General features: G+C 72.4%; 42 protein-coding genes and 1 pseudogene. 27 read left to right on the top strand and 16 right to left on the bottom strand.

Features of this window, described 5'->3' with window-relative positions; genetic code table 11:
* The 3 genes from ACFW2Y_RS13355 to ACFW2Y_RS13365 all read left to right on the top strand — a co-directional run.
* A partial coding sequence (locus tag ACFW2Y_RS13355) for a dihydrodipicolinate synthase family protein (protein WP_384877324.1) occupies window positions 1-348 on the top strand: 348 nt, incomplete at its 5' end.
* 72 nt (window positions 349-420) lie between these two features.
* The gene (locus ACFW2Y_RS13360; protein WP_384877326.1) at window positions 421-1,425 is read left to right on the top strand and encodes a proline racemase family protein; all 1,005 of its coding nucleotides are present in this window, start codon (window positions 421-423) and stop codon (window positions 1,423-1,425) included.
* A 105-nt stretch (window positions 1,426-1,530) separates the two neighbouring features.
* Window positions 1,531-2,211 carry a GntR family transcriptional regulator gene (locus tag ACFW2Y_RS13365; RefSeq protein WP_384877328.1) on the top strand — a complete coding sequence of 227 codons (681 nt, stop codon included), beginning with the start codon at window positions 1,531-1,533 and terminating at the stop codon, window positions 2,209-2,211.
* Window positions 2,212-2,227: 16 nt separating this feature from the next.
* Here ACFW2Y_RS13365 and ACFW2Y_RS13370 read toward each other — a convergent pair whose 3' ends face one another.
* From ACFW2Y_RS13370 to ACFW2Y_RS13410, 9 genes are all read right to left on the bottom strand, one after another.
* Window positions 2,228-3,733 (bottom strand): long-chain fatty acid--CoA ligase, encoded by a 1,506-nt coding sequence (locus tag ACFW2Y_RS13370; RefSeq protein ID WP_384877330.1) that lies wholly within the window; start codon window positions 3,731-3,733, stop codon window positions 2,228-2,230.
* The gene (locus ACFW2Y_RS13375; RefSeq protein WP_384877332.1) at window positions 3,733-4,614 is read right to left on the bottom strand and encodes a 4'-phosphopantetheinyl transferase; all 882 of its coding nucleotides are present in this window, start codon (window positions 4,612-4,614) and stop codon (window positions 3,733-3,735) included. Before ACFW2Y_RS13375 ends, ACFW2Y_RS13370 begins: the two co-directional genes overlap by 1 nt.
* Window positions 4,611-5,555 carry an alpha/beta fold hydrolase gene (locus ACFW2Y_RS13380; protein WP_384877334.1) on the bottom strand — a complete coding sequence of 315 codons (945 nt, stop codon included), beginning with the start codon at window positions 5,553-5,555 and terminating at the stop codon, window positions 4,611-4,613. The genes ACFW2Y_RS13375 and ACFW2Y_RS13380 overlap by 4 nt, the downstream gene beginning before the upstream one ends.
* Before the next feature lie 87 nt (window positions 5,556-5,642).
* Window positions 5,643-6,626, bottom strand: a complete 984-nt coding sequence (locus ACFW2Y_RS13385; protein ID WP_384877336.1) for a beta-ketoacyl-ACP synthase 3 — start codon at window positions 6,624-6,626, stop codon at window positions 5,643-5,645.
* The gene (gene fabI, locus ACFW2Y_RS13390) at window positions 6,623-7,516 is read right to left on the bottom strand and encodes an enoyl-ACP reductase FabI (protein ID WP_384877338.1); all 894 of its coding nucleotides are present in this window, start codon (window positions 7,514-7,516) and stop codon (window positions 6,623-6,625) included. The genes ACFW2Y_RS13385 and fabI overlap by 4 nt, the downstream gene beginning before the upstream one ends.
* Entirely contained in the window at window positions 7,516-8,760 is a 1,245-nt protein-coding gene (locus ACFW2Y_RS13395) for a beta-ketoacyl-[acyl-carrier-protein] synthase family protein (protein ID WP_384877340.1), read from the bottom strand. The genes fabI and ACFW2Y_RS13395 overlap by 1 nt, the downstream gene beginning before the upstream one ends.
* Window positions 8,753-9,007 (bottom strand): acyl carrier protein, encoded by a 255-nt coding sequence (locus tag ACFW2Y_RS13400; protein WP_384877342.1) that lies wholly within the window; start codon window positions 9,005-9,007, stop codon window positions 8,753-8,755. The genes ACFW2Y_RS13395 and ACFW2Y_RS13400 overlap by 8 nt, the downstream gene beginning before the upstream one ends.
* An 82-nt stretch (window positions 9,008-9,089) precedes the next feature.
* Window positions 9,090-10,202 (bottom strand): radical SAM protein, encoded by a 1,113-nt coding sequence (locus ACFW2Y_RS13405; protein ID WP_384877344.1) that lies wholly within the window; start codon window positions 10,200-10,202, stop codon window positions 9,090-9,092.
* Between the two features lie 69 nt (window positions 10,203-10,271).
* On the bottom strand, window positions 10,272-10,991 hold the full coding sequence (locus ACFW2Y_RS13410) for a Phenylacetic acid catabolic protein (RefSeq protein WP_384877346.1): 720 nt from the start codon (window positions 10,989-10,991) through the stop codon (window positions 10,272-10,274).
* 651 nt (window positions 10,992-11,642) lie between these two features.
* Here ACFW2Y_RS13410 and ACFW2Y_RS13415 point away from each other — a divergent pair.
* From ACFW2Y_RS13415 to ACFW2Y_RS13440, 6 genes are all read left to right on the top strand, one after another.
* The gene (locus tag ACFW2Y_RS13415) at window positions 11,643-12,872 is read left to right on the top strand and encodes a PLP-dependent aminotransferase family protein (RefSeq protein ID WP_384877348.1); all 1,230 of its coding nucleotides are present in this window, start codon (window positions 11,643-11,645) and stop codon (window positions 12,870-12,872) included.
* Complete coding sequence (locus tag ACFW2Y_RS13420; RefSeq protein ID WP_384877350.1) at window positions 12,869-13,348, top strand: PaaI family thioesterase; 480 nt, start codon at window positions 12,869-12,871, stop codon at window positions 13,346-13,348. The genes ACFW2Y_RS13415 and ACFW2Y_RS13420 overlap by 4 nt, the downstream gene beginning before the upstream one ends.
* Window positions 13,349-13,462: 114 nt before the next feature.
* A complete protein-coding gene (locus tag ACFW2Y_RS13425) occupies window positions 13,463-13,888 on the top strand; it encodes a cell division protein SepF (RefSeq protein ID WP_384877352.1) in 426 nt (141 codons plus the stop codon).
* Between the two features lie 442 nt (window positions 13,889-14,330).
* Window positions 14,331-15,425 (top strand): ATP-binding protein, encoded by a 1,095-nt coding sequence (locus ACFW2Y_RS13430; protein ID WP_384877401.1) that lies wholly within the window; start codon window positions 14,331-14,333, stop codon window positions 15,423-15,425.
* Window positions 15,422-15,802 carry a nucleotide pyrophosphohydrolase gene (locus ACFW2Y_RS13435; RefSeq protein WP_384877354.1) on the top strand — a complete coding sequence of 127 codons (381 nt, stop codon included), beginning with the start codon at window positions 15,422-15,424 and terminating at the stop codon, window positions 15,800-15,802. The genes ACFW2Y_RS13430 and ACFW2Y_RS13435 overlap by 4 nt, the downstream gene beginning before the upstream one ends.
* A 126-nt stretch (window positions 15,803-15,928) precedes the next feature.
* Window positions 15,929-16,423 carry a DUF6099 family protein gene (locus ACFW2Y_RS13440; protein ID WP_384877403.1) on the top strand — a complete coding sequence of 165 codons (495 nt, stop codon included), beginning with the start codon at window positions 15,929-15,931 and terminating at the stop codon, window positions 16,421-16,423.
* Between the two features lie 196 nt (window positions 16,424-16,619).
* Here the strand turns inward: ACFW2Y_RS13440 and ACFW2Y_RS13445 are convergent, their stop codons facing one another.
* Window positions 16,620-16,865, bottom strand: coding sequence for a hypothetical protein (locus ACFW2Y_RS13445; RefSeq protein ID WP_384877356.1), 246 nt, complete (start codon window positions 16,863-16,865; stop codon window positions 16,620-16,622).
* 248 nt (window positions 16,866-17,113) lie between these two features.
* On the opposite strand from ACFW2Y_RS13445, the gene ACFW2Y_RS13450 reads away from it, so the two are divergent.
* From ACFW2Y_RS13450 to argF, 9 genes are all read left to right on the top strand, one after another.
* The gene (locus tag ACFW2Y_RS13450) at window positions 17,114-18,037 is read left to right on the top strand and encodes an LLM class F420-dependent oxidoreductase (protein WP_384877358.1); all 924 of its coding nucleotides are present in this window, start codon (window positions 17,114-17,116) and stop codon (window positions 18,035-18,037) included.
* A gap of 13 nt (window positions 18,038-18,050) precedes the next feature.
* Window positions 18,051-18,974, top strand: coding sequence for a homocysteine S-methyltransferase (gene mmuM / locus ACFW2Y_RS13455; protein WP_384877359.1), 924 nt, complete (start codon window positions 18,051-18,053; stop codon window positions 18,972-18,974).
* A gap of 69 nt (window positions 18,975-19,043) precedes the next feature.
* Window positions 19,044-20,597, top strand: coding sequence for a 3' terminal RNA ribose 2'-O-methyltransferase Hen1 (locus ACFW2Y_RS13460; protein WP_384877361.1), 1,554 nt, complete (start codon window positions 19,044-19,046; stop codon window positions 20,595-20,597).
* The gene (locus ACFW2Y_RS13465) at window positions 20,594-23,122 is read left to right on the top strand and encodes a polynucleotide kinase-phosphatase (RefSeq protein WP_384877363.1); all 2,529 of its coding nucleotides are present in this window, start codon (window positions 20,594-20,596) and stop codon (window positions 23,120-23,122) included. Before ACFW2Y_RS13460 ends, ACFW2Y_RS13465 begins: the two co-directional genes overlap by 4 nt.
* Before the next feature lie 686 nt (window positions 23,123-23,808).
* Window positions 23,809-24,636 (top strand): hypothetical protein, encoded by an 828-nt coding sequence (locus ACFW2Y_RS13470; protein ID WP_384877365.1) that lies wholly within the window; start codon window positions 23,809-23,811, stop codon window positions 24,634-24,636.
* A gap of 294 nt (window positions 24,637-24,930) precedes the next feature.
* Complete coding sequence (locus tag ACFW2Y_RS13475; RefSeq protein ID WP_384877367.1) at window positions 24,931-26,382, top strand: hypothetical protein; 1,452 nt, start codon at window positions 24,931-24,933, stop codon at window positions 26,380-26,382.
* Window positions 26,379-26,582, top strand: coding sequence for a hypothetical protein (locus ACFW2Y_RS13480; protein ID WP_384877369.1), 204 nt, complete (start codon window positions 26,379-26,381; stop codon window positions 26,580-26,582). The genes ACFW2Y_RS13475 and ACFW2Y_RS13480 overlap by 4 nt, the downstream gene beginning before the upstream one ends.
* Window positions 26,583-26,614: 32 nt before the next feature.
* Window positions 26,615-27,847, top strand: a complete 1,233-nt coding sequence (locus ACFW2Y_RS13485) for an arginine deiminase (protein ID WP_384877371.1) — start codon at window positions 26,615-26,617, stop codon at window positions 27,845-27,847.
* Window positions 27,848-28,030: 183 nt separating this feature from the next.
* Window positions 28,031-29,044, top strand: a complete 1,014-nt coding sequence (gene argF, locus ACFW2Y_RS13490) for an ornithine carbamoyltransferase (RefSeq protein ID WP_384877373.1) — start codon at window positions 28,031-28,033, stop codon at window positions 29,042-29,044.
* A gap of 30 nt (window positions 29,045-29,074) precedes the next feature.
* Here the strand turns inward: argF and ACFW2Y_RS13495 are convergent, their stop codons facing one another.
* Window positions 29,075-29,587, bottom strand: coding sequence for an ATP-binding protein (locus ACFW2Y_RS13495; protein WP_384877375.1), 513 nt, complete (start codon window positions 29,585-29,587; stop codon window positions 29,075-29,077).
* 252 nt (window positions 29,588-29,839) lie between these two features.
* On the opposite strand from ACFW2Y_RS13495, the gene ACFW2Y_RS13500 reads away from it, so the two are divergent.
* The gene (locus tag ACFW2Y_RS13500; RefSeq protein WP_384877377.1) at window positions 29,840-30,667 is read left to right on the top strand and encodes an enoyl-CoA hydratase family protein; all 828 of its coding nucleotides are present in this window, start codon (window positions 29,840-29,842) and stop codon (window positions 30,665-30,667) included.
* Window positions 30,661-32,961: a bifunctional salicylyl-CoA 5-hydroxylase/oxidoreductase gene (locus ACFW2Y_RS13505; protein ID WP_384877379.1), complete on the top strand. Its 2,301-nt coding sequence runs from the start codon at window positions 30,661-30,663 to the stop codon at window positions 32,959-32,961. The genes ACFW2Y_RS13500 and ACFW2Y_RS13505 overlap by 7 nt, the downstream gene beginning before the upstream one ends.
* Before the next feature lie 122 nt (window positions 32,962-33,083).
* On the opposite strand, the gene ACFW2Y_RS13510 is transcribed toward ACFW2Y_RS13505, so the two are convergent.
* Together ACFW2Y_RS13510 and ACFW2Y_RS13515 are read right to left on the bottom strand one after the other, a co-directional pair.
* Entirely contained in the window at window positions 33,084-33,932 is an 849-nt protein-coding gene (locus tag ACFW2Y_RS13510) for a PaaX family transcriptional regulator C-terminal domain-containing protein (RefSeq protein ID WP_384877381.1), read from the bottom strand.
* 119 nt (window positions 33,933-34,051) lie between these two features.
* Window positions 34,052-35,674, bottom strand: a complete 1,623-nt coding sequence (locus ACFW2Y_RS13515) for an AMP-binding protein (protein ID WP_384877405.1) — start codon at window positions 35,672-35,674, stop codon at window positions 34,052-34,054.
* A gap of 282 nt (window positions 35,675-35,956) precedes the next feature.
* On the opposite strand from ACFW2Y_RS13515, the gene ACFW2Y_RS13520 reads away from it, so the two are divergent.
* From ACFW2Y_RS13520 to ACFW2Y_RS13530, 3 genes are all read left to right on the top strand, one after another.
* Window positions 35,957-37,165 carry an acyl-CoA dehydrogenase family protein gene (locus ACFW2Y_RS13520; RefSeq protein ID WP_384877383.1) on the top strand — a complete coding sequence of 403 codons (1,209 nt, stop codon included), beginning with the start codon at window positions 35,957-35,959 and terminating at the stop codon, window positions 37,163-37,165.
* The gene (locus tag ACFW2Y_RS13525; RefSeq protein ID WP_384877385.1) at window positions 37,162-37,560 is read left to right on the top strand and encodes a RidA family protein; all 399 of its coding nucleotides are present in this window, start codon (window positions 37,162-37,164) and stop codon (window positions 37,558-37,560) included. Before ACFW2Y_RS13520 ends, ACFW2Y_RS13525 begins: the two co-directional genes overlap by 4 nt.
* Window positions 37,561-37,662: 102 nt before the next feature.
* Window positions 37,663-39,216, top strand: coding sequence for an MFS transporter (locus ACFW2Y_RS13530; protein WP_384877387.1), 1,554 nt, complete (start codon window positions 37,663-37,665; stop codon window positions 39,214-39,216).
* Here ACFW2Y_RS13530 and ACFW2Y_RS13535 read toward each other — a convergent pair.
* Window positions 39,182-39,529, bottom strand: coding sequence for a hypothetical protein (locus ACFW2Y_RS13535; RefSeq protein ID WP_384877389.1), 348 nt, complete (start codon window positions 39,527-39,529; stop codon window positions 39,182-39,184). The two genes, ACFW2Y_RS13530 and ACFW2Y_RS13535, sit on opposite strands and share 35 nt — an antisense overlap.
* A 278-nt stretch (window positions 39,530-39,807) precedes the next feature.
* On the opposite strand from ACFW2Y_RS13535, the gene ACFW2Y_RS13540 reads away from it, so the two are divergent.
* Window positions 39,808-40,764: an ALF repeat-containing protein gene (locus tag ACFW2Y_RS13540; protein WP_384877391.1), complete on the top strand. Its 957-nt coding sequence runs from the start codon at window positions 39,808-39,810 to the stop codon at window positions 40,762-40,764.
* Window positions 40,765-40,982: 218 nt separating this feature from the next.
* Here the strand turns inward: ACFW2Y_RS13540 and ACFW2Y_RS13545 are convergent.
* Window positions 40,983-41,219: pseudogene (locus ACFW2Y_RS13545) on the bottom strand (3'-5' exonuclease); the annotation flags it as partial.
* A gap of 382 nt (window positions 41,220-41,601) precedes the next feature.
* Between ACFW2Y_RS13545 and ACFW2Y_RS13550 the strand changes: the two are divergent.
* A complete protein-coding gene (locus ACFW2Y_RS13550; RefSeq protein ID WP_384877393.1) occupies window positions 41,602-42,294 on the top strand; it encodes a hypothetical protein in 693 nt (230 codons plus the stop codon).
* Between the two features lie 98 nt (window positions 42,295-42,392).
* Here the strand turns inward: ACFW2Y_RS13550 and ACFW2Y_RS13555 are convergent, their stop codons facing one another.
* On the bottom strand, window positions 42,393-43,028 hold the full coding sequence (locus ACFW2Y_RS13555; protein WP_384877395.1) for a hypothetical protein: 636 nt from the start codon (window positions 43,026-43,028) through the stop codon (window positions 42,393-42,395).
* 479 nt (window positions 43,029-43,507) lie between these two features.
* On the opposite strand from ACFW2Y_RS13555, the gene ACFW2Y_RS13560 reads away from it, so the two are divergent.
* Together ACFW2Y_RS13560 and ACFW2Y_RS13565 are read left to right on the top strand one after the other, a co-directional pair.
* Entirely contained in the window at window positions 43,508-45,361 is a 1,854-nt protein-coding gene (locus ACFW2Y_RS13560; RefSeq protein ID WP_384877397.1) for a DUF4357 domain-containing protein, read from the top strand.
* Window positions 45,358-46,590: an McrC family protein gene (locus ACFW2Y_RS13565; RefSeq protein WP_384877399.1), complete on the top strand. Its 1,233-nt coding sequence runs from the start codon at window positions 45,358-45,360 to the stop codon at window positions 46,588-46,590. Before ACFW2Y_RS13560 ends, ACFW2Y_RS13565 begins: the two co-directional genes overlap by 4 nt.
* The last annotated feature ends 133 nt before the right edge of the window (window positions 46,591-46,723 follow it).

Raw genomic sequence — 46,723 nt, forward strand, 5'->3', positions numbered from 1 at the left:
GAACTCGACCTCCTCGTCGGTGCCGACGACGTCCTCCTGGAGCTCGCCCTCGCCGGAGCCGTCGGCTGGATCGCCGGCTACCCCAACGCCTTCCCGAAGGCCTGCGCCCTCCTCTACCGGGCTGCGGCGGCCGGCGACCTCGCCACCGTGCTCCCCCTCTACCGGTCGCTGCACCCGCTCTTCCGCTGGGACTCCAAGACCGAGTTCGTCCAGGCGATCAAGCTCTCCATGGACCTCGCCGGCCACCCCGGTGGAGCCTCCCGGCCACCCCGCCTCCCGCTGCCGCCCGCGGCGCAGGCCGTCGTGCGCGCCGCCACGGAGAAGGTCCTCGCCGAGGGCCACGCGTAACCGAGGCCCTCCCTCCGTCCGTCCGTCCGTCCGTCCATCCGTCCGTCCGTCCGTCCTCCCGAAGGTGACCCCATGCGCACCCGCCACGTCTACCACGCCGTGGACTCCCACACCGAAGGCATGCCCACCCGGGTCATCACCGGCGGCGTCGGGGTCATCCCCGGCGCCACGATGGCCGAGAAGCGGCTCCACTTCGCCGAGCACCTCGACCACGTCCGCACCCTGCTCATGTACGAGCCGCGTGGCCACGCGGCGATGAGCGGCGCGATCCTCCAGCCGCCCACCCGCCCCGACGCCGATTACGGAGTGCTCTACATCGAGGTGTCCGGCCTGCTGCCGATGTGCGGCCACGGCACCATCGGAGTCGCCACCGTCCTCGTCGAGACCGGCATGGTGCCGGTCGTCGAACCGGTCACCACCGTCCGCCTCGACACCCCGGCGGGACTCGTCAGCGTCGACGTCCGGGTCGAGGACGGGCGTGCCTGCTCCGTGACCCTCACCAACGTGCCCGCCTTCTCGGTCGGGCTCGACCTCAAGGTCGACGTCCCCGGATTCGGGAGGGTCACCTACGACCTGGCGTACGGCGGCAACTTCTACGCCTTCGTCGACCTCGACTCCCTGGGCCTGCCCTTCAAGCGCGCGCACAAGGACGAGCTGCTCGCGGCCGGGCTCGCCGTCATGGACGCCGTCAACGAGGGTCCCGACCGGCCGGTCCACCCCGAGAACCCGGCCTTCGCCGGGGTGAAGCACGTCTATCTGACCGCGCCCGGCTCCGACGCCGTCCGCTCGCGGCACGCGATGGCCATCCACCCCGGCTGGTTCGACCGGTCCCCGTGCGGCACCGGCACCAGCGCCCGGATGGCCCAGCTGCACGCCCGGGGACTCCTGGCCCCGCACACCGACTTCGTCAACGAGTCCTTCATCGGCACCGAGTTCACCGGACGGATCATCGGCGAGACCGAAGTGGGCGGGCTGCCGGCCGTCGTCCCGACCGTCACGGGGCGCGCCTGGATCACCGGTACGGCCCAGTACTTCCTGGACCCCCACGACCCGTTCCCCGCCGGTTTCCTGCTCTGAGGCGGCCCCGGCCCGCCCCATGACCCCGACTCCCGCGACTCACCTGACGGTCGGAGAAACGTGACATTGTACGATGCTCCTCCGTGACTTCTCGGAGGACGCACGATGGGTGACCTGAAACAGTACGGTCTCGTCAGAGCGCAGGAACGGCTCCGCGACCAGGTCGGCCACGCCCTCCGCGCGGCCCTGATCGCGGGCGAACTGCGCCCCGGCCACGTCTACTCGGCCCCCGGGCTCGCGAGCGACCTCGGGGTCTCCGCGACCCCGGTCCGCGAGGCCATGCTCGACCTGGCCCGGGAGGGCCTGGTCGAGCCCGTGCGCAACAAGGGCTTCCGGATCACCGAAGTCAGCGAGCGGGACCTCGACCAGTACACGGAGCTGCGTACCCTCATCGAGGTCCCCACCATCGGGCGGGTCACCCGCAGGGCCACCCGGGCACAGCTGGAGGAGCTGCGCCCGGTGGCCGAGGAGATCGTCTCGCGCGCCCGCGAGCACGACCTCATCGGCTATCTGGAGGCGGACCGCCGCTTCCACCTCGCGCTGCTCGCCCTCTCCGGGAACGAGCGGCTCGTGGAGACCGTCGGCGAACTGCGCAAGCGCTCCCGGCTCTACGGTCTGACCGGCCTCGACGAGGCGGGCAAGCTGGTCTCCTCGGCCGAGGAACACGTCGAGCTCCTCGACCTGATGATCGCCGGGGACGCTCCCGGGGCCGAGGCGTGCATGCTCCGCCACCTCGGCCACGTCCGCTCCCTGTGGGCCGACGCCGACGAGGGCGGTCCGAACTGATCCACCGGCACGGGGCCTACGCCCCCTCCGGTGGGACGATCGACCGCTTGAGGACCTTCCCCGTCGGTCCCTTCGGCAGCGCGTCCACGAACCAGATCCGCCGCGGATACTTGTAGGGGGCGACCCGCTTTCGCACGTGGGTGCGCAGCTTGGTCGGGGAGAGCCCGCTGCCAGGCCGCAGGACCACCGCGGCGGCGATCTCCTGCCCGTGCACCGGGTGGGGGACGCCGAGCACTGCGGCCTCCGCCACGTCCGGGTGGAGGTGGAGGACCTCCTCCACCTCCCGCGGGTACACGTTGAACCCGCCGCGGATCACCACGTCCTTCACCCGGTCGACCACTCGGAAGTCACCGGCCCCGTCCCGGGTGCCGAGGTCACCGGTGTGCAGCCAGCCGTCCCGCACCACCGCCGCGGTCGCCTCGGGACGCCGCCAGTATCCCTTCATCACGTTGTGGCCGCGGATCACGATCTCGCCGACCTCACCGTCCGGGACCTCCTTGCCGTCACGGTCGACCACGCGCATCTCCACGCCCTCGATCGGCACCCCGATCGTGCCGGGGGAACGCGGCCGGTCGATCCGGTTCACACAGGCCAACGGGGACGACTCCGACAGCCCGTACCCCTCCAGCACGGCGCAGTCGAAGTCCGACTCGAAGCCCGTCAGCACCGCCACCGGAAGCGGAGAACCACCGCACAGGCAGACCCGCAGCGAAGAGACGTCGTGCCGCGCCCGGTCCGGGTGCCGCAACAGCAGCGCGTACATGGTGGGGACGCCGAGGAAGACCGTGACCCGGTCCCGGGCGATGACGTCGAGCGCCCCCGCCGGATCGAAGCGGGCCATGAGGGTCAGGCAGCCCCCCGCGGACACCGCGCAGTTGAGCCCCATCACCTGCCCGAAGGAGTGGAAGAGCGGCAGTCCGCCGAAGACCACGTCCTCCGGACCGAGCCCCAGGACCCGCACCCCCTCGTCGACGTTGCGGCGGACGTTCCGGTGGGTGAGTTCCGCACCCTTCGGGGCCCCGGTCGTCCCGGAGGTGTAGAGCACGACCGCGGTGTCCTCGGGAGCACGGGCCGTGTCCACGGGCACGGGGGGCCGGGCCTCCAGGAGCGCGGTGAACTCCGACGGTTCGACCGCCAGGTACGGGGTGCCCGCCAGCCGCGCTCCCCCGGCCGCCTCCGCACCCTCCTGGTGCCAACCGAGGAGCAGCGCCGCCCCGGCGTCCGCCAGACAGTGCCGCACCTCGCCCGCGCGCAGCAGCGGGTTGAGCGGGACCACGATCCCACCCGCACGCAGGATGCCGTAGTACAGCACGGCGAACAGCGCGCTGTTGGGCAGCGAGAGGGCCACCCGGTCACCGGAACCGACACCGCGCGCCCGGAGCAGCGCGGCGGCCCGCCAGGCCAGCGCGTCGAGCGCACCGTACGACAGTTCGTCGGCGCCGAGCCGGAGTGCGGTCCGGTCGGGGTGCGCCGCCGCGCTCCGGGCCAGCAACGCGGGGACGGTACCGTCGTCGACGCTCATCAGAAGGGCTCCTTCGGGGCGGTTGGGATCGGGCGCGGCAATGCGGTGCGCGGCACGGTGACCGCCGTCAGCAACAGCCCGTCGCGGACGAGCCACCGGCCGTGCAGGACCTGCGGGAACGCGAAGCCGTCCGGCCGGACCGGGGGAGGGGGCACCAGGATCCTGACCCGGAACCGGCCGGCAGCGACCCCGGACCGCCCGCCGTGCGCGCCGGCCCCTCCCCCCGCACGCGCCGGTGCGCGGGGGACCGGAGGGCGACCGCGCCCTCCGAGCCGGTGCTCCTCCCCTTGCCCGGGCACGCGGGCACGCGGGCCCTCCGCCGTGCCGTCGAGCAGCCATGAGGCCTCGGCGTCCTCGAAGCCGAGCCAGGCCCCGCCGTACCCGCTCCAGGCCTTGTAGACGGACTCCTTGGCGCTGAACAACAAGCGGTCCCAGCAGATGTCCGACCGCCGTGCGGCGAGCACCCGCAGCCGTGCCCGCTCCGGCCCGAACGCCACCGCCCCGAGGACGCCCCGGGGCAGGGGCGCGTGCGGTTCGGCGTCGATGCCGAGCGCGAGCACGCGGTCGGCTGGTGCCACCGCTGCACCCCGGAAGCCCGCACAGTGCGTGATGCTGCCGATCACGCCGGCGGGCCACGCCGGCGCTCCGCGCCGCCCCCGCAGGAGCGGCGCCGGTGCCGCCCCCAGGGCGGCGAGGGCACGACGGGCACAGAGCCGGGCCGTCGCGAATTCGCGACGTCTGCCGGGCACGGCACGCGCCACCAGGGCTTCCTCCTCGGGGAACAAGCCCGCCGGCTCCGCGTCGACGGTTTCCTCCGCGCAACACGCCCGGCCGGCCAGCACCGCGTCCAGCAGCGGCGCCCCGCCGCCCCGCACGCTCACGCCCGGGCGCCCGACGCCGCGCCGTCGCGACCCCCGTGCCCGGACGTCTCGGCCCCGGTCGCCGGGAAGCGGGCCCAGCTCGCGATCCGCTCCACCAGACCCGCGTTGTGCCGGATCCAGCGGAAGTGGTCGAGCTTCCGCCCGCCGGCATCCGCCGACCGGTAGCGCCAGCGCTGGACACGGGCCGACGGAAGCTTCCCGCACAGATGGTCCACGGCCCCCGGCGGTGCCAGGGCGTCGCCCTCGACGTCGACGGCGAGCACGGGCAGATCGACGTTCCGCAAGGCGGCCTCGTAGTCGGCGACGGAACCCCGGGCCCGGTACCGGCCGGTCCGCATCTGCCGGGCCCAGTCCCGCATCAGTCCCACGGACTCGCGCCCGCCGAAGCCGAACCGGTTCCCCGGCCAGTAACCGAGCAGCTCCGCACCGGCCACGCACAGCAGGCTGCGCCCGAGCCAGCGCAGCCCCGGCCGGCGGTCCGACTCCGCTCCGAGGGCGCGCCACCAGGCCGAGCCGCTCGCGACCAGCACGATGCCCGCGAGGCGCGGTTGCCGGAGGCCGCAGTGCACCAGGCCGAGCTGGCCGCCTAGGCTGTGCCCCAGCAGCAGTCTCGGCGCGTCGGGGAAGGCCCGTTCGACGGCGTCGAGCACCGCGCCGAAGTCGTGCTCGACGAGCTCGCGGTAGCCGAAGCGGACCCCGCGCACCGGTACCGGGGTGCTCTCCCCGTGTCCCCGCAGGTCCGTCGTCACCACGGTCGCACCCCGCCGGTGCAGCGCCCGCACCAACGGGGTGTAGTGGCGGGCCGCGGTGCCCATGGCGGGGAGGACGACCACGACCGGTGCGGTGCGCTCGGGACGGGCGAGGGCCCGGACGACGAGCGTGGCACCGTCCGGAGCACTGAGCTCGGCGAGCACGGGGAAGGGAGGCGTCCTCGTCGTCATGTCCGCCTCCTGCCGTCCCGCGGTGCCCCGTGACCGCCTCGTGAAGCCTTCACCGTGCTCCGTTCCGCCCACCTCGCGGTGCCCCCGTCATCCCACGCACCCGCCGGTCATCGCCCCGGTGTCCTCCAGGCGCCAGCCGATCACGCCGGCTCCCCAGGTGACGCCCGCGCCGAAGGCCGCCACGCCGAGCAGGCCCGTCGGACCGAGCAGACCTTCCCGCCAGGCCTGGTGGAGGGCGAGGGGGATGGAAGCCGAGGAGGTGTTGGCGACCCGTTCGACGTTGAGGTAGAGCCGCTCCGGCGGGACGCCGAGCTCCTTTCCCACGGCCCGCACGATCCGTGCGTTCGCCTGGTGGGCCACGAACAGGTCGACGTCATCGGCGGTCAGTTCCCGCCGGGCGAGGACGTCCCGGGCCGCCTCGCTCATCCGCTCCACGGCCTGGACGAAGATCTCGGGGCCGTCCATACGGAGCTTCCGGTCGTACCTGTCGGCGTAGAGCAACGGGATCAGGTTCCCGTCCGAGCCGAGCCGGAAGGCAGGATCGGGGGTGCCCTCCGCCACCGCCTCCACGTCTGCGAGGACCACCGCCCCGGCGCCGTCGCCGAGCAGCACCGCGGTCGACCGGTCCTCGTGGTCGGTGATCCTGGTCAGCGCTTCGGCCCCGCAGACCAGGACGGTGCCGGCACGCCCCGACTCGATCAGCGCCACGGCGTGGTCGAGGGCGTACACGAATCCGGCGCAGGCCGCGTGCAGGTCGAAGGCAGCCGCCCGGTCCGCGCCGAGCCGGGCGGCCACCTCCACGGCGAGCCCGGGCGTGGTCCGGTCGGGCGTCGTGGTCGCCACGACGACGTGCCCGACCTCCTGCGCCGTCCGTCCCGACTGGGCGAGGGCGGTCCGTGCCGCGGCCAGTGCCAGATCGGCGAGGTGCCCGTCCTCCGGAAGGAAGTGGCGCCGTCGGATGCCGGTTCGCTTGACGATCCATTCGTCGGAGGAGCCGATCGCGGCGAAGTGACTGTTGGGGACGGCGCGTTCGGGAAGCGCCGAGCCGATGCCGACGATCGTCGCGGTCATGAGGGGTCCTCCTTGCCGACGCGGGGCGGGGCGCTGGTACCCGGGGGCTCGCCCAAGGCGTTCACCCCCATGCGGACGGCGTGCATCCCGCCGTCCGCATGGACGATCTCCCCGGTGACGGTGGCCGCCAGGTCGGAGAGCAGGAACAGGACCGGGCCGACGAGCCGGGCCGGGTCGGCGCGACTCCAACCGAGCGGTGCCTCCTGCTCCCAGCGGTCGGCGATCCGGTCGAAGCTGCTGATGGCGCGCCCGGCCACGGTCTCCACCGGGCCCGCGGCCACGAGGTTGACCCGGATGCCGGAACTCCCCAGGTAGAGGGCGAGATAACGGCAGACCGCGCCCAGCGTGGCCTTGCCGACCCCCATCCAGTCGTACCCGGGCCAGGCGCCCGACGCATCGAAGTCCAGCCCGACGACGCTGCCCCGGCCCGCGCCCCCGGCTCCGCCCTCGCGCAGCAGCGGAGCGAGCGCGGTGGTCAGGGAGTGCAGCGAGAACGCCGCCGTGCGCAGGGCGAGCGTCATGCTCTCGTCGGGGGTGGTGAGGAAGTTGCCGCTGAGCGCTGAGCGCGGAGCGGCGGCGATCGCGTGCAGGACGCCGTCGACCGCGCCCCAGCGGCGCTCCAGCTCCTTCGTGAGCGCGTTCAGGTCCTCGGGGCGCGTCACGTCCAGTTCGAGGACGTCGACCGGATAGGGGAGCCCGGAGGCCGCCGCTTCCGTGATCCGTCGGGTCCGCCCGAAGCCCGTCAACAGCACTTCCGCGCCCGCCTCCTGCAGCGCACGGGCGGTGTGCCAGGCGATCGAGTCGTCGTTCAGGACGCCGGTCACCAGGTAGCGGCGCCCCGAGAAGCCGAGCAGGTCGGGAACGCCGTGGGAATCGCGGGACGTGTGCATCAGGACCGTCCTTCCACGGCCAGTACCAGGGCCGCGTTGTGTCCGCCGAAGCCGAAGGAGGTGGAGAGCCCGAGGAGCGTGCCCGCCCCCGCGCCGGGAGTGAGCTTGCGCGCCGTGCGGACCAGGTCGAGGCGACCGAGCGCCGGGTCCGGCCCGCGCAGTCCCGCCGTCGGGGGTGCGACCCCGTGCCGCAGTGCCTGGAGCGTGACGATGGCCTCGACCGCGCCCGCCGCCCCGAAGAGGTGCCCGAGGGCGCCCTTGCTGGAGGAGAGGGGCAGCCCGGCGAGGACCGAGGGCCCCAGGACGCCGCGCAGGGCCTCGCACTCCAAACGGTCGTTGAGCGCGGTGCCGGTGCCGTGCGCGTTCACGTACGCCAGCTCCCCGGGTGCCGCTCCGGCCTCCCGCAGCGCGAGCGCGACGGCCCGGCCCGCTGGTTCGCCGGAAGGGTCGGGCGCGGTGACGTGGTGGGCGTCCGAGGTCGCCCCGTACCCCCGCACGACGCCGAGGACCTCGGCCCCGCGCCGGGCGGCGCCCGCGGCCGTCTCCAGGACGAGGACCCCGGCTCCCTCACCGATGACGAAGCCGTCCCGGCCCTCGTCGAAGGGACGGGGGGTGCCGCTCGGTGACAGGGCGCCGGCGTTGCCGAAGGCGGCGGCCACCAGCTCCGACGAGGACGCCTCCGCGCCGCCCGCGACGACGGCGTCGGCCGCTCCGGAAGCCAGCAGCCGCATCCCCGCACCCACGGCCTGGGCCCCGCTGCTGCAGGCCGACGCGACGCACAGGCTCTCGCCCTGGAAGCCGTGCCGCATGGAGAGGTGGGCGGCTGCCGCGTTCGCCATCATCTGCGGGACCATCAGCGGAGACACGAACCCGGCCCCCTCCCGCTCGTACACCTCCCGCTGTGCTTCGAAGGACGCCGTGCCGCCGAGGCCGCAGCCGATGACGCAGGCGACCCGGTCGGCCGGCCAGGGAGCCCGCTCGGTCCCTCGCTTCCCGGCCCGGGCGAGGGCCTCCTCGGCCGCCACCAGAGCCAGTTGGGTGAACCGGTCGGTGCGGCGCACGAGGTTCCGCGGCAGATGGTCGGTGGCGGTGAAGTCCGCCGGCCGCACGGACGGATGGCTCCCGGCGACCGCGGTTTCCCCGGCCACGCCCCGTTCGTGCAGCACGCGGGCTCCCACGCCGAGCGGAGTGACCGCACCGAAACCGGTGACGACGATCGCCCCGCCCCGCACCGGATCACTCAACTCCGGCCTTCTCGCAGCAGAGTTGGAGGATCTGGCCGACGGTTTCAATGCCGTCGAAGTCCTTCGTGCGGACCGGCACGCCGAGCTCGCGCTTGACGGACTGCGCGAGTTCCACCATGTCCAGCGAGTCGATTTCCAGGTCGTCGAGCGCCGCGCCCGGCAGGACGTCGGCGGCATCGACGCCCAGTTCCACGAGGGCCTCGGTGATGAACTGCTCGATGGCGGTGCGGTCCAGTGTCTCGGACATGACTCTCCCGTGCGGTGTCGAACGGCCGGATGGGGCGGGAACCGGACGGCGACCGGCAGGTGCCGCCGTCCGGAAGCTGGGGTCAGGCGGCGAGCTTCGAGGCGTGGTACGGGGACCAGTGCCACTGGCGCCAGTAGCTCTCCGCGATGTCCACCCATTCCTCCAGGCGCGCGGCGCTGTCCAGGAAGCGGGAAGCGCTGACCACCAGCCAGCTGTAGACGGCCTGGCTGTCGCGGCAGCCGCCGCACTCCCCGGAGGTGCAGCAGAACTGCAGCGACTCGTAGTCCGCGCCCCAGGCGGCGAAGCCCGGGATCACCGGGTTGCCGTTGGCGACCCGCTCCTCGTGGGCGGGGTGGTCGACGCTGAGGCTCGGACAGACCTCGTACCCGAAGCGCGCCCCCCAGTGGGAAGTGCCGGTGATGAGGCTGCGGATGAAGTACGGGTGGCTGACCACGGCCTCCGGAAACGCCTCCTTGACCCGCAGGGCCTCCTCCAGGACGCGTCGTTCGTTCTCGATCCGGATCGGATGGTCGGTCCCGTGCTCGCTGTAGAAGTTGAAGGTGACGATGTTGCCGTTCTCGGCGATCTTGCGCACGGTCGGTTCGAGGTACGGCAGTCCGGCCTCGGAGAGCGCGAAGATGAACAGGACCCGCGGATCGTCCCGGTAGTGCGAGAGCGCCGTGTCGAACAGGCCGGTGAACTTCGAGCCGTTGACCCGGATCGCGCGCAGGTCGTCGTCGAGCGGCCCCCCGCCGAAGATGCTGACGGCCACCGCGATCTGCTCGAAGCCCTGCACGGGCATCGGCCGCAGGCCGTTGGTCGAGATGGTGACGTACGGCAGTTCCTCGACGAACGCCTCCACCCGGCGCAGCACCAGGGTCGGCTCACCGCCGATCAGGGTCGCCTGGTTGACGCCCTCGTCCCGCAGCCGGCGGGCGAAGGCCCGGATCCGGTCCAGGTCCGAGAGCTCCCGCACGGCGGTGTCGAAGCCGCCCTCGAAGTACCAGCAGCCCTTACAGCGGATGTTGCAGTTGTTGGTGAGGTGGACCTCGCAGGAGCGCACCTCCCGTCCGAGCCGGCGCAGCCGGTGCAGCCGCTCGGCGAGGTCGGGACGTTCGGTCAGGAGGGCCGCGGTGCGTTCCTTCGCCTCGCGGCGGCCGAGCGGACGGGGGGTGATGGTCAGGGGGGTGGCCATGGCGGTGGGAACTCCTCGATCGGGCTGCGGGCGGTGTTCTCTCGCTGTCTCGGGTCTCCCCGTGCCGGGCTACTCGGGGACCTTCAGGCCGAGGTTCTCGATCCGCGGGGTGACCTTCGCCCGCCAGACGTCGCGGGCCTCGCCGTTGGTGGTCTGCCGGAGCCCGAAGCGGACGGCGAGCTTCGAGCGTTCCGAACGTGCGCTTCCGAAGATGCGGACGAATCCCGGCCACAAGCGGTCGAGACCCTGCTGGAGCGCCTCGCGGCCTTCCTCGGTGCGGGCGAGGTTCCGGCAGACCCGTGCGCCGTGCGCGATGTGGACCTTCTCGTCGAGGATGATCGTGCGCACCGCCTCGGCCCACGGCTTGTAACTGCTCTGTGCGAACTCGGAGATCATCACCATGGCGGTCTCCTCGCCGATGTACGAGAAGATCCCGCGCTCCGCCCAGGTGGTGCAGGTGTGGAACTCGTGGCCGGCGAACAGGTCGCGATCGGCGAGCCGCTGCTGCTCCATGTAGCCGGTGTCCACGCCTATGTCGGCCAGGATCCGCTTGCCGATCTTGTAGTGGTCGTACTCCTCGACGGCGCGCTCGGCACAGACCTGTCGCTCTTCTGCGTTCGGCGCGAGCGGCAGGAACACCTGAATGTAGTCATCGGCGCCCGAGAGTTCGCCTTCGGTGTTCACGATCATCCCCCGGACCGCGATCTCGCGGTAGTCCTCGGGCATGGCGAGGAATTCCTCGGGGGTGCGGACGACGACTGCCTCGTCGACGGGAACGGAAGATGCCATGGTGATCCACTCGCCTCGCTCGTTCGACTACGACCCGGAAAACCGGACTGCGACTCGAAAGCCCAGACCCGCGAACCGAAATGCCAGCCCCGCGCCCCGATGAGCTCGTGTCTCGACCGGCCCGAGTCCCGAGGGGCGCACATCTCGACCGACCCGAGCCCCGAAAGGTTTTTGGCCTGAAAGGCTCGTGACCCGAAAGGTCCGCAACCCGAAGGTCGTAGGACCCGAAAGGTCTGTGAAGCGGAAGACCTCGCACATCGCGGAGGGCATCGCGGTGCACTTCGGTCGATGGAACGGTTCGAACGCTATCCACGGCACGGCCGTCCATCAATGAGTCCCACGATCGGAATGGCCGATTTCCCAGAGGCATCCACGGTGCGGACAGAACCGTGCGGCAAACGGCCCACGGCGCGTCGGACACGACGGCAAGGGAACATCCGGCCTCCTTTCCCGGCACCCACCAGCGAGAGCGGGGAGAGGAGGGGAATCTTCCGAATGGGTTGTGCACGGCTGGATTCCCACGGACCGCAGTGTGGCTGGATCAGCACGGTGAAGAGCTGTGCGATGCACAGGGAAAGGAAGACAACTCAGCCATCTGCGGCGGGAATCGAACGATCTGGACACGCTCCTGAATCTCTATATGCTGACGCCATGCTTCCTGCTGCCTCCGTGCCCGCGAACGCGACCTCCTCCACTCCCTCCGTGCCCGCGCCGGCCACGGCCTCCCGCCTGGCCAACGTCGGCTCGTCACCCGTGCGGGAGATCCTGGCGCTCACGGCGAGGCCCGAGGTGATCTCGTTCGCCGGAGGGCTCCCGGCCCCCGAACTCTTCGACGTCGACGGGATCAGGGCGGCGTACGGGAAGGTCCTGAAGGACTCCCCGCAGCAGGCGCTCCAGTACTCGACGACCGAGGGCGATCCCGGGTTGCGCACCGCCGTCGCCGCCCGGCTCACCACACGCGGACTGCCCACGGAACCCGATGACCTCCTCGTCACCACCGGCTCGCAGCAAGCCCTGACGCTACTCACCACCGCCCTCGTCGAACCGGGCGGCGTGGTCCTCGTCGAGGACCCCTGCTACCTCGCGGCCCTGCAGAGCTTCGGGTTCGCCGGTGCCCGGGTCGTCCCGGTGCCCACCGACGACCAGGGCATCCTCCCGGAGGCCCTGGAGGAGATCGCCTCCCGCGAACAGGCCACCCTCCTCTACCTGGTGCCCACCTTCCAGAACCCCACGGGACGGACCCTTCCCGACGAGCGCCGCGCCGCCGTCGCGGCGGCAGCCGCACGGCACGGGTTCTGGATCGTCGAGGACGACCCGTACGGCGAGCTGCGCTACGACGGCGAGCGCGTCCCCTGGATCGCGGCCCACCCCGCAGCGGCCGACCGCACCGTCCTGCTCGGCTCCTTCTCCAAGGTGATGGCCCCCGGGCTCCGACTCGGCTTCCTGCGCGCCCCCGCCGGGCTGCGCCGCGCCTGCGTGATCGCCAAGCAGGCCGCGGACCTGCACACCTCGACCATCGACCAGGCCGCCGCTGCACGTTATCTACAGGACAGCGACCTCGATGCGCACGTCGCGGTGATGCGCAGCGCCTACCGGGAGCGCAGGGACGCGATGCTCGAAGGCCTGCCGGCCGCACTGCCCGAAGGGAGCCGGTGGAACAGCCCGGAGGGCGGCATGTTCATCTGGGTGACCCTGCCCGAGGGCCATGACGCGACTGCTCTCCTGCCGACCGCCGTCGGCCACGAGGTGGCGTACGTGCCCGGGGCGCCGTTCTTCTGCGGAGAACCCGACCCCGGAGCGATGCGGCTGTCGTTCACGACGCACTCGGCCGACGAGATCAAGGAAGGCCTCCAGCGGCTCGCGAAGAGCTTCGTCCGATGAGGGACACCGAGCTTCCGGCGCGCGGCCCGCAGACGGCCTCCGCAACCGAGGCCTTGTCGCCGGACGAACTGAACACGCTCGTCCAGCGGCAGTTTCCGGACTACGCAGCCTGCCGGGTCACCGAGGCAAGCGGAAGCCGGCTCCTCATGGAGGCGGACGGGGCCGGGCTCCGCACCCGGCCCGGCGGCACGATCTCGGGCCCCGAGCAGGCCGGGCTCGTCGACCTCGCCGCCTTCCTCCTGATCAATGCACGGCTCGGTCGGTCCACCCCGATGGCCCTGACCACCTCCCTCCAGATCAGCTACCTCAACCGCCCCCGCCCCGGCCTGCTCCGCGTCCACGCCCGCATGGCCAAGTTCGGCCGGCGCCTCTGCGTGGTCCTCGCCGAGCTGAGCGACGGAGCGGGCGATCTGGCCGCCTCGGCCACCGTCACGTACTCCGTCCCGCCACCGGACGCGGTCCGGGGAACCGGCTGAGCGCCGCCCCGCCCCGTGCGCCGGAGGGCGCCTCGCTCGTGTCCTCCCCGGCATCCGCACCATCGCCCCGTGTCGTTGTTGGGCCGAACGAGTGAGGAGCGGGAGGATGGGGCCATGAGTAGGTACGAGAGGTACGACGTCACCGACGAACAATGGGAGGGCCTCGCCCAGGTACTGCCCCTGCGCGGCCGTGACGAATGGCCGTCCAGGGTCGACCACCGCACGATCCCCGAGCAGTACGAATCCGCCGAGCAGCGCCGCATGGTCGTGCTCCGCGTGCAGGTCTTCGCCGACGCCCGTGAGGTCGCCGAGTACCTCATCGCCCAGATCCCGGTGCTCCTCGACCTGACGAGCGCGGACACCGACGTCGCCAAGCGGATCCTCGACTTCAGCAGCGGCGTCGTCTTCGGCCTCGGCAGCGGCATGCACCGCGTCGACCGGAACGTCTTCCTGTTGGCCCCGGCCGGCACGGAGGTCGAGGGCGCGGAGGGCGAGGAGGACGTCTTGGACGGCCGTACGGCCGGCGTCCCCCGATCGTAGGAAGGCCGCTTCGCCGTAACGGTTCATCAGGGAAGGCCCTGCATACGGTCCGGGCATGGACCTCACCACTGGCTCCGCGCTCGCCCACCCACCAGACGACCGCCCCTCCGACGCCGCTCCCCCCTCGACCGTGCCGCCTTCCTCCACCCCCGCCGACCGGAACCCCGCGGGGTGCACCGGGGGCGCCGGGACGTGGACGCCGGAGCCCCCGGTGCACCGGGTTCCGGCTTCCGGAACCCGGGAGACCGGGTCCCGCGCCGACGACCCCGGTCCCTCCGGAGGCCGCACGGTCGGAGCGCGCGTGCCCGGGGCCCGCACGGGTGGCACCGGTACTTCCGGAGCGGCCACCGGCGGACCCCACCCCGCCGTCCCCGCGGCGCGGGCCCCGCTCCCGTCGGAGGGACGGGACGGGAGCCCCGTCCCCCGGCCGGCCGTCACCGAGCTGCGGCTCTCCGCCTTCGCCGGGCAGGGCGCAGCCGTGCATGCGCTCGGACCGGTCACGCTCTTCGCCGGCCCCAGCGGCAGCGGCAAGTCCACCACCCTCCGGGCGTACGAGGCCCTGGCCCGGCTCGGCGCCGGCGATCCGCTCGACGAGGCGTTCCCCCACGCCGCCGACTGCATCCCCGACCGCGCCAGGCCCGATGCCCAGGGCAGGCGCGGCTTCCGCATCGGATGCACGGTCGACGGACCCGAAGGGCCCGTGCACCTGGACCTCGCCGTGCAGGCCGAGCCACACCTGAGGATCGTCGGTGAGCGGCTCACCCGCAGGGGACGCACCCTGTTCGCCACCGCGCTCCGCGACCCCGGCCGCAACACCGTCCAGGCCGAGTGGCACACCGCGGGAACCGCCCCCGTCACCCGTGCCCCGCTCCCCGACGACCTGCTCGGCACGGCGCTCCTACCGCTGCGGGTCGCGGGCAAGACGCAGGGACAGCTGGAAGTCCTCGCCGCCGCGGAGCAGATGGTCATCGGACTGCGGTCCGCCTTCGCCTGCGACCCCAGGCCCGAAGGGATGCGCGCCCCGGTCCCGCCCGGAGAGGGACGGCTGCGGCGCGGCTGCGGCAACCTCGCCGAAGTCCTGCACCGCACCCACACCGACTGTCCCCGGCGCCACCAGCGCCTCGCGACCGTCGCCGGAGCGGGCTGTGCGGGGCCCGTCACCGGTCTTGGCGTGCGGCGACTCCCGGACGGCACCGTTCGGGCGGTCCTCGAACGCGGAGATCGCCCCGCGACCCCGCTGGGACGCCTCGGCAACGGTGAGCTGCGCTATCTGGCGCTCGCGCTGACCTTGCTCACCGGACCCGGCGTCCTCGAAATGGACCGGATCGCCGAGGTGCCGGACGCCATGCAGGGTCTGACGGTGCTCGCCGACGGCCTCGACCGGGAGCTCGACGGCCGACAGACGGGGGAACTGTTGCGGCTCGCGGCGGACATCGCGGCCGACGGGCACATCCGGGTGGCGGGCACGGTCGGGGAACGGGCGGCGGGGCAGGCGCGCCTGACGCCCGGGGTGACGGTGGTAGACCTGTGCGGATGACGGACAACGACGTATCGGCACTGCAGCGCAGACTGGTCGACTTCGCGGCGGCCCGCGGGTGGCAGCCTTACCACACGCCCAAGAACCTGGCTGCGGCCCTCAGCGTGGAGGCCTCCGAACTCCTGGAAATCTTCCAGTGGTTGACGCCGGAGCAGGCGGAACGGGTGATGGAGGAACCCGAATCGGCGCACCGGGTCGCCGACGAGGTCGCGGACGTGCTCGCCTACCTCCTCCAGTTCTGCCAGGTGCTCGGGGTCGATCCGCTGGTGGCGCTGGCGGCCAAGATCGATCGGAACGAGGTCAGATTTCCCGTTCGAGGGCCGGGCGGAGGGGCCGAGGAGGGGGGAACGGGCGAAGATCGTCACTCTTCGGAGTGATCAACTTTTCCCCGTCAGGCTTCCTGTCCACAGATTTCCGAATTCCCCTGGTGTTGGGGCTCAGGTCGCCTCACTCTGGGTAGTGGAGTCAGTGGGCAGTAAGTCGTACGAACGGGGGCGGTGTTGATGGATGCGGAGCGACTCATCGCGCTCGGCCGGCGGGCGCTGGCAGAGAGCGGGACGGCGCAGGACATCGTGGCGGAGGCCTGGCAGGCCCAGGCCCTCGCCCAGGCGATAGGGAGTCGTCTCGCGCTCTGCGGGCCGCTGGAGCTGCGCGGCGAGGCGCGGGGGCTCAGCGAGGTCGGGGAGTATCCGGTCTGGGGGGCCGACGGGCCGCGTGCGGCCCGACTGACCGAAGTGGCCGACCCCTGGGAGACGTTGGCCGCGTTGGGGGACCTCTTGGGAGAGGTGGGGATCGCACTCGTGGGAGTGGCCTGTGCCACCGACGAGGAGGCGCTCTATTGGCAGTGCATCGAGGCGATCGACGCCGCCGACGAGTCGAGTGACCGGGTGCGGGGAATGCTGCGGCGCCTCGCCGTGCGGGACGGAGAGCGAGCCCGCCCGCCCGACCCCGCCCGGGGGAGAGCAGGCCCGGGGCGGGACCGGGGGGCATCGTGGTAGCCCTCTTCCGGGTGGTGCCGATCGGAAGGAGAGGACTTGCGCCGGCGCGACTTCCGCTCGTACGGCGCGGGCGCGGGCCGCCCGGGTGTACCGGCCTCGCCCCGGCGCCGTCCGGGCCCGTGGGCTTGGGGGGTGGTGCCGCCCGGGGTGGACGCAAGCCCGTGGGCTTGGGTGTGGGGGCGACGGCACCGGCGGATCAGCGCTGCTCGTCGCCGAAGTGCTGGTGCTTGGGCTCGGAGTCGGTTTGGAGCGGGCTGGCGTGCCGGTCGGAGGTGGACTGGAGGTCGGCGTCCAGCTGGGAGAGGTCGGCGGAGAGCGCCGCCATCAGTTCCTCCATCTGCTGGAGCAGCCCCTTGGGGGCACCCGTGCCCTGCTGCTCGGGCACGGACTGCGACGCCGGTTGTTCGGGTACGGCCTGCTCCGGCACGGCTTCCTGGGACATGGCGGCCTCCTCGGCCCGGGCCCCGCCGCCGAGGACGGGGTCGTGAGAGAGCGACGCACCGGCAGCGGCCGGCCGGCACGCGGGCCGGGCGGTCCGGCTCCGTCCGAGCCAACGACGGGTGTCGGGCCCCGGTCACTGGCCAGGGCGAACGGGGCCCGCCAAGGGGGCGGATATTCACCCGACCGAGCCGGGGCGGTCGAGGGGCTGACGGCGGGGTTGACAGGCATCCGACGGTGCAGGATGGAGGCATGGATCTTCGCATTTTCACCGAACCCCAGCAGGGGGCCGACTACGACACCCTCCTCTCGGTGGCCCGGGCCACCGAGGAGCTCGGATTCGACGCCTTCTTCCGCTCCGACCACTACCTCAGCATGGGGGCCGCCGACGGTCTGCCCGGACCGACCGACGCCTGGATCACCCTTGCGGGTCTGGCCAGGGAAACGAAGAGGATCCGACTCGGCACCCTGATGACCGCCGGGACCTTCCGGCTTCCGGGGGTCCTCGCCATCCAGGTCGCCCAGGTGGACCAGATGTCCGGAGGCCGTATCGAACTGGGCTTGGGCGCCGGGTGGTTCGAAGAGGAGCACAGGGCCTACGGCATCCCCTTCCCGAAGGAGAAGTTCGGCCGTCTCGAAGAACAATTGGAGATCGTCACCGGTCTGTGGGGGACCGAGGTCGGAAAGCACTTCAGTTATGAGGGGGCGTACTACCAGCTCGCGAACTCGCCCGCACTGCCGAAGCCGGCGCAGCCGAGGGTCCCGGTGCTGATCGGTGGACACGGCGCGAGCCGCACCCCGCGGCTCGCCGCACGGTACGCGGACGAGTTCAACATTCCGTTCGCCTCCATCGAGGACAGCGAGCGGCAGTTCGGACGGGTCCGGGCCGCAGCCGCAGCCCACGGTCGGGCGCCCGACGATCTGGTGTACTCCAACGCCCTGGTCGTCTGCGTCGGCAAGGACGACGCCGAGGTGGCCCGTCGCGCCGCCGCCATCGGCCGGGACGTCGCGGAGCTCAAGGCGAACGGGCTCGCGGGCTCACCCGCCGAGGTCGTCGACAAGCTCGGGAGGTACGCGGCGATCGGTTCCTCCCGGGCCTACCTCCAGGTCTTGGACCTGGAAGACCTGGACCACCTGGAGTTGATCTCGGCCCGGGTCCAGTCACAGTTGGATTGAGGAGGCGAGCCCGATGAAGCCGGTCCGCACGCTAGAGGAAGCCCTGGGGGCGGGGACGATCGTTCTCGACGGAGGGCTGTCCAACCAGCTGGAGGCGCAGGGCTGCGACCTCTCCGACGGGCTCTGGTCCGCGCGACTCCTCAGCGATGGGCCCGAGCACATCGAGGCGGCCCACACGGCGTACCTGCGGGCCGGTGCACGGGTCCTGATCACTTCCAGCTACCAGGCCACGTTCGAGGGGTTCGCCCGGCGCGGAACGGGCCGGGAGCGGGCGTCGCGCCTACTGGCCAGGAGCGTGGAACTGGCCCGGAGGGCTGCGCGGGGCACGGGGGAGGACGTGTGGGTCGCCGCGTCCGTAGGGCCGTACGGGGCGATGCTCGCGGACGGCAGTGAGTACCGAGGGAGGTACGGGCTGTCCGTGGGGGCGCTGGAGAAGTTCCACCGACCCCGGATCGAGGCCCTGGCCGCGGCGGAGCCGGACGTCCTCGCCCTGGAGACCGTCCCGGACGTCGACGAGGCGGAGGCGTTGCTGAGGGCTGCCGAGGGGTGCGGGGTGCCCGTGTGGCTCTCCTACACGGTTGCTGGTGGGCGGACCCGGGCCGGGCAGGACCTGGCGGAGGCCTTCGCGGTTGCGGCGGGGAACGAACAGGTCGTGGCCGTCGGGGTGAACTGCTGTGACCCGGCGGACGTGGAAGCCGCCGTGCAGCTCGCCGTGGCCGCGACCGGGAAACCGGGCGTGGTCTATCCCAACAGTGGCGAGCGCTGGGACGCCCGGGAGCGCAACTGGCGCGGGGAGACCGCCTTCGATCCTGCCCTGGCCATCGGGTGGGTCGGCTCCGGCGCCCGACTCCTCGGAGGCTGTTGTCGCGTCGGCCCGCCCACGATCAGCGCCCTCGCCACCGTGCTGGGAAGGGGCGGTGGTGCCCACGCCGGTTGAACGGGCGTGGCCTTCCGGCCACGTGAAAATGCCTGGCCGGGCCGAGGGGGGCGAACGATACTCGGAAGCGTGTTCCTCACGATCAGCACCACCGGCACCCCTGAGCGACCCGCGACCGATCTCGGCTTCCTGCTGCACAAGCATCCCGATCGGGCGCAGGCGTTCTCCACCTCCCACGGCACCGCCCACGTCCTGTACCCGGAGGCGAGCGCCGAGCGGTGCACGGCGGCGCTCCTCCTGGAGGTGGACCCCGTGGCGTTGGTGCGCCGCGGCAAGGGCAAGGGGAGGAGCGGCGCTCCGGACGCTGCGCTCGCACAGTACGTGAACGACCGCCCCTACGCCGCCTCCTCGCTGCTCGCGGTCGCACTCGCCCGGGTGTTCAAGACGGCGCTGCACGGCGAGTGCAAGGCGCTGCCCGAGCGCGCTGCTGCACCGCTCCCACTGCGGATCGAGGTCCCCGTCCTGCCTGCCCGCGGCGGTCCCGCACTGGTGCGGGCGCTGTTCGGGCCGCTGGGCTGGGCCACTGTGGACGCCGAGCCGGTGCCCCTGGACGAGGAGTTCCCCGAGTGGGGCGACTCGCGGTACGTACGGCTGGTCCTGGAGGGCGAGCTGCGGCTCGCGGACGCCCTCAACCACCTGTACGTCCTCCTGCCGGTCCTCGACGACGCCAAGCACTACTGGGTCGCCCCCGACGAGGTCGACAAGTTGCTGCGCGCCGGCGACGGCTGGTTGGCCCGGCACCCCGAGCAGAAGTTGATCACCGCGCGCTACCTCTCGCGACGCTGGGGCCTGACCCGTGAGGCGACGGAGCGGCTCGAACTGGTGCGGCTCGCCGAGGCGGAGGGGCTGGACGTCGAGGACGTCGACAACGCCGTCGACGAGGCGAGCGACACGGAGGAGCGTCCGGTGCCGCTCGCCGAGCGGCGGCGGGCGGAGATCCTCGCTGCACTCGCTGCTGCCGGGGCCAGCCGGGTGCTCGATCTCGGCTGTGGCCAGGGGCAGTTGGTGCAGGCCCTGCTCAAGGATCCGCGCTTCGCCGAGATCGTGGGCGTCGACGTGTCCGTGCGGGCCCTGGGCGTGGCCGCGCGCCGGCTGCGCCTGGACCGGATGGGGGAGCGGCAGGCCGCCCGGGTGACGTTGGTGCAGGGCTCCTTGACCTACACCGACAAGAGGCTGGGCGGTTATGACGCGGCCGTGCTCAGCGAGGTGATCGAGCACCTGGACCTGCCGAGGCTGCCGGCCTTGGCGTACGCGGTGTTCGGCTCGGCCCGGCCCCGTACGGTCATCGTGACCACGCCGAACGTCGAGTACAACGTGCGGTGGGAGTCGCTTCCGGCCGGGAGCGTCCGGCACGGGGACCACCGCTTCGAGTGGACCCGCGAGGAGTTCTCGGGTTGGGCGGCGGGCGTTGCCGAGCAGTACGGGTACGAGGTCGGTTTCCGATCCGTGGGCCCGGACGATCCGGAGGTCGGGCCGCCGACCCAGATGGCCGTCTTCAGCCGCAACGGCACGAGCGCCGAGGGCAGGACGACGGAGGACGAGACCGTGGAGAGCGAGAGCGAGAGCGAGAGCGTGGAGGACGAGACCGTGGAGGACGGGATCGCGAAGGAGGCCGTGGCATGACCCGCACCCTGCCCGTGACCGACCTGTCCCTCGTGGTGCTCGTCGGCGCCACCGGTTCCGGCAAGTCCACCTTCGCCCGGCGCCACTTCAAGCCGACCGAGATCGTCTCCTCCGACTTCTGCCGCGGGCTCGTCGCCGACGACGAGAACGACCAGTCCGCGAGCAAGGACGCCTTCGACGTGCTGCACTACATTGCGGCCAAGCGCCTGGCGGCGGGGCGGCTGACCGTCGTCGACGCCACCAACGTGCAGCCGGAGGCGCGGCGTCAGCTCGTCCGGCTGGCCAGGGACCACGACGTGCTGCCGATCGCGATCGTCCTCGACCTGCCCGAGGACGTGTGCCGCACCCGCAACGCCGCCCGGCCCGACCGGGCGGGCATGCCCGCGCACGTCATCCAGCGCCACCGCCGAGAGCTGCGCCGCTCGTTGCGGGGCCTGGAACGCGAGGGCTTCCGCAAGGTCCACGTGCTGCGTTCGGTGGCGGAGGTCGAGGCCGCCGAGGTCGTCCTGGAGCGCCGCTTCAACGACCTGCGGCACCTCACCGGCCCCTTCGACGTCATCGGTGACGTCCACGGCTGCCGCTCCGAGCTGGAGGTTCTGCTGGCCAAGCTCGGTTATGTGGACGGACACCATCCCGAGGGGCGGACGGCCGTCTTCGTCGGTGACCTCGTCGACCGGGGCCCCGATTCTCCGGGCGTCCTGCGCAGGGTCATGGGAATGGTCGCCGCGGGCGACGCGCTGTGCGTCCCCGGCAACCACGAGAACAAGCTCGGCCGGTGGCTCAAGGGCCGGAAGGTCCAGGAGACGCACGGACTGGCCGAGACGATCGAACAGCTGGGGCGCGAGCCGGAAGAATTCCGTTCCCGGGTCGCGGAGTTCGTCGACGGGCTCGTCAGCCACTACGTCCTCGACGGCGGGAAGCTGGTCGTCTGCCACGCCGGGCTGCCGGAGAAGTACCACGGCCGCACCTCGGGACGGGTCCGTTCGCACGCGCTGTACGGGGACACCACGGGCGAGACCGACGAGTTCGGCCTGCCGGTGCGCTATCCCTGGGCGGAGGAGTACCGGGGGCGGGCCACCGTCGTGTACGGACACACCCCGGTGCCGAACACCTCCTGGGTCAACAACACCCTCTGCCTCGACACCGGCGCCGTGTTCGGCGGGAAGATGACCGCGCTGCGCTGGCCCGAGCGCGAACTCGTCGACGTGCCGGCCGAGCGCGTCTGGTACGAGCCGGCCCGCCCGCTCGTCACCGAGGCGCCCGGTGGGCACCAGGGCCGTCCCCTGGACCTGGCCGACGTGCACGGACGACGGACCGTGGAGACCCGCCACCACGGGAACGTCGCGGTGCGCGAGGAGAACGCCGCGGCGGCCCTGGAGGTGATGAGCCGGTTCGCGATCGACCCGACGCTGCTCACCTACCTCCCGCCGACGATGGCGCCGACCGCCACCTCCCGGGAGGAGGGCTATCTGGAGCATCCGGCCGAAGCCTTCGCCCAGTACCGGGCGGACGGCGTCGAGAGGGTCGTGTGCGAGGAGAAGCACATGGGTTCCCGGGCCGTGGCCCTGGTCTGCCGGGACGCCGCAGTGGCCCGCGAGCGGTTCGGAGCCTCCGGGGCGACGGGTGCCCTGTACACCCGTACCGGACGCCCCTTCTTCGACGACCGGGACGTCACCGAGGAGGTCCTCGACCGGCTCCGGGCGGCGATCGGTGCCGCCGGAACCTGGAGCGAGCTCGACACGGACTGGCTGCTGTTGGACGGTGAGCTGATGCCGTGGTCGCTCAAGTCGGCGGGACTGCTGCGCAACCAGTACGCGGCAGTCGGTGCGGCCTCCGGCGCGGTTCTCCCGCGGGCGGTCGACGTCCTGGAGCGGGCGTCGGCCCGCGGCGTCGACGGGCTCGAAGGGCTGCTCGCCCGGCAGCGGGAGCGGGTGACCGACGCGGCGGCCTTCACCCGGGCGTACCGCGGGTACTGCTGGCCGACCGAGGGCTTGGAGGGCGTGCGGTTCGCCCCCTTCCAGTTGCTCGCGGCCCGCGGACGGTCGCTGGCGGCGGTCCCCCACGACGAACAGTTGGCCCGCATCGACCGGCTCGTCGAGCACGATCCGACCGGGCTGCTGCAGGTCACCCGTCGACTCCTCGTCGACACCGGCGACGAGGCGTCGGTCCGCGCGGGCATCGACTGGTGGTCGGAGATGACGGGCGCCGGTGGTGAGGGCATGGTCGTCAAGCCGCTGGCAGCGCTCGTCCGCGATGCCGGGGGCAGGCTCGGGCAGCCGGGCGTGAAGGTGCGGGGCCGGGAGTACCTGCGGATCATCTACGGCCCCGAGTACACCCGCCCGGAGAACCTGCAGCGTCTGCGCCAGCGCTTCCTCGGACACAAGCGGTCGCTCGCGCTGCGCGAGTACGCCCTGGGGCTGGAAGCCCTCGAACGGCTCGCTGCCGACGAACCGCTCTGGAGGGTTCACGAGGCCGTCTTCGCGGTTCTCGCCCTGGAGTCCGAGCCGGTCGACCCGAGGCTCTGAAGGCGTCGGCGCCCCGGGGCGTGGAGCGCCGGGTGCCGGGTGCCGTGTTCCGGACCTGCGGGTTCGGTGGCCCCGGCGCCCCCGTGTGCGCCGCCGCCGACCGGTGGTGGCGTGCACCGCGGGGGACCGGTGGACGTCCGCGGGGCCAGGGGCGATCCGTCGGGTCTCCCCGAACGGGGCGCAGGGGGCCGGAAGTCGGCGCTCCCCTGCGCCCCCCGTGCTCGTTGACGCATTTCTCCAGGACCCTCTAGCGTTCTTCACCCCGTGATGTGACGCAGCATCAATAGTGTTGCGGGGCAAGGCATGTGGGAGGGAAAGAGAGGTGCGCCGGCTGACCACCGGCGGGCGGTCCCTTCCGGGGGCTCGCGGACGGTACGGGGGTGGGTGTCGGTGACTCTCTTCGGACGAGACCGCTCCTTGTCCCGTGCCCTCCTCCCGGCCGACCAGGGCCCGCGCGGCGCCACCGGTACGGTCGAAGCGCTGGCCGCCGTCCCGTTCCGTCGTTCTCCGGCTCCGTCCGCTGCCGCTGCCGTGCGGGCCCCGCGAGCGCCCGCCCGGGGGACCGGCCGCCCCGACGGGGAACCGGCGGGCAGGGCCCCGCCGGGTGGGCGGAGGACCACGTCGCCGTCGCGAAGGACGGCCGGTCCGGACGCACCGTCACGGCACCACACACAGGGAGTCCGAGAGTGATCAGTGCGGGAGAGAACGCGCTAGCGGGCGGGATCCACCGGTTCGTCGTCTTCGGCCACCCGTGCGGCTCCGCGACCCCGGACGCGGCCGAGGAGGAGCGGCACCGGGTCGGGCTGTACGCCGCCTTCGACGAGGCGTACGGCTCCGTGGGCGTCGAACCGGGCACCTTCCACCAGGAGGACCGGGGGGACGGCCTCCTCGTCGCCCTGCGCCCCGACGTGTCGCCGACCCTGATGGTCGGACGGTGGATCGACACCCTCTACGAGAGCCTGCGCACCCACAACGTGGGCCGGCGCCGGCGCCTGCGGCTGCGGATCGGCATGAACGCAGGACTCGTCGCCCGGGACGCACGGGGGCTCGTCGGGCGGGCGGTGGACCGCGCCACCCAACTGTGCGACAGCGTCCCGGCCCGGCGGATCATGGCGGAGAGCCCGGAGGTCGACCTGCTCGTCGTCGTCTCCGACTGGCTGTACGCGAACGTGGTCGTCGAAGGGGGCCGTTACGTCGAGCCGGGCCACTACCGGCCGGCCCGCATCCGGTCCGCGGAGACCGACGAGACCGCGTGGTTCCACGTGCCGCGCAGGGCCGCCCCGCCGCTGCCCGCCCCCGAGGGGGGAACGGATGCGTCCGGAGGTAAGCGCACTGCGGGCGGGTGGCCACGGACCGGTGCCGGGCCGTTGCGGGAGGACGACTGGGCGCCCCGGGCCGGGGACGGGAAGCGCCCCCACCGCACCGGGGGCGAACTGGTCGACCCCCTCGGCGACACCGTCCCCGAGGGGGCGGCCGGCGCGTCCGAGGGCCCGGGGCCGGGCGAGCCGGGATGACCGGTGCCCTCTGCGGCGCCGTCCGTCGGCGCCCCGGCCCCTGCGGGACCGCCACGGGCACGTGTGCGCCCCGGGCCGCCGGGGAGGGGCGGGCCCCGAAGAGGCGCCCGCCCCCTTGCCGTGACGGGCCGCACCGGGGCACGAGGGCTTCCTCCCGTGCCGTCCCGCAGCGCAGCGCGGTGATCTGGCACCGGCTCGGGGTGCTCGACGAACAGGCCCGGGGCCGCCTCCCCCCCCGGCGGACGGAACTGCGGTGCGCCACGGGGGGAACGCCGTGACGGAAGGAGCGAACCGATGACGGGGCCCGAGCAGGGCGGGGACGCGGGGCCGGACGGGCGGGAGCGGGGGGCACGGGGCCGGGAGCGGCGGCGCACGGCGCCCACCGGCCGGGCCGCGCCCGGACGTCCGCGCGGCCCCCTCATCGGCGAGTACGCGCCGCCGTACCGGCGCCGGAGCGGTCGGGTCGCCGCTGTGCTCCTCTACCGCAACGGCGGTCACCGGGTGGTCTGGCCGGACCGCACCGAGGACGTCAACAAGCCGGTGTTCGGCTCCCCCTACACCGTCTTCGAGGTCAGGCTCGGTCGCCACGTCACCGAGTTCCGGCTCCGACTGCCCGCCGCCGGGGACGGCGTCTTCTTCGACGCGGTCGTCAAGGTCCAGTGGACGGTGACGGACCCGCGCCTCGTCGTCCGGGAGCAGGTCGAGGACGTTGCCGAACTGCTCCACGACGAACTCCTCGACGGTCTGCGCAGGCTGTCGAGGAGGTTTCGGATCACCGACGCGGAACGCGCCGACGAGGCCGTCCGAGAGGAACTCGCCGCAGGACGGCTCGGTTTCGGCCGGGACCTCGGGCTGTGGACCCGTGTGCACGTCTTCATCGACCTCGACGAGTCCGTCAAGGCCGAGGTGTCCCGGCGCGACCGGGCCGGCGTCACCATGGAGGCCGACGAACGCGTCGCCGAGGCGGAGCGACGGAGGAGGGCCGCCGACCGCGCCCTCATCGCCGACCGGGCCCGGGAGATGGAAGCCCTCTTCCGCCGCGGTGACCTCGCCCAGATCGCCCACCACATGGCGATGCACCCCGACAAGCAGTGGGAGATCCGCACCCAGCTCCAGCGGGAGCGGCGCGAGGGCCGGGGGGACTATCTCGCCGTCGTCGATCGGCTCCTGGACAGCGGGGTCCTGGAACGGCACGACATCGGCGAGCAGGCGTACCAGGTGTTGACGTACCTCCGGTCCCGGAGCGGCACCCCTCCCGGTGGCGCCGGTGATCGGCCCCCCGCCCCTTCGGACGGTTCCGACCCGCGACCGCGGGAACTGACGGAGGGGCGCCCCGAGCAGGCCCTCCCGGACGGGGGCGTCGGGCACGGCGACGCCCCGCACGAACCCCGGGTCCATGAACCGACCCGGGTCGAGTCGTGCGCCGAACGGGAGCGCGAGCCGGAAGGGGTCCGGAGGCGGCTCCGGGGCCACCGGGAGGACGGCCACGGCCGGTACGAGCAGCACGACCCGTACGAGGGTGCCGACCCGTACGACCGGAACGGCTACGACCGCCCCGATCCGTACGACCGGAACGACCGGTACGACCGGAACGGCTACGACCGCAACGACCGGTACGACCGGTACGACCGTGACGATCCGTACGACCGGGAGGGGCGGGACGGGGCGGGCCGCCCCCCGCGCCGCAACGGGAACGCCCGACCCGCCCGATCCGGCGTCGACTTCGACGACTGGGACGACGAATGAGCACGGCCGTGACCGGCTCCTCCCCCGACGGCGGTCGGGCGCCCGCGTCCGTGCTGCGCGAGGAGTTGCGGTGGGGGACTCCGGCGCGCCCTCCGGACGCACCGGGTCGCAGCGGGGCCGTGGTTTCCCGTGCCGTGCTGCTCATCGGTGCTCCGACCGCCGTGATCGTCCTGGTCGGCGTGGCCCAGTGGATCACCTGACACGGTTGCCCCGCTCCGTCAGGATGGGGCGCATGGGATTCCAAGTCGATTCCGAGACCGGGCGGCTGCGCCGTGTCATCCTGCACCGGCCCGATCTGGAGCTGAAGCGGCTCACGCCGACCAACAAGGACGCTCTCCTCTTCGACGACGTCCTCTGGGTGCGGCGGGCCCGGCAGGAGCACGACGGATTCGCCGACGTGCTGCGCGACCGGGGGGTGGAGGTGCACCTCTTCGGGGACCTGTTGCGGGAGTCCTTGGAGGTGCCCCCCGCACGTGCGCTCGTCCTCGACCGGGTCTTCGACGAGAAGGAGTACGGTCCGCTCGCCGCCGACCACCTCCGTGCCGCTTTCGACGCGCTGGACGCCGCCGCCCTGGTCGAAGCGCTCGTCGGGGGCATGACGAAGCGGGAGTTCCTGGCGGCGCACCGGGAGCCGACCTCGGTCCGCTTCCATGCCCTCGACCTGGACGACTTCGTCCTCGGACCGCTGCCGAACCACCTCTTCACCCGTGACACCTCGGCCTGGGTCTACGACGGGGTCTCCATCAATGCCATGCGCTGGCCGGCCCGGCAGCGGGAGACGGTGCACTTCGAGGCGATCTACAAGCACCATCCGCTGTTCACGGGCCCGGAGGCGGGTTCCTTCCACCACTGGTCGGAGGGGCAGGCGGACTATCCCTCGACCATCGAGGGCGGGGACGTCCTCGTCATCGGCAACGGTGCCGTGCTCATCGGGATGAGCGAGAGGACCACGCCACAGGCCGTGGAGATGCTGGCCCGGCGGATGTTCGCGGCCGGTTCGGCGCGCACGATCGTGGCCCTGGACATGCCGAAGCGACGTGCGTTCATGCATTTGGACACGGTGATGACGATGGTCGACCAGGAGACGTTCACCCAGTACGCAGGGCTCGGCATGCTCCGCTCCTACACGATCGAGCCCGGTGACGCGGGGCAGTCCCTGCGGGTCACCGACCACCCGCCGGAGCAGATGCACAGCGCGATCGCAGCGGCCCTGGGGCTCCAGGACATCCGGGTGCTCACGGCGACGCAGGACGTGCACGCGGCGGAACGCGAGCAGTGGGACGACGGGTGCAACGTGCTGGCCGTGGAGCCGGGAGTGGTCGTCGCGTACGAGCGGAACGTCACGACCAACACGCATCTGCGCAAGCAGGGCATCGAGGTGATCGAGATCCCCGGCAGCGAACTGGGTCGGGGGAGGGGCGGTCCGCGCTGCATGAGTTGTCCTGTGGAGCGGGACGCGGCCTGAAGGGCCCTGGGGACCCCGGGCGGGGCGTCGACGGCATGCCCTACGGGGGCCGGTAGCCGGGGGGTGAGGGGAAGGGCCCGGGCGAAGGGGGAGGACGAAGGGGGCTGTATAGAAATGCCGATGTGTGTATAGACTTCCATCGTTCGTCCGTTGCCCCCGACCGTATCCAATGGAGCGCTTCCCATGGCTACTGACCTCATCGGCCGCCACTTCCTCAAGGAGCTGGACTTCACCGCCGAGGAGTTCCGCGGCCTGATCGCGCTCGCCGCCGAGCTCAAGGCCGCCAAGAAGGCGGGCGCCGAGGTGCAGCGGCTGCGCGGGAAGAACATCGCGCTGATCTTCGAGAAGACCTCGACGCGCACCCGCTGCGCCTTCGAGGTCGCCGCGGCCGACCAGGGGGCCTCCACCACCTATCTGGACCCGTCCGGCTCGCAGATCGGCCACAAGGAGTCGGTCAAGGACACCGCCCGGGTCCTCGGTCGGATGTTCGACGGCATCGAGTACCGGGGGGACAGCCAGGCGAACGTCGAGGAGCTCGCCGCCCATGCGGGCGTACCCGTCTTCAACGGGCTCACCGACGACTGGCACCCCACCCAGATGCTGGCCGACGTGCTCACCATGACCGAGCACGTGGACGAGCCGATCGACGGGATCTCCTTCGCCTACCTCGGTGACGCCCGCTTCAACATGGGGAACTCCTACCTGGTCACCGGTGCCCTGCTCGGCATGGACGTCCGGATCGTCGCCCCCGAGGCGTACTGGCCGGCCGAGGAGGTCGTCACGGCCGCCCGGGGGCTCGCCGGGGCCAGCGGCGCCACGATCACGCTCACCGAGGACGTGACGGAGGGGGTCGCCGGCGCCGATTTCGTCGTCACCGACGTCTGGGTCTCCATGGGCGAGCCCAAGGAGGTCTGGGACGAGCGGATCGCCGCCCTCGCCCCGTACTCCGTGACCATGGACGTGCTGCGGGCCACCGGGAACCCGGACGTCAAGTTCCTGCACTGCCTGCCCGCCTTCCACGACCTGGGCACGGCCGTCGGGCGGGACGTCCACGCCCGGCACGGTCTGACCGAGCTCGAGGTGTCGGACGAGGTCTTCGAGTCCGAGCACTCGGTCGTGTTCGACGAGGCGGAGAACCGGATGCACACGATCAAGGCGGTGCTCGTCGCCACCCTGGCGGGGGTGCGCGGGGCGTGACCGGGGCCGACCGGGCGGACCCGCGGTCCGTCAGGACGCCTGGTGGTGGCGCTGGGCCGGTACTCCCGGAAGCGTGAACCAGACGGCCTTCCCGCGCGGAGTGGGTCGGTGGCCGCAGTCGCTGCTGAGTGCCCGGATCAGGAACAGGCCCCGGCCGTTCTCCTGCCAGGGGTCGACCCCTTCTTCCGGGGCGGGGCAGGTCAGCTCGCCGGGGCGGGCCGGCCGGGAGTCGTGGACTTCGACCTGGCAGCCGCCGGGGGCGGTCGGCAGTTCGATGACCAGCTCGATGGGGCCGAGCCCGGCGGTGTGCTCGACGGCATTGGCGACGAGCTCGGCGGTGAGCAGCTCTGCCGTGTCGGCATCGGGTCGATCGGGGGCCGTCGGGTCGAGGTCGGCCAGCGCGGTGCGGATCATGGCGCGGGCGATCGGCACGGCGGCGGTGGTGTGGGGGAGGTGGATGCGCCAGGAGGTGCCCGGTGTGGTCGCGAGCGCGGTTCCGGGCGCGACGGAGCCCGGACCGGTGGGTCCGATGGCTTCGGGCATGGGGACGGGGTCCTTGTCTTCTCGGCTGGGCAGGGACGGGGCGAAGGGGATGTTTCATCCCGATGCCCTCTTATTTCAACCTTAAAAAGTGAAAAGAGGATTTTCCAGAGCATCCCCGCCCTCGCGCCAGGGACTTAGGTCACGGATGGCCGGGCCTTTCGGCAGGGGGTGCCTCCCTTCTCTTTATCGCGTGGACATGACGACAGTCACAACCAGGTGATACCCTCCGGGAGGAGGAAGGAGGCCCCTCGGATGAGCCCCTTTACCGGCTCTGCGGCCCGTACGACCCGCTGGCAACACCTGCGCCTCGACATCGACCAGGGCGTCGCCACCGTCACCCTCGCCCGCCCCGAGAAGCTCAACGCCCTCACCTTCGGCGCCTACGCGGACCTGCGCGACCTCCTTGCCGAGCTCTCCCGCGAGCGCGCCGTCCGCGCCCTCGTCCTCGGCGGCGAGGGCCGCGGCTTCTGCTCGGGAGGCGACGTCGACGAGATCATCGGCGCCACCCTCGCCCTCGACACCGCCGAACTCCTCGACTTCAACCGGATGACCGGTCAGGTCGTCCGGGCGCTGCGCGAGTGTCCCTTCCCGGTGGTCGCGGCCCTCCACGGCGTCGCCGCCGGCGCCGGTGCCGTCCTCGCGCTGGCCGCCGACTTCCGGGTCGCCGACCCCACCACCCGTTTCTCCTTCCTCTTCACCCGGGTCGGACTCTCCGGCGGCGACATGGGGGCGGCCTACCTGCTGCCCCGGGTCGTCGGACTCGGGCACGCCACCCGTCTCCTCATGCTCGGCGAACCCGTCCACGCGGCCGAGGCCGAGCGCATCGGCCTCCTCAGCGAGCTCACCGAGCAGGGCGCGGCGGACACCCGCGCCGCGGCCCTCGCCCGGCGCCTCGCGGACGGCCCCGCCCTCGCCCTCGCCCAGACCAAAGCCCTGCTCACCGCCGAGCTCGACATGCCGCTCGCCGCCTCCGTGGAACTGGACGCGGCCACCCAGGCGCTCCTGATGAACGGCGAGGACTACGCGGAGTTCCACGCCGCCTTCACCGAGAAGCGCCCCCCGAAGTGGCGGGGGTGCTGATCGTGTCCCCGGGCCCCGGGCACAACCCCGGAGGAGGCCCCGCCACGACCCCCGCCCGGATCGCGGTCGTCGGGGGAGGCCCCGGCGGCCTGTACGCCGCCGCCCTGCTGCTGCGTCAGGACCCGACCCGCCAGGTGACCGTCTGGGAACGCAACGCGCCCTCCGACACCTTCGGCTTCGGCGTCGTCCTCTCCGACGAGACCCTCGGCGGCATCCGGGACGCCGACCCCGTCGTGTACGGGGCGCTCCACGAGGAGCTCGTCCGCTGGGACGACATCGACGTCGTCCACCGCGGCCACCGCACCACCTCCACCGGCCACGGCTTCGCCGCCCTCGGTCGCCGCCGGCTCCTGGAAATCCTGCACGCCCGCTGCACCGACCTCGGCGCCCGGCTCCACTTCCGCACCGAGGCCCCGCCCGCCGAGGTCCTCGCCGCCGACCACGATCTGGTCATCGCGGCCGACGGCGTCCACAGCCGCACCCGGGACGCCCGTGCCGCGCACTTCCGCCCACGGATCAGCACCCACCGCTGCCGCTACATCTGGCTCGCCGCCGACTTCCCCTTCGAAGCCTTCCGCTTCGAGATCGCCGAGACCGAGCACGGCGTGATGCAGCTCCACGCCTACCCCTTCTCCGCGTCCTCCTCCACCGTCATCGTCGAGATGCGCGAGGAGGTCTGGCGGGCCGCGGGCTTCCACGAGCTCGACGAGGCCGAGTCCACCGCCCGTTGCGCCAAGGTCTTCGCCGAGGCGCTCGGCGGTCGGGAGCTCCGCTCGAACAACTCCACCTGGACCGCCTTCCGCACGGTCGCCAACGAGCGCTGGTCGTACGGCAACACGGTCCTCATCGGCGACGCCGCACACACCGCGCACTTCTCCATCGGTTCCGGCACCAAGCTGGCCGTCGAGGACGCCGTGGCCCTGGCCGCCGCGATCGACGCGCACCGGGACCTCGACGAGGCCCTGGTCGCGTACGAGACGGAACGCCGGCCCGTCGTCGAGTCCACCCAGCGCGCGGCCCGCGCCAGCCTCCACTGGTTCGAGGAGCTCGCCGGACACGTCGACCGGCCGCCCCGCCGGTTCGCCTTCGACCTCCTCACCCGCAGCCGCCGGGTCACCCACGCCAACCTCCGGCTGCGCGATCCGGCCTTCACCGCCGCCGTCGAGGCGGACTTCGGGTGCCCGCCCGACACCCCGCCCATGTTCACGCCCTTCCGGCTGCGCGGACTGACCCTCCGCAACAGGGTCGTGGTCTCCCCCATGGACCTGTACGTCGCCGAGGGCGGCGTCCCCGGCGACTTCCACCTCGTCCACCTCGGCTCCCGGGCCCTCGGCGGCGCCGGGCTCGTCATGACCGAGATGGTCTGCGTGAGCCCCGAAGGACGCATCACCCCCGGCTGCACCGGTCTGTGGAGCGACGAGCAGGCAGCCGCCTGGACCCGGATCGTCGACTTCGTCCACGGCTCCTCGCCCGGCACCGCGCTCGGCGTCCAACTGGGCCACTCCGGCCGCAAGGGCTCCACCCGCCGCATGTGGGAGGGCATCGACCAACCCCTTCCGGAATCCAACTGGCCGCTCGTCGCCGCCTCACCGCTGCCGTACCGAACCGGCGTCAACCAGGTTCCGCACGCCCTCGACCGTGCCGGACTCGCCGCCGTGCGCCAGGAGTTCACCGCCGCGGCCCGACGCGCCGCCCGCTGCGGCTTCGACCTCCTCGAACTCCACTGCGCCCACGGCTACCTCCTCTCCGGCTTCCTCTCCCCGCTCACCAACCACCGCACCGACGGCTACGGAGGAGACCTCGCGGCCCGACTGCGCTACCCCCTGGAAGTCTTCGACGCGGTGCGCGAGGCATGGCCGGACGACCGCCCCGTGACCGTCCGCATCTCCGCCACCGACTGGGCGCCGGGCGGCACGACCGTCGAGGACGCCGTCGAGATCGCCGCCGCCTTCGCTTCCCACGGGGCCGACGCGATCGACGTCTCCACCGGCCAGGTCGTCCCCGAAGAGGAGCCCGCCTACGGGCGCTCCTACCAAACGCCCTACGCGGACCGCATCCGCAACGAGGTGGGGGTCCCCGTGATCGCGGTCGGCGCGATCTCCTCCTGGGACGACGTCAACTCCCTGTTGCTGGCGGGACGTGCGGACCTGTGCGCCCTCGCCCGCCCGCACCTCTACGATCCGCACTGGACCCTGCACGCGGCTGCCGAACAGTCCTACCGGGGCCCGGCCGCCCCCTGGCCGGCCCCGTACCGCGCGGGCAGCCGCCGTCCTCCGACCGGCCGCCGCGAGTGAGGACCGGACCCCCGGGACCCGGCCGGTGCCCCGGGGCCGGGGCGGATCCACGGCCCGCGTGACCTGAGGCCCTCTCCCCCGGCCCGCCCCGACCGCAGCCGGAGCGGGGCACTCCGGGGCCTTCAGGAACCGCCGGGTGGGCCCCCGGCCCCGTCAGCGGACAGCATCGGGCGCACATGTGCCGCCCCCCGCTCCCACAGCAGTTCGTGCAGGGAGGCGAAGACCTCCGCCGAACGGCGCCCCGGCCAGTCGTCCGGCAGGAGTTCCGCCGGGAGCACCGGGTCCGCGTAGGGGAGCCGCCGCCAGGAGTCCAGGGCGAGGAGGTAGTCCCGGTAGGCATCCTCGGCGCCCTGCGGCGCTGACCGCCAGCTCCGCAGGACCGGCTCGTGGACCGTCAGGAACTCCTCGTGGAGCCCGGCGATCGCCGGCAGGTCCCACCAGCGGGCCACCGCTTCGGCCGTCGCCGCGTACCCGAGGTGATCGCCCCGGAAGAGGTCCACGTACGGCGACAGCTCCAGGCGCTCCAGGGCGTTCCTGGTCTCCTCGTACAGCCTGGCCGGCGCGATCCAGACGCCCGGTGCCGCGGTGCCGAAGCCCAATCGGGCCAACCGGGACCGCAACAGGTGCCGCTTGTGCCGCTCGGCCTCGGGAACCGAGAAGACGGCGAGGACCCAGCCTTCGGAGAGCTTCGGCTCGTTGCGGGCGTAGATCCGGCGGTCGCCGTCGTCCAGGAGCCGCCGGGCGTCCTCCGAGAGGGCGTAACCGGCGGCACCGCCCCCCGTCCGGCCCGGCAGCAGCAGCCCGCGGCGCTTGAGGCGCGACACCGAGGACCGCACCGAGGGCGCGTCCACGCCGAGGACGGCGAGCAAGCGGATGAGCGCCGAGACCGGTACCGGGGAATCGTCGGGCCCACGACCGTACGCGCCGTAGAAGGAGACGATCAGGGAACGGGGGGTGTGCTGCTCGACCACGTGATCACTCTAGGGGGTGCCGCGCAGGTCGTGTCGGGCCGCACGGGTGCCCGTCGTTCCGGGGCGCCGGACCGTGCCGGACCGTGCCGGGCCTGCCCGGGCCCCTTTGACGGCCGGGGTCACGCCGTGTCCCGCAGCCGGAAGCGCTGGAGCTTGCCGGTCGCCGTGCGCGGCAGCGCGTCCAGGAAGACGATCTCCCGGGGCGATTTGTAAGGGGCGAGGCGGGCGCGGACGAAGGCCCGGAGCGCGGCGGCGGTGCCCGCGTCGCGCGGCACCCCGTCCCGTACCACCGCGTACGCCACGACGACCTGACCGCGCAGCTCGTCCGGGCGGCCCACCACCGCCGTCTCCACCACGTCGGGGTGGTCGAGGAGCGCTTCCTCGACCTGGGGACCGGCGATGTTGTACCCGGCAGAGATGATCATGTCGTCGGCGCGCGAGACGTAGCGGAACCAGCCGTCGGGCTCGCGGACGTAGGTGTCGCCCGTGAGGTTCCAGCCGTCCCGCACGTACTCCTCCTGGCGGGGGTCGGCCAGGTAACGGCACCCCACCGGGCCGCGCACGGCGAGCAGCCCCTCCTCGCCGTCCGGGACCGCCCGCCCGGAGCGGTCCACGACCTTGGCCTGCCAGCCGGGCACCGGCCGACCGGTGGTGCCGGGGCGGATGTCGCCGTCGGCGGCCGAGATGAAGATGTGGAGCAGTTCGGTCGCTCCGATGCCGTTGATGAGCCGCAGGCCGGTGCGCGCGTACCAGGCCCGCCAGGTCGCCTCCGGGAGGTTCTCGCCGGCGGAGACGCAGCGGCGCAGCGAGGACACCTCGGGGGCGGTGCCCTGGGCCAGTTCGTCGAGCATGACCCGGTACGCCGTGGGGGCGGTGAACAGCACCGAGACCCGGTGCCGCGCGATCGCCGCGAGCAGCTGTTTGGGCCCGGCCTGTTCGAGCAGGACCGCGCTGGCCCCGGCCCGCAGGGGGAAGAGGACGAGTCCGCCGAGCCCGAAGGTGAAGGCGAGCGGCGGGGATCCGGCGAAGACGTCGTCGGGCCGCGGGCGCAGCACGTGCGCGGAGAAGGTGTCGGCGACGGCCAGCACGTCCCGGTGGAAGTGGACGCAACCCTTCGGCCGTCCGGTGGTGCCGGAGGTGAAGGCGATGAGGGCCACGTCGTCGGCGGCGGTCGCCACCGCCTCGTACCGGCCGGGGTGGCGGGTGGCGAGGGCCAGCAGGTCGTCCGGTGCGTCCCCGCCGAAGGGGGTGATGCGGAGCCCGGGGATCCGGGCCGCGAGGAGTTCGTCCAGGACCTGGACGTCGCAGAGCGCATGGGTGCAACGGGCCGCGTCCGCCATCACGGCCAGTTCCGGGGCGCGCTGCTGGGCCAGGACGGTGACGGCGACGCCGCCGGCCTTCATCACGGCGAGCCAGCAGGCGGCCAGCCAGGGGGTGGTGGGGCCGCGCAGCAGCACCCGGTTGCCGGGCTGCACCCCGAGGTCGTCGGTGAGGACGTGGGCGAGGCGGTCGACGTGCGCGCGGAGCTCGCCGTAGCTCCAGACGCCGCCCTCGCCGTCGCGGAAGGCGGGCCGGTCGGCGCCGAACCGCTCCATCGTGCCGTCGAGGAGTTCCGCGCCGCAGTTGAGCCGGTCGGGGTAGACGAGCTCGGGGAGGTCGAAGACGAGGTGGGGCCACCGGTCCGGTGGAGGCAGCCGGTCGCGGGCGAAGGTGTCGAGGTGGGCCGAGGGCGTCAGCTCCATGAGTCCGTCCCCCTGTCGTGGTGGGGTCGACCGTCGCTCCATGAGCGTATCGTGTTGGTGACGGCAGTCAACGGTTCGCGACAAGAGCATCGAAGGGCGTAGCCCGGGGGACAACGGAGGGAGCGTGCAGCAGGGCGCCCGCGAGCGCCGCCGCACAAGCGTCGGAGGACGTCGGTGCCGGGGCGCCGAGGAGCGTCGGAACCAGGGCGCCCCAGGGCGCCGCCGTACGGGCGCCGCACGGCGCCGGAACCAGGGCGCCCGAGGGCGTCAGAGAGGGCCCACATGCCCGCATTCTCGCTCGAACCCGACCAGATCACCTGGTGTGCGGAGCTCCGCACCCTCGCCGCCGAACGACTCAAGCCCCTCGCCGACCAGGGCGAACCGGGCCGGGTCAACCGGCCCCTCGTCGCCGCCCTCGGCGAGCTCGGCCTCCTCGCCCGCGTCTTCGACGCCGGCGCCCTCGACCTGTGCCTCCTGCGCGAATCCCTGGCCCGGAGCTGCACCGAGGCCGAGACCGCCCTCGCCCTCCAGGGACTCGGCACCCACCCCGTCGCCGCCTTCGGCACCGCCGCCCAGCGCGCCCGCTGGCTCCCCGAGGCCACCGCCGGACGCGCCGTGGCCGCCTTCGCCCTCTCCGAGCCCGACGCCGGCTCGGACGCCGCGGCCCTCGCCCTCGACGCGGTCCCGGACGGACGCGGCGGCTGGCGCCTGCACGGCGAGAAGCGCTGGATCTCCAACGCCCCCGAAGCCGATTTCGCCACCGTCTTCGCCCGCACCACCCGGGGCGCCGGAGCCCGCGGAGTCACCGCCTTCCTCGTCCCCGCCGACCGCCCCGGACTCGGCGGCGAACCGCTCGACATGCTCGCCCCGCACGCCCTGGGCACCCTCACCTTCGACGGCGTCCCCGTCGGCCCCGAGGACCTGCTCGGCGCGCCGGACCGGGGCTTCCGCGTCGCCATGAACACCCTCAACCTCTTCCGGCCCAGCGTCGGAGCCTTCGCCGTGGGCATGGCCCAGGCGGCCCTCGACGCCGCCCTCGCCCACACCTCCGCCCGCCCCGCCTTCGGCGGCGTCCTCGCCGACCTCCAAGCCGTCTCGCACCGCATCGCCGAGATGGCCACCCGCACCGAGGCCGCCCGCCTCCTGGTGTACGCGGCGGCCGTCGCGTACGACGAGGGCGACCCGGACGTCCCCCGGCGCTCGGCCATGGCCAAGCTGCTCGCCACCGAGACCGCCCAGTACGTCGTCGACGCGGCCGTCCAGCTCCACGGGGCACTCGCCCTCCAGCGAGGCCACCTCCTGGAGCACCTCTACCGCGAAGTCCGGGCGCCCCGGATCTACGAGGGCGCCACCGAGGTCCAGCGCACGATCATCGCCAAGGAGCTGTACGCCGGCCGCACGGCCGCCCACGGTGCCACGACGCCACGAGGGGAGGCGCGGAGCGGGGAGGAACCGCACGCGCCGTCCCGCCGGAAGGAGCCGATCGCGTGAGCCTGCACCGACACAACCCCGCCGAACTCTCCCCGCCCACCGGTTTCTCCCACGCGGTCACCGCCACCGGGACCCGGTTGGTCTTCCTCGCCGGGCAGACCAGCCTCGACCGCGACGGCAAGGTGACCGGGGAGTCCTTGCCCGAGCAGTTCGAGACCGCGCTCACCAACCTCCTCGCCGCCCTCCGGCACGCCGGTGGCTCTCCCGCCGACCTCGCCCGCGTCACCGTCTACGCCGTCGACGTCGCCGACTACCGTTCGCACGCGCACGAACTCGGCCGGATCTGGCGCAGGTTGGCGGGGCGTGACTATCCGGCGATGGCCGTGATCGGGGTCGTGCGGCTCTGGGACGAGCAGGCGCTGGTGGAGTTGGACGGCACCGCCGTCCTGGAGTGACGGACCGAAGGAAGATCAACTGGTCGGCCTCTGGGGGCGGGCTTAGTGTCGAAAGGTGGACTGACCGGCCCACGGGTCCCACCGGTGAGGGCGCGATGCCTCATGAGTACCCCCAAGCCAAGCACCCCGCAGCAGACCGCGGCACCGAAGGGCAGTGGCGACGGCAAGGGCATCGCCCTGTTCGTCATCGCCTCCTGCCAGCTGATGGTCGTCCTCGACATCACCATCGTGAACATCGCGCTGCCCCACATCCAGCGGGCGCTCGACTTCTCGACCACCAGCCTGTCTTGGGTCGTCAACGCCTACACGCTGACCTTCGGTGGCCTGCTGCTGCTCGGTGGTCGCGCCGGTGACATCCTCGGTCGCCGCAGGGTGTTCATCTTCGGCGTGCTCCTGTTCGGACTGGCCTCGCTCTTCTGTGGACTGGCCCAGAGCGAGTGGCAACTCCTCGCGGCCCGCTCGCTCCAGGGCGTCGGCGGCGCCATCGCCTCCCCGACCTCGCTCTCCCTGATCACCACGACCTTCGACGAAGGCCCCGAACGCAACCGGGCCTTCGGCGTCTTCGCGGGCGTCTCGGCCGGTGGCGGGGCGATCGGACTGGTGGCCGGCGGCATGCTCGTCGAATGGCTCGACTGGCGCTGGATCTTCTTCGTGAACGTGCCGATCGCCGCGCTCATCGCCACCCTGACGCCCCGTCACGTGAAGGAGTCCGCGCGGCACCCCGGCCACTTCGACCTCGCCGGTGCCCTCACCTCGACGCTCGGCATGGTCGCCCTGGTGTACGGCTTCATCCGCGCGGCCCAGGAGGGTTGGCGCGACCCCTACGCGATCGGCTCGTTCATCGCTGCGGTCGTCCTCCTCTCCGTGTTCATCCTGAACGAACGGCGCTCGCAGCAACCGATCACCCCGTTGCACATGTTCGCCGACCGCAACCGTTCCGGAACGTACGCCATCATGCTGTGCCTCGCGGCGGCGATCTTCGGGATGTTCTTCTTCCTCACCCTCTTCGTCCAACAGGTCCTCGGCTTCAGCCCCCTGGCGACCGGCCTCGCCTTCCTACCGGTCAGCGCGATCATCGCGGTCGGCGCCGGGATCACCTCGAACCTGCTGCCGCGCTACGGGCCCAAACCCTTCATGGTGGTCGGTTCGCTCTTCGCCGCTTCGGGACTGTCCTGGCTGACCCTGACCGATGTGGACTCCACCTATCTGGGGAGCGTCCTCGGACCGATCCTCGTCTTCGGCTTCGGCATGGGCCTGATGTTCGTCTCCCTCACCATCATGGCGCTGTCCAACGTCGAACAGAAGGAGGCCGGGGCCGCGTCCGGACTGCTCAACGCCATGCAACAGGTCGGCGGTTCGCTCGGCCTGTCGATCCTGGTCACGGTCTTCGGCACCGCCAGCCGCAACGAAGCGGACGTCCAGGTGCCCCTGTTCCTCTCCCAGGCGAGCCTGCTGGAGAAGGCGCAGTTCGCCCAGACCGGCCAGCTCCCACCACCCTGGGGTGACCAGGTGCTGACCTCCGGCGTCTCGGCCGGCTTCGTCACCGCCGCCATCTTCGGTGCCGTGGCCTTCCTCATCGCCCTGTTCGTCATCCAGGTCCGCGCCTCGGACATCGAACGCCTCAAGGGCGGGGCGGGAATGATGCCGGGCGGCTGAGGAGCCGCGCGGCCGGCACGCCCTCCGGTCGCTCCCAGTGCGGGCGTGCGTTGTGCTCGACCGTCTCGATGACGTCCTCCAGCGCGCCCTCGAAAGCCCGTCCCGCCGCGCTCCGGGCGAACCCCCGCACCACGGCGGGCACGGCGGGCACCGTCGGCCCCCGTGTGGCCAGGGCCGTGGTGACGGCGGTGCTCACCACCGCGCGCATCTCGCCGGGGTCGACCGGACGTGCGGTGGAGAGCGAGGGGTCGGCGAAGAAGGCGCAAGGGGTCAGCTCCTCGCGCCCGGCGGCCCTCCGCCCCGCATCGCACACCGACCGGGGCCGCGGCGGGGCCCGAGCCGGGCTCGGGCCGGGCGGGGGCCCCGGTGCAAGGCCCGCAACCCGTGGACGCTTCGTGCCGGCTGCGCGGCGGCACGGTACGGGGGGCGTCGTCGCTCGGTCCGCGCCCGACGTCCTTCAGTGGCCCACGTCTCGCGACGGGGTTCCGGAAGGGCGGGCCTCGACGAAGAGCAAATTAACATTTGCGTACAACCATCGGTGCCGGAGGCGTGTCCGATGTACTGAAGAAACGTTTCCAGGAGGTTTTGCACGTGAAGTTGTCCCGGATCGCGGCAGCGGTCACCACCGCTGCTCTTGCTCCGGCTGTTCTCATCGCGTCCCCGGCGTTCGCCGCCGGTCCGGAGGGCCCGGCCGTCGGGCAGCAGCCGTCCGCCACCACGCCGGACGAGTCCGCACCCGACCAGGCCGAAGAGGACCGCAAGACCATCCTCGCGATCATCGCGGAACCGATGGCCAGCGAGTACATGAAGGAGGCGGGCCGGAAGGCCATCGCCGACGGCCCCCAGGCCATGAGGCGGTTCATCGAGGTCGACCAGCACCGCATTCGCATCGACGACTACCGGGTGGCGATCGCCCGTCTCGCCAATGACGCGGGTCCCATCCTCAAGGACGGCATTCGCCAGATCTTCAACGACCCCCAGACGCTCGAGCAGCTGCGGCACTTCTACGAGGTGACCCAGTACGAGCTGCGTGACCAGGACAATCGTGTCTTGATCGCCCAGCTCATCGACGGTGGCGGCCCCGAACTCGTGAAGGCGGGCCGTGCCGCCCTGGCGGGCACAGCCGAGGACCGGGTCGAGTTCTTGAAGGTGGGCCAGCACGAGGCTCGCGCCAAGGACAAGGCGGCCGAGGAGAAGGCGGCCGAGGAGAAGGCGGCCGAGGAGAAGGCGGCCGAGGAGAAGGCGGCCGAGGAGAAGGCGGCCAAGGAGAAGGCGGCCAAGGAGAAGGAAGCCGAGGACCACGAGGAGACCGGAGCCGGCGACGACGGCGCGGGCGAGGAAACCGGTTCCGGGTCGTCCTCCGGCACGGGTGCTGCGGCGACCGGCAACGGCTCCCTCGGCGTCCAGGGAGACCACGGCGCGACCCTGGCCGCCACGGGCACCGGAGACAGCACGAGCCTGGTCGCCGGCGGTGCCGGGGCCGTGCTGCTCGGTGCCGGCGGACTGCTGCTCGCCGCGCGGCTGCGCCGCCCCGGCGCGCGGGGCTGACCGGCCGGGCGGGGTGCGCCGGCACCCCGCCCCGTCGGATGCCCCGGAAAGGGCTCAGCGGCTCCAGGACCTGCCGCGATCCATCTCCCGAGTGGCCGGCCCGGGCAGATTCCCCTTCGGCTGTTTCACGGTCCTGCCCGCAGGTGCGGCCGAAAGCCGGGGGGAAGTCCCAGGGGAGTTCCGTTCGGACGCGGTCGCGGAGTGTGCCCGGTCGGGCTTTACTCCCGTCGGGTCAGGGCCGGGCCGAGGAACGGGCTGGGCGCGCCGTGCCAGAAGACGTCCACGCTGTCCCGAGCCCTGGTGGCCGCGACGAACAGCAGGGACCGGGCGCGCTGCATCTCCTGGCGGTACCGCCCGGGGTCGCTCGTGCGCAAGCGGCTCACCGCATCGCGCGGAACCAAGCCGTCCGACACACCCGCGATGATCATCCGCTGGTACTCGAGTCCCTTGAACCGGACGGCGCCCCGTCCCGTACCGGCGGAGGAGAACTTCTGCGCAACGGGTCGGGCGGGGGAGCGCCGTTGCCAGGAGGCCGCGCGGGCCGGCCGTCACCAGACCTTGCTGCTCCGGATGGAGAGCGAGGACCCGTTACCAGGACATCCCTTCGCTCCATCGCTGACGCCCACCCGCTGCCACCTCACCGCCCACTCGCCGTCGACCGTCCAATCATTACGTGTCACTGACGCATGGCCGGATCGCGCTCAAGCACGTGCGTGGTGGACCTGGCCCCTGACACAATCCCTCGCGCAACAGGCGGAGTTGGAGCCGTGCGCACATGTGGTGGGTGCGGCTCTGCTCCGACCCCCCCAGCACATCCGAAAGCAGGTACGACACTCCATGACGACGACGTCACGCCCCCGCGCCATACGCCGGAGGCGCACCGCCGCCCGCCTGACCACCCTGGCCCTGGCCTCCTGCGCCGGCCTGGCCATCGCCGCCTCGCCCGCCGCAGCCGCCGACCACCCCACCCGGCAGGAGCTCACCGCCGACTGCGCCTCCGGTCTCGGCAAGTGCACGTTCAACAACCCGGTGCTCGGCGAGGCGTACCTCGGGAAGTTCCGCCAGGTGTCGGACTCCCTGTACAACTGCAGCTCTTCGGACGCCACCCGGACCATGAGCTGGTCGGACTCGGTCGGCTCCACCGACTCGGTGGGCGTCTCCGTGACGACGGGAGGCAAGATCGCGGGCATCGTCGACCTGAGCGTGACGGCGACGTACGGCCACACCTGGTCGAGCACCCACACCGAGACCAACTCCCTCGGCATGACCGTCAAGCCGGGTGAGGTCGGCTGGATCTCCCGCGCGCAGGTCATGCAGCAGGTCTCCGGCACCTGGCAGACCCACTACGACAGCCGCAAGTGGGGCCACTACTACTGGTTCTGGCAGGACACCATCACGGGGCCCGCGAAGAACGGGACGAGCGGCAAGAACAACGCGGTGGTCGTCAAGACCCGGAAGATGACCGAGGCCGAGCGGCGGTCCTGCGGGGCCGAGGGCTACTCGGGGAAGGCGTTCGTGGAAAGCCGCTGACCGATCGGCGCGGGGCCGTCGGCGGATCCGCCAGCGCGCCCCGCGCACCACGAGGCCGTCGGCAGTTCCCCGAAGCCGGGGCCCGAACACCTCTTGAGTCACTGGTACGGGGGCTGGCCGAGGTCTCGTCTGCGCTCCTCCAGGCACCGCGCCCACAGCTCGTACGCCCGGTGCGCCTCGCGCACCGACTCTTCGGCGAACACCTCGTCGGCGAAGCCCACCGCGGCGGCCTGCTCCACCACGCGGACCAGGTGCGCCGCCACCGTGCCCAGGCGCTCGGCGTGCGCCCGCTGCAGCTCGGGCGCCAGCTCGTCCTCGCGGGCGGCCATGGCCATCAGGTCGTCGTAGCCGGCCTCGTCCGTGTAGGAGGAGGGAAGGGCGGGCAGGTCCGCCCCTGCGAGACGCCGCACGGCCGGCAGCGCACGCGGGGCGGGATCCTCCCGTCCGAGAACCCTCTGGAGCAGCCGACGGGTGTGGTCGGTGCTGCGCACCAGGACGGAGACGGCTTCGAGGGCGTCCAGCTCCCGGACGACGTCCCCGGTCGCCTCCGCCGCCAGCAGCGTCCTCAGCCGCTCGGCGACCCTCCGGCCCGTCTCCGAGGCTTCGTCGATCACGTCGTCACAGGCGTCGAGCTCGGAGAAGACCCGCCCGGCCGTGTGGACGGCGGCCTTCACCATCGCCGGGGTGTCGCCGTCGAACCGGCCGACCGCCCGGGCCAGCTGCGCGGAGGTCATCGAGAGCGCTGTGAGCAGCTCCTCCGACTGCCGCTGTCTGTCCGTCCCGTGCCGTGCAGTGCCGTGCACCGTTCCCCCGCTCTCCTGTGCTGTTCTCGCAGATCATGGAGGTGGTCCGTCGGGCGGGGCAACGTGCGGCAGGATGTCTGGCGGTTGTGTCACGGGGGTTGGCCGGAAAGGAGCGACGTGGTGGAGGCGTGGATCACAGGCGCTCCAGAATGCTCCGGTGCCCGCTCACGGGGCCGGCCGTGTCCCCGGGGCGCGGTGGGAGAGGCACGTCGTCCCCCGTGGTCTTCGGTGGAACCGCACACGACTGCCCGAGGAGCCGCACAGGGGGCTCGGCGGTTGCCGCGGCTCCGCCTGCCGGACCCGCACGCCCGCGACCGTCCGCACCGTTGTCCGCAGCCTTCCGCGCCGTTGTCCGCGGCCTCCCGGGGCGGGCGCGGGGAGCACACCACCGTTCCGACCCGAGGAGACCGATGCTCGATTCGTACCCGGAGTTCCAGCTGCGCCTTCCCCACGGCGGGCCCGTGGCGAGAGGCCGGCTGCTCTCCGAGATGGGGACCAACGGGAGCCAGAAGATGGTCGTCCTCGCCGGCTCCCCGGCGCGCCGGGACGTCGTGCCGTCGTTTCCGGTGCGGGGGCCGTCGTCGCACCGGCTCCGCGAGAAGCTGATCGAGGAAGGCACGATACGCGAGACCGACACCCGTCCCGGATGGCTTGAAGTGGTCCGGGACGTGGAGTGCAACTCACCGTCCGCCGCCGGTGACATCCTGATGGGCCGCAGCTGCAACGGCTGGCTGGAATGGAAGACCGACGACGGCCGGCCGCTCGCCGACTTCCTCGACCAGGTCTGGTCAGGCCCCAGCCGGGCATGGCTGGTGAGGGTGCCACACGCTTCGGGGACGGATCTGATCCGGCGGACGTGGCTGCCCGAGGGACGGGTGTCGCTCGCCGCCGCGCGCCTGCGTCCGGACGTCACCCAGGGCGTCAGCAAGGAGCAGCTGCGCACCTTCGTCGACGAGGACTACGAGTCGACCGCCACGTACAACGAGAAGGTGCAGCTCGTGGAGGAGTTCCACGCCTTCTTCTCCAGGATGAGGCCGGGTGACACGGTCTGCGCGGTCTCCGAGGGGCGGCTGTACGTCGGCGAGATCACGGGCAACGTCGAGCAGCGCCTCACCGACGACGGCAGCCGCACCCTGTGGCGCCCGGTGGAGTGGGGCGGCGGCGGCTTCCTCCTGGAGGACCTGACCGGGGAACTGCGGCAGAAGCTGTCGGTGCGGCACGGCCTGGTCGACCTCACCACGGTCAAGGCCGTCCTGGAGGGCCTCGGGGTCAGCGACAAGGAACTGGTGGAGGAGGCCGGAGCCGATCCGGACGGCACCGGAGCCGAGCCCCTGGCCGTCATCGCCCGCCGCGAGGCGGAGCTGCCCGAACCCACCGAGGAGCTCCGGAAGAAACTCCACGTGCACTCCCTGGACTGGCTGCAGGAGGTCAGGGAACTCCTCCACGACGAGCGACAGCTGATCTTCTACGGCCCTCCGGGGACCGGAAAGACCTTCCTCGCGCAGCAGCTCGCCGTGTTCTTCGGCGGCGGCCCCGAGCAGGTCGAGCTGGTCCAGTTCCACCCCTCGTACTCCTACGAGGACTTCTTCGAGGGCTTCCGCCCCCGTGAGGACCCGGGTACGCACGAGGTCGCCTTCCGGCTCACGGCGGGACCGTTGCGGGAGTTCGCCGAACTGGCCCGCCGGGAGGGCAACCGGCACATCCCGCACTTCCTGGTCATCGACGAGATCAACCGGGCCAACCTCGCCAAGGTCTTCGGCGAGCTCTACTTCCTCCTCGAATACCGCGACCGCTCGGTGCGGTTGACCTACTCGGACGAGGACTTCTTCCTACCGCGCAACCTCTTCGTCATCGGCACCATGAACACGGCCGACCGCTCGATCGCCCTCGTCGACGCGGCCATGCGCCGGCGGTTCGCCTTCGTCGAACTGTCCCCGCGCCTCCCACCGACGCAGGGGCTGCTGCGGAGCTGGCTGGAGGCCGAGGAGAAGGACCTCGAACCCGCCGACCTCCTGGAGGCCCTCAACGAGCGCATCGACGATCCGGACTTCCAGGTCGGCCCGTCGTACCTGATGAAGCCCGGCGTCTTCCGCGAGAAGGGACTGGAACGGACCTGGCGGACCAAGATCCTCCCCCTGCTCGAGGAACTCCACTACGGAGACGGTGTGGACGTCGAGCACCGCTACGGCCTGCCGGAACTGCGCAAGGCCCTCGCCAAGCGCGCCGCCCTTCCGGGGGCGGACGAGGGGACCGACTCGGAGTGACGCCCGACGTTCCCGGGGTGCCCGACGTCTCGCTCGTCGAGCACGCCCCTGCCCGGTCGTTCCGCCTGCCGGACGCCGTCGGCCGTGCGGTCGCCGCCGCGAAGATCCTCGAAGAGGCGGCGCCGGACCCCTACGAAGCGGGCTGCTGGAGGCTGCGGGCGGGGAGCAAGGTCGGAGCCGTCACCCTGGCCCTGCCCACCGGCGAAGGCACCACGGTGCGCATCGCTCCCAAGGTGCCGGTCACCCGCCTCCTCTTCCTGCTCGGCTACAGCAGGGACCCACGGGGCTGGCGGGACGACAACGTCGACGTGGCCGAGCACGACGAACTACTGCCGGGGCTCGCCCACGCCGTCGAGAGGCAGATCGACCGCGCCCTGCGACGGGGCCTGCTCCAGGGGTACCGCACCACGGAGGAGTCCTCCCACGTCGTGCGCGGCAGGCTTCTGGAGGCCCAGCAGATCCGGCGCCGCTTCGGGATCCCGCTGCCGGCGGAACTGAGCCACGACGAATTCACCACCGACATCGCCGAGAACCGCGTGCTGCGCTCGGCCGTCGACCGTCTGCTGTGCCTTCCCGGAATCCCCGGAAAGGTCCGCGCCCGTCTGATGCACCAGCGGTTCCGGCTGGCCGACATCACGCCGCTCCGGCCGGGCCGGCCGGCCGGTGACTGGCAGCCGACCCGACTCAACGCCCGCTATCACGCGGCGCTCCACCTCGCCGAGGTGGTCCTGCGCGGCTCCTCGGCCGAGCACGTGCCGGGCCGGCTGAGCATGAACGGCTTCCTCTTCGACATGAACACCGTCTACGAGGACTTCGTCTGCACGTCGTTGCGAGAGGCCATGCGCACCCGTAGGGGGAGGAGCGTTTTCCAGGCGCCGGACATCCACCTGGACGAGGGCACCTCCATTCGCCTCAGGCCTGATTTCGTCTGGTACGGAGAGTCGGGCAGGCCGGCGATCGTCGCCGACGCCAAGTACAAGGCCCGTAGGAGTCAGGGCTTCCCCAACGAGGACCTGTACCAAATGCTGGCCTACTGCACGGCCTTGGGACTGTCCGAGGGGCATCTGGTCTATGCGAAGGGCAACGCCCCGCGGACCAGTCACCGAGTGAGGCACGCCGGGATCGTCCTGCACCAGCACGCGATCGAGCTGGACCGGCAGCCCGCCGAACTGCTGGCCGACATGGAGGCCTTGGCTCGACGCATGGCTCACGACCCGGCAGAGTCCTAGCGACCCCGCCGCCAACGGGTACGCGGTCCACGGCGTCCGGCACGGCGACCTCGCCGTTCGGCCAGGTCTTCGGTGACACCTGCGTCCGACGCCGTGCCTCCACAGCGCGTCGCCCCGCCGGACGGATCCGGCG

Source organism: Streptomyces sp. NPDC058877 (assembly GCF_042742855.1).
Taxonomy (GTDB): Bacteria; Actinomycetota; Actinomycetes; order Streptomycetales; family Streptomycetaceae; genus Streptomyces.

Bases quoted from the DNA above. Each gene is read 5' to 3' on its own strand.
- ACFW2Y_RS13360 (WP_384877326.1), top strand. From the start codon at position 421: ATGCGCACCCGCCACGTCTACCACGCCGTGGACTCCCACACCGAAGGC.
- ACFW2Y_RS13365 (WP_384877328.1), top strand. From the start codon at position 1,531: ATGGGTGACCTGAAACAGTACGGTCTCGTCAGAGCGCAGGAACGGCTC.
- ACFW2Y_RS13370 (WP_384877330.1), bottom strand. From the start codon at position 3,733: ATGAGCGTCGACGACGGTACCGTCCCCGCGTTGCTGGCCCGGAGCGCG.
- ACFW2Y_RS13380 (WP_384877334.1), bottom strand. From the start codon at position 5,555: ATGACGACGAGGACGCCTCCCTTCCCCGTGCTCGCCGAGCTCAGTGCT.
- ACFW2Y_RS13385 (WP_384877336.1), bottom strand. From the start codon at position 6,626: ATGACCGCGACGATCGTCGGCATCGGCTCGGCGCTTCCCGAACGCGCC.
- fabI (WP_384877338.1), bottom strand. From the start codon at position 7,516: ATGCACACGTCCCGCGATTCCCACGGCGTTCCCGACCTGCTCGGCTTC.
- ACFW2Y_RS13400 (WP_384877342.1), bottom strand. From the start codon at position 9,007: ATGTCCGAGACACTGGACCGCACCGCCATCGAGCAGTTCATCACCGAG.
- ACFW2Y_RS13405 (WP_384877344.1), bottom strand. From the start codon at position 10,202: ATGGCCACCCCCCTGACCATCACCCCCCGTCCGCTCGGCCGCCGCGAG.
- ACFW2Y_RS13410 (WP_384877346.1), bottom strand. From the start codon at position 10,991: ATGGCATCTTCCGTTCCCGTCGACGAGGCAGTCGTCGTCCGCACCCCC.
- ACFW2Y_RS13415 (WP_384877348.1), top strand. From the start codon at position 11,643: ATGCTTCCTGCTGCCTCCGTGCCCGCGAACGCGACCTCCTCCACTCCC.
- ACFW2Y_RS13420 (WP_384877350.1), top strand. From the start codon at position 12,869: ATGAGGGACACCGAGCTTCCGGCGCGCGGCCCGCAGACGGCCTCCGCA.
- ACFW2Y_RS13425 (WP_384877352.1), top strand. From the start codon at position 13,463: ATGAGTAGGTACGAGAGGTACGACGTCACCGACGAACAATGGGAGGGC.
- ACFW2Y_RS13435 (WP_384877354.1), top strand. From the start codon at position 15,422: ATGACGGACAACGACGTATCGGCACTGCAGCGCAGACTGGTCGACTTC.
- ACFW2Y_RS13440 (WP_384877403.1), top strand. From the start codon at position 15,929: ATGGATGCGGAGCGACTCATCGCGCTCGGCCGGCGGGCGCTGGCAGAG.
- ACFW2Y_RS13445 (WP_384877356.1), bottom strand. From the start codon at position 16,865: ATGTCCCAGGAAGCCGTGCCGGAGCAGGCCGTACCCGAACAACCGGCG.
- ACFW2Y_RS13450 (WP_384877358.1), top strand. From the start codon at position 17,114: ATGGATCTTCGCATTTTCACCGAACCCCAGCAGGGGGCCGACTACGAC.
- mmuM (WP_384877359.1), top strand. From the start codon at position 18,051: ATGAAGCCGGTCCGCACGCTAGAGGAAGCCCTGGGGGCGGGGACGATC.
- ACFW2Y_RS13465 (WP_384877363.1), top strand. From the start codon at position 20,594: ATGACCCGCACCCTGCCCGTGACCGACCTGTCCCTCGTGGTGCTCGTC.
- ACFW2Y_RS13475 (WP_384877367.1), top strand. From the start codon at position 24,931: ATGACGGGGCCCGAGCAGGGCGGGGACGCGGGGCCGGACGGGCGGGAG.
- ACFW2Y_RS13480 (WP_384877369.1), top strand. From the start codon at position 26,379: ATGAGCACGGCCGTGACCGGCTCCTCCCCCGACGGCGGTCGGGCGCCC.
- ACFW2Y_RS13485 (WP_384877371.1), top strand. From the start codon at position 26,615: ATGGGATTCCAAGTCGATTCCGAGACCGGGCGGCTGCGCCGTGTCATC.
- argF (WP_384877373.1), top strand. From the start codon at position 28,031: ATGGCTACTGACCTCATCGGCCGCCACTTCCTCAAGGAGCTGGACTTC.
- ACFW2Y_RS13495 (WP_384877375.1), bottom strand. From the start codon at position 29,587: ATGCCCGAAGCCATCGGACCCACCGGTCCGGGCTCCGTCGCGCCCGGA.
- ACFW2Y_RS13500 (WP_384877377.1), top strand. From the start codon at position 29,840: ATGAGCCCCTTTACCGGCTCTGCGGCCCGTACGACCCGCTGGCAACAC.
- ACFW2Y_RS13515 (WP_384877405.1), bottom strand. From the start codon at position 35,674: ATGGAGCTGACGCCCTCGGCCCACCTCGACACCTTCGCCCGCGACCGG.
- ACFW2Y_RS13520 (WP_384877383.1), top strand. From the start codon at position 35,957: ATGCCCGCATTCTCGCTCGAACCCGACCAGATCACCTGGTGTGCGGAG.
- ACFW2Y_RS13530 (WP_384877387.1), top strand. From the start codon at position 37,663: ATGAGTACCCCCAAGCCAAGCACCCCGCAGCAGACCGCGGCACCGAAG.
- ACFW2Y_RS13550 (WP_384877393.1), top strand. From the start codon at position 41,602: ATGACGACGACGTCACGCCCCCGCGCCATACGCCGGAGGCGCACCGCC.
- ACFW2Y_RS13555 (WP_384877395.1), bottom strand. From the start codon at position 43,028: ATGACCTCCGCGCAGCTGGCCCGGGCGGTCGGCCGGTTCGACGGCGAC.
- ACFW2Y_RS13560 (WP_384877397.1), top strand. From the start codon at position 43,508: ATGCTCGATTCGTACCCGGAGTTCCAGCTGCGCCTTCCCCACGGCGGG.